Genomic DNA, 57,671 nt, shown 5'->3' with positions numbered 1-57,671 from the left:
GTACAACGCCTGCTGGTTTCATACTAATATACACCTCGCTAATATTTATACTTTGTGGATTAAAGTAGTGAAGACAATAAGTGATTATAAAATTTGGAATATCAGCTATATATTCACTATACTTTATTACTTTCATTTATTTCTCCACTTACTTCTTTAATCCTGCTAACTTTTATTAATTCTTACCAAAATTTTGATACAGAGTTATGAAATGCTATTAATCCAAATGCAAAAAGTTAAGCTGACGTAGCGCTTCATATACAACGATGGCTGCTGAATTCGAAAGATTCAACGAACGTACATCGTCTGACATCGGCAGACGCATAGCTGTATCTGCATTAGCTGCAATTAATTCAGGTGGTAATCCCTTTGTTTCTTTACCAAATACAAAAAAGTCACCGTCTTGAAATTGAAAATCAGTGTATCTATTTTTCACTTTGGTTGTTGCATAGAAGAAACGGTGATCCGAGTAGGTCTTTTGAACCTCTTCGAAAGAATCATGATATTCAACATTGACTGCATGCCAGTAATCGAGACCTGCTCTTTTCAGTGTAGAATCGTCCGTTTTGAAGCCTAAAGGACGTACAAGATGCAGATGCGTTCCTGTAGCTGCGCATGTTCTAGCAATATTGCCGGTGTTTGCCGGGATTTCAGGTTCAACGAGTACAATGTGTAGTGCCATAGGTTTATTTCCACCTTTTATATAGTTCTTTTTGATTATAACCGATTTCGGTAAAATGCGACAGCTTTTGACAAAAATAATTGGAAATTTTTTTTAAAAAAGCCTTCCCAGAGGGGAAGGCTGTCATTCCTTAGTACATTCAGCCATTTTTACTCTGAAATTCCTTCATAAATTCGACCAGAGCATTACAGCTTTCATAAGGAACAGCATTATAGATCGAAGCACGTAGACCACCTACGCTACGGTGACCTTTCAAACCAATAAATCCTGCTTCTTCCGAAGCTTTAACAAATGCTTTTTCCAATTCTTCTGATGCTAAACGGAATGTAACGTTCATGATCGAACGACTTTCAAGTTCAGCCGCCCCTTTGTAAAAACCATTACTGTTATCAATCGCATCATAGATTAGTGTTGCTTTTGCTTCATTTTCGCGCTGAATACCTTCAAGTCCGCCTTTTTCTTCAATCCATTTTAAGACTTCATTTACCATATATATCGAAAAAGCAGGCGGTGTATTGTATAGCGAATTATTTTTGGTATGCGTGCTGTAACGGAATATCGATGGAATATGCTTAGGAGATTCTGTAATTAATTCTTCTTTCGCAATAATTACGGTTACTCCTGATGGCCCTAGATTCTTCTGTGCGCCTGCATAGATCATATCGAATTTGCTCATATCCAATGGACGACTTAGAATATCACTCGACATATCTACTACTAAAGGAATATCTCCTGTATCCGGGAACTCTGTAAATTGTACGCCTTCAATCGTCTCATTCGAAGTCACATGCACATAAGCGGTATTTGCTGGCAGATCCAATTGAGATAGATCAGGAAGCTTCATATACTTATCTGCTTCTGAAGAAGCCACAACGGTTGTATCACCGACCAACTTCGCTTCGCTTAATGCTTTGCTTGCCCAACTGCCTGTAGCTACAAAACTTGCTGTTTGGCCTTCAGCTAATAGATTCATCGGAATCATAGCAAATTGAGTGCTAGCGCCTCCTTGTAAAAATAGTACCTTATAACCTTCCGGGTTGCCTAGTAAGGACAACAGACGATCCTGAGCTTCGCTATGTACCTTTTCATATACTGCGCCACGATGTGACATCTCCATAATAGACATTCCTGTATTTTGATAATCCACAAATTCTTTTTGTGCACGCTCTAATACTTCTAAAGGCAATGCAGCCGGTCCAGCATTAAAATTGTACGCTCTTTTTGTCATGTTGTTCTCCACCCTTTCAATTTCAACATTCCACTTTCATTTTGCGCTTATGGTGCCAAGCGCTGATGGTAAGATATTTTGCTTTGCAAAAATCACTTTTCCATTTTACGGGTCGCGCTTATGGTGCCAAGCGCTGGTATGTTAGGTTTGTGCTAAATGATTATCGCTATGATATCAGCTATTCTAGGGGTGATCAAGTGTCTTTTGTCACTTGAAATTGTGAGTTGAACCCAATTCTGTGAACAAACAGGAATGTAATCGTTTTATTTTTGAACTCATATAAAAATCCTCCGGAAAAGATGTTCCGGAGGATTTTGATTACATTATCTCTACGATCTACCTTTAGAAATAAGTAACAATTAGCAATCGTAGTACAAGCTGAATTCGTGTGGATGTACACGAATTGCAACGTCTTTCGCTTCTGCACGTTTGAATGAAATATAGTTTTGGATAAAGTCTTTTGTAAATACATCGCCTTCAAGCAAGAAGTCAAAGTCTTTTTCCAACTCATCCAAAGCTTCTTCCAATGATGCTGGAACACTACGGATACCTTCTTTTTCTTCTTCTGGCAATTCATAAATATTTTTGTCAAAAGGACCATATCCTAATTCACGAGGATCCATTTTTTTCTTGATACCATCAAGACCAGCCATCAACATTGCAGAGAACGCAAGGTAAGGATTAGCTGTAGAATCTGGTGTACGGAATTCGATACGACAACCTTTAGGTGTTACAGATGCAATAGGAATACGAACTGCTGCTGAACGGTTACCTTTCGAGAATACCAAGTTAACCGGTGCTTCATAACCAGGTACAAGACGTTTGAAAGAGTTAGTACTTGGGTTAGTCAATGCGATCAATGCTGGAGCATGGTACAAGATACCGCCCAAATAATGCAATGCCATTTCACTCAAGTTTGCGTAAGCACCTTTTTCGTAGAACAAAGGAGTATCACCATCGAAAATAGATTGGTGAACGTGCATACCGCTACCGTTATCACCGAACAAAGGTTTAGGCATAAACGTTGCTGTTTTGCCATATTGTTGTGCTGTGTTATGCACGATATATTTGTATTTCATTAAGTTATCAGCTGTTAATTTCAATGTGTCAAAACGGAAGTTAATCTCTGCTTGTCCAGCCGTAGCTACTTCATGGTGATGACGTTCAATGCGAAGTCCTGCTTCTTCAAGCAAACGACACATTTCGCTACGAATATCTTGTTGAGAATCGACAGGAGCTACTGGAACATATCCGCCTTTTTTACGGATTTTGAAACCAAGGTTACCGCCATCTTCTTTGCGGTTCGTGTTCCAGAATGCTTCGTTAGAATCAACGGAGTAAGAGGATACATTCACATCGCTTTGGTAGCGTACATCGTCAAAGATAAAGAACTCAGATTCAGGAGCAAAAAATGCTGCTGTTCCTACACCGCTTGTTTGCAGATATTCTTCAGCTTTCTCTGCAATACCACGCGGATCGCGTTCATAACGCTCGCCGTCCGGGGTGAAGATATTGCACATAATGTTCAACGTTGGATGAGCAGTAAAAGCGTCGATAAATACGGACTCCGGATCTGGCATCATAACCATATCAGACTCCTCAATACCGCGGAACCCAGGAATTGAAGAACCATCAAACGCAACACCATTTACAAAAGTATCCTCATCCACTTCACTAGCTGGCAATGAGATATGGTGAGCACGACCAGACAAATCCACGAAACGAAAATCAAACCACTCAATGTTGTTTTCTTGTGCAAGCTTCAATACGTTTTCTACCGCCATTTGTACTTTCCTCCCCAAATTTCCGAACATTACACTCTTTTTCGATGTCGAATGTTCATTCTCTCGATTTTTTTTCTGTCGTCATTATAAATCGTAAAACCTCACATCGTCAATAGCCTTTTTACATATCTCTAAAATTTATGTAAGATATGCTTACACTCATAGCTTACCAAAAAAGAAAACAGCTCGTCAATCCGTCAATTAAAAATCGGAATGAGTGAGCTGTTTTTTAAACCTTACATGATTTTCTAAATTAGCAGTATATTCCAGCAATACCTAACATGAAAATCAGGTATTTTATTTAAAAGCCATTTTTACTTTTATGCAGACGTATCCTTATTCAAATCAACTCATTTTTAAATAATATTCGGTTAATTTAAATATACTATACTTGCACAGAGGATTCAAAAAACGCCGCTGGTGCTTTAGCTGTAGCAAATGTTTTGCCCAAAAGCGGAGATAACTGTTCTAGCTCTCGCAATAATTTGGCAAATTGATCCGGAAATAAAGATTGAACACCATCACCAGTCATCGAGTTATCTGGATCGGTATGCATTTCGATAATCAGACCATCTGCACCTGCTGCTACTGAAGCTTTGGTCATAGGCTCTACCAGTTCACGACGGCCTGTACCATGACTTGGATCTGAAATCACAGGTAAGTGGCTCAATTGTTGTAAAACAGGAATAGCCGACAGATCAAGCGTGTTACGAGTGTATGTCTCAAACGTACGAATACCACGTTCACAGAGCATTACATTAGGATTACCACCTGCTAGAATGTATTCAGCCGCATTCAAAAATTCATCGTACGTCGAACTGAATCCACGTTTGAGCAATACAGGCTTCCGGCTTTCTCCTAATTTGCGCAACAAATCAAAGTTCTGCATATTACGAGTACCTACTTGCAAAATATCAGCGTATTGTCCGCAGATATCAACATACTCTGGCGTCATGACTTCTGTAATCGTCAGCAGTCCATGTTTCTTCCCTGCTTCTGCCATCATAATCAATCCTTCAACACCTACACCCTGGAAGCTATATGGTCCTGTACGAGGCTTAAATGCTCCCCCGCGTAATACCTGTCCACCTGCCGCTTTGACTAGACGAGCAATCTCATCAATCTGTTCTGCGGATTCCACTGCACAAGGACCACCCATAACGACGAGTTCTCCGCCACCAATCGATACATCTCCAATTTGGATAACTGTATTTTCAGGATGGAAGTCACGACTGGCTAATTTGTAGGATTTGGAAATTTTCATTACTTTGTCTACACCTTTCATCTGCTCTAAATGTTCCATTAATCGAGGCTCAGCTGTTCCAATAAGTCCGATTACAGTATGATCTGCTCCACGAGAAATGTGTGCTTGTAATCCTGCTTGTTCAATCACGTTGGTAATCTCTTTTACTTGCTCCTGCGGTGTTTGGTTCGATACGATAACGATCATATTTGATCTTCCTCTCATTGTGGGGTTGGTGATGATATACACCTAAATAGACAACTATATAAAATGACTGAAATATGAGATATTTATTTGTATTTTGCATCATCACTTAGACGCTTGTTCGCTTTTAAGCTTTTAATCACTAAAGTAAATATACAGCACTCTATAAGACATGTCAAGCAGTGTCATAGTACAAAATCTTGTACGCATAGTATAAAGAATAAAAAAATAAAAAGTGCCTTTCCCATCAAGGGTTAGGCACTTTTTGTATATCTATTCGTGGACAGTGTCCATCAGTGGCGGACAGGTTGATTGGTTGTTCTGCCTTTTTTCTCACGTACAGGTGGCAACAAACGTTTAGGATCTACGGTTCTTACCATTTCCCATGTGGATTCGTCATCGTTATCATACTTCTCTAAATAGTTAATCACTTCTTTGGTGATCGGAGTCGGCGTCGATGCACCTGCTGTAACAGCCACTCTACTTTTACCAATTAACCATTCACGTTTGAGCTCTGTAATATCAGAGATACGGTAAGCAGTAACGCCTGCGATTTCTTCAGATACCTGTGCTAAACGGTTAGAGTTATTACTACGTGGGTCACCTACAACGATTACAAGCTCTGCTTGGCCGGCTTGTTCAGCTACCGCTTCTTGACGAACCTGAGTCGCTAAGCAAATCTCATTGTGCACTTCTGCTCCCGGGAATTTCTCCAGAAGATTTTTCATAATCAAACGAATATCCCATTGGCTCATTGTGGTCTGATTGGTAATCACAATTTTGCCTGCTGGAATCTCTAAATGATCAATCTCTTCTTCTTTTTCAATCAAATGAACTTGATCCGGTGCAACACCAATCGCACCTTCAGGTTCAGGATGACCTTTTTTACCGATATAGATAATCTGATAACCTTCGCTTGCTTTATCACGGATCAGATCATGCGTACGTGTAACGTCAGGGCATGTCGCATCTACAGTAGTTAATCCTTTTTCACGAGCCAGACGGCGAACTTCAGGAGAAACGCCATGAGCGGTGAAAATTACTGTTCCACTTTCAACTTGCTCTAGAATTTCTACACGATTCGGTCCATCTAAAGTAATAATACCTTGATCTTCAAACGATTGAGTGACATGACTGTTATGCACAATCATACCGAGTATATAAATAGGCCGTGGTAAGTCAAGGTTCTTGGCAGCTTGCTGAGCAAGTACCATAGCATCTACTACACCATAACAATACCCACGCGGCGCAATCTTTACAATTTCCATGAAGGGGTACACCTGCTTTCTAGGGTTGGCTTAACTTGCAAAAGAAGCAATAGCAACTTCATTATAACCCATTTGATAGGGCACGGGAAAGGAAAGTAGCAAACACAGTCACAAAAAGCTACTATTGTTTGCTACCTGTTGTCTATTCTGGTTTTGGGGGATCAGGAATCTCGGTCTCAGGCTCTGCATCAAATACAGGTTCAGCTTTATTTTGGGCTGGTACAGCTGCCAGTGGAAGCCAGATCACAAAGGTTGTTCCTTTGCCTTTGGCGGTGACCACTTCTACAGAACCCGCATGCTCATCAATAATCCATTTGGCTATAGATAAGCCCAAACCTGTTCCCGGCGTTACTCCACGCGATTCATCTGCTCGATAGAATCGTTCAAAAATATGAGGCACTTCTTCTTGATCCATACCGATTCCGGTATCGCTGATTCGAATCCCGATCTGATTCTGATACAACACGGTATCTAGAGATACTGTACCCTCTTTGGTGTATTTAAAAGCATTTTCAATAAAAATAAACAACATTTGTTGCAAATAATCTTTGTTGCCATAAATATGATAGTCGTCTAAAGCCACAGTGTTCGCTGGTTGCCATGTTGCTTTGTGAGGAATAAACTGTGCACGTCTCATCACATCATCCAAAAGAGCGCCAGCAGGCAAGCTCTCCATCACGATTGTCTGCCCGGCATCAGCCCGAGCTAACGAAAGCATATCATTTACAAGGCGACTCATCCGTTTAGATTCATCTGCAATATCGTTAATCGACTCCATCGACAATTGCTTCAGACTTTCTTCATCTAAATGAGGAGCTTCATGAGGCTTTTTATTCCATGCTTTTTGCAACAAATCAACATTACCACGAATCGTAGTTAATGGAGTACGTAGCTCATGGGACGCATCAGATACAAACCGGCGCTGAGCAGCATAAGCTTCTGCCAAGTCTTTATAAAACACTTCGGTTCTGCCTAACATTCCATTTACCGTACTGATCAATTGACCAATCTCATCATGAGGTCCATCATAATCGATCCGTACACTTAAATCTTTTCCTTTTTGAATCTGACTTGCCGCATCAATAACCTTTTCAATCGGAGCCATCGATTTGCGCGCTAGAAATAGACCTAACGTAAATGCAATAAACAATGTCGCTAATGATCCTACAATCAACGTCACTCGCAGATCATCAAATAACTGACGAGCATCGGTCATATCTGCTGCAACCATTAAAACGCCCACCATTTTTGTTTGATTATCGATTTCATACGGTATACCACCATAAGCGACTAAGTACGTACGATCATTATATTGAATTTGCTTTAATTCGTTAGGTATTTTGTTAGAAGCAGGAGCTTGCAAAAAAGTACCGTTGATATTGTTGTTAATTCCATTGGTGTAATTTTTGAGCTTTACCCGAAACCCAGCGTCTGCCAAACGGTCATGATCTTTCGGTGATAAAAACACATCAATCTGCTCATTATTTACTTCGCTCACTATAATCTGTGTTTTGCTAATCTGATCCACCAGACGATTCTGTAAATCTTGATACGTATTGAAATACACAAATCCATAAATCGCTATACTAAAAAGCATTAAAGTCACTGCCAGTATCCCCGAGTACCATACCGTCAGCCTTAAGCGTATTGACATACTGTCAGCTCCCTCATTCTCTAGCTGTTATTTCGTAAAATATAGCCGGCACCACGAATCGTCTGAATCAGACGTATGCCACCATGCTCTTCTGTTTTCTGACGAAGCATAGCAATATAAACTTCTAGCACGTTTGATTCTCCGCTATAGTCATAACCCCAAATTTTATCCATAATCAAATCTCTCGACAGCACACGTTTTGGATTTTGCATAAATAAATGAAGTAATTCAAATTCTTTAGCCGTTAATTCTAGACGTTTTCCATCTCGAGTCACTTCACGAGCATCTGGATCAATCGTTAAATCTTCAAAAGCAAGACGTGTGCTCGTAGAAGCTTCTGATTCAGGTTTGCGTCGTAACAATGCTCTTACCCGTGCTAACATTTCTTCTAATGCAAATGGTTTGACCAAATAATCGTCTGCGCCAGCATCTAGCCCTTTGACACGATTTTCTACTTCGTCTTTCGCTGTCAACATCAAAATAGGCACAGAACTGCCTGCTTCTCGTACACGACGACACACTTCAAATCCATCGACTTGTGGCATCATAACATCCAATACCATCAAAGCCGGATCATTTTCTAACATTTGTTTTAAACCTTCTGCTCCATTAGAAGCGGTCAACACTTCATATCCTTCAAAAGCTAATCCACGACGTAACATAGAAATAATTTTTTCATCGTCATCAATAATTAAAATAGTTGCTCTCATCGGTCTTACCCCTTTACTATGTCTTTTTGATCTAACATAATTATCGTTATTTCTTCTATTGTAACAATGAATACTTATTTGTCGATACAGTCATAAGAAAGGCGGAAAGGTATGCCCTTTCCGCCTTTCTGTATAACATATGATCTTTTGGAATCCATCATAGTTCAAGATGAAGTTAATACCTATTTACAAAGTCATACCTGATTATTGACCTGTACCTCCGCCACCTGCACCAGGAGAAGTCGTATCAAAGTCATTACGATTACCGATCGTTACTTTAAGATCCATCGTTTTACCATTACGAATAACGTTTAGGGTTGCAGAATCGCCCACTTTTAGTTTTTGGATAGCTGCTACTAAGTCCTGACTATTCGTATATTTAGTTCCATTGATTCCTGTAATTACATCATATGAACGAAGATCCGCTTGATAAGCAGGAGATCTATACAATACTTCAGTTACTACAGAACCTTCAGTCGTATCAATACCCAACTGTTTGGATACTTCAGATGTTAATGACATCAGAGAAGCACCGATAAATGGAACTGGAGTGGTAGGGATTTTTTCACCTTTTTTCAATTGATCCACTACATTTAAGATCACATTAGAAGGGATAGCAAATCCAATACCTTGAGCATCTTCACTTACTGCTGTATTCATACCAATTACTTGTCCATTCATATTCAGAAGCGGACCACCCGAGTTACCAGGGTTAATCGAAGCATCGGTTTGTAACAAATGAGTATAATCTGTAGATTGTCCATTCGAAGCATCAGATGCTGTAATTGTACGTTCTTTCGCACTAAGTACACCTGCTGTTACAGTATGGTCAAATCCTTGAGGGTTACCAATCGCAACTAACCAGCTTCCGACAGATACGTTGTCAGAGTTACCTAGCGTTACAGAAGGGAATGTTTCTCCAGATTTTGGTTCGATTTTGAGTACAGCAAGGTCAAGATCTGTACTTTTACCCATCAATTTAGCTTCATATGGTGTTTTGTTGTTTTCAAGCGTAACTTGAATCACGTCAGCTTCTCCAACCACATGAGCATTAGTTAGGATATATCCAGATTTATCGAAAATAAAGCCAGATCCAATACCTAGCGGAGTTAGAGAACCTGATGAACCGCCAGATCCACCACTACCTTCTCCACCGTTGCTACCGCCTTCACTTCCTCCTCCGCCTTGATCACCGAAGAAGAAACGATAGGCTGGATCATTATAAGGATTGGTTCCGCCGCTATTGGAGCCTGCTTTGGATAAAGTCTCGATTTTGACAACAGCTGGACTTGCGCTTTTCGCTACTTCAGCTACATCTGCTGATCCCGCAGGCAATGCTGCTTGAGTCACCGAATTATCGGTTGTCACTGCTGAAGCAGGAGCAACATTAGTTGTCGTTGTTGATTCCGATTCTGGAGTGAACAAATTAGCACGATCTGCTCCAAACATACCTGCTGTCATAATCAACATACCTGCTAATATAGAAGCAACTACTGTTTTGGCAGAAGTCTTAGGTTTGTTATATTGAAATTGATTAGGCTTGCGATTGCCATTATTATCATCTGAATGATTGCCATTCAAATAATCAATATGGTCTGTACGTGGTGGTTGAGCCGAGTTCGGTGGATAAACTGGACGAACAGGTTGCGGTGGAGTCATTTCCACTTTGCGTGCTTCCTGTACAGGTTCTTGACGAACATCTTCAGCGTCCTTATCTTTATTCAACGATTGAAAAGGACCATACGAATAATAATGTGATGATTGTTCAGATGAAGCATTATTTGTTTCATTTGAGTCATTGGTATTGCCGTTTGCTGTATCATTGTTTTGGCCATCAGGATTGAAGCCATTATTCAAATCATTTTTGTTCTTTTCGTCCATTGAAGTCAACCTCCCAAGGTTCCCATGATATTAAAATAACCGGATGTGTTATTTGCTACATCCTTATATTCGCTTATTAACCTTAATCTCACCTTAAAAACAATTAAAAAGAAAATAAATCCTAGATGAGTAAGTTAATATATCATGATCACAGGGAATTGGCTTCATATTGTATGTGTGTGAACTTAATGCTGACTAACCCAACCTTTACGATGAGCATAGATAGCCAGTTGTGTACGATCGTCTAATTCGCATTTCATCAATAGATTACTGACATGCGTTTTGACGGTTTTGATACTTATATGTAATTCTTCAGCGATTTCTTTATTACTCATTCCTTCAGCAATCAACATTAACACTTCACGTTCACGAACAGTCAATTGAGAAGCTTCATTTTGTACAGTGCTGCGTTGACGGATTCCTCTAGTAAGGGCTTGAGAAATATCACCGGTCATCACAGGCATACCACGGCTTGCTCCTTGTAGCGCATAGATCAACTCTTCTGCCGATACAGTTTTCAAAATATAACTAACTGCACCTGCTTCAATCGCTTCTACAACTAACTCATCTTCTAAAAAGCTAGTCAAGATCACAATCTTCATCTGTGGATAATTCTGCAATACCAATCTGGTGGCTTCTACTCCATTCATAACAGGCATCATCATATCCATCAAAATCAGATCAGGCATCTCGCTAACTGTACTTTTTTCCAGCAGATCAAGTACCTCTCTACCATTAGCCGCCTCTGCAATAATATGAAATTGATCTTCTAACATCAGATATGTTTTGAGACCCATCCGTACCATATCATGATCATCCGCTAATAGAATTTTTATTTTCTCCATTATGATTCTCCTCTTCTTCATGGATATCAAATTTGGGAATATGGATACGTATTGTCGTACCTGCCCCTGGTCGACTGATCACTTCAGCTTGTCCACCTAATTTCTCAGCCCGTTCTGACATAATCGTTAATCCATAAGAACCTTGCTTATGCATAGAGCTGTTGAACCCTTTGCCATCATCACTAATATGTAGAGCAACATGATGACGATCTTCTTGTAACGATAGACTTACAATCGTAGCATCTGCATGTTTGATAATATTAGCAAGCGCTTCCTGTACAATAAGAAAAAGCTGACGTTCTTTTGCTTCCGTCAGTTGCCCTGTTAATTCAATATCTTGTATTCCTTTAAGCCCATTATGGCGACAATAATCGGGAAACCAGAATTCTAAGGCTTCTGCTAATGAGCGCCCTTCAAGTTCTAGCGGTCGAAGCTGTGTAATCAGTGCTCTCATCTGCTTCTGAGCAAGCTGTGACATTTGAATAACCTGATCCATTACAAGCTTGGCTTGTTGTTCATTCTTTTCTAACATCTTAGGTAAAGATGAAGCCGACATATGAATCGCAAATAATTGTTGACTCACTGAATCATGTAGATCACGAGCCATGCGTCGTCTTTCTTCCAATACGGCTCGCTCGGTTTCGATCGCCCGTTCCATCACTTCTTTTTCACCTAGTTGTTGCAAAATACGCATTTTCCGTTCTACCGTACTCATCATTGTATTGAATTGTTCATGCACTCGGTTAAAGGATTCATCTTCTGTAGGGTCCATCCGTACACTGAAATTTCCTTTGCCGACTTGAGCCATTTTCAAATGTACATAATCAATTCGACGCTGAACGCGTTGCCCGGCTACATAACCTGCTGCCATACAAATCAAAATAATCCCTGCAATATAATAATACCAGACGTAGGGCACACTAAGTACAATGTACCCTTGTCTGATGGCTAGAAAAATAATAATAACGGTCAGCAATCCACCTGTTGTAAAAAAGCCGATTAATTCCCATTTGATATTTTTAAACCACTTTGTCCTCATCCATTAACCCACCCGACTAATCTGAATATCACCGATAAAAGCATTAACGACAAGTTCTATTTGTTTGCCTGCTTCTTCATATTCTATCGTTGCACCATCCATATGACTCATCATACCTTCACGCTCACGTCCAAGAATATTCATATCGCCAATAAACGAATTGCCTTGTGCTTTGATGCCTACTTCGATTCCACTTGGAATATAGACTTTAACATCACCAATAAAAGCAGAAATTTCGATACGAGTCACGCCATAAGCTATTTGTGCTTTGGTTAAGTCTAACATGGTATCACCAATAAAATGAGAAATATTCATCGGTTTAAGTTCAAAATAATCTTTACCAATATGCACATCACCGATAAAGCCTGATTTGTTTTCTACCGAAGGATCAGAGCCATGATCGTAATCGTAACCACATTTTCTACGATGATGTTTTTTCCATTCATGACGATGCTGTTTCCATTGTTCACGGTGTCCATCTTTATTTTTTCGACAAGAACGCATATCTTCTTTATTTAAATTTACTTTTGTCTGAAAAGGTTGTTGTGGCATCTCATAAGGAGAACGCTGTGATGGAGATTGAAAAGGGACATGTTCTACAAATTCTTTATGATCTGTTGTAGGAACTTTTTTGCCTTTACGTTCCATTTCTTGTTCAAACCAGTCATCTAAAGGAGACGCAGGCGGTGGTGGCGGTGGCACATCATATAGCTCATCAGGTGACGGTTGTTTAGACGATTTCTTCTTCGGTTGATGTCGATTAAAGATCAAATACAATCCGCCTAATACCAGAATCATAGGCATCATCATTTTGACCGCATCTATTAACGAGTAATCGATCCAACCGATATTTCTGCTTAAAAAGTAAATACCTAAGATGGTCATAATCCAGCCGCCGATATCACGTTTACATTTGAATAATAATTCGTTTAATCCTATTTCTAATAAGATCAACGGCCATAGTAATGAAATCACATCGCCGATGCCCCAATCGATCAAATTCATTCGATTTAACATAAATACGACGCCAATTCCGATTAAGCCTATACCCCAGAATGTTTTGCGGAATAAATGTCTATTCATTATCATTCCTCGCTTTCTCTACTTCTATATATGTAGTGTACTCATAATTGGAATAGAACAATAGTGGCATCAGAATGAACTTCATCTCCGTCTATAGGCGGAGAAAAACCCTAACCAGTGAATAATCACTGAATTAGGGCTAGTGTAACAGGTTATGAATGATAACAGAATAGCAATTGATAATTTATTTAAAAAATAGTACGATCTGCGATTTGATCACGTAACATCTTGATTGTTTCTTCTACGGACATCATACCGATATCGCCTTCGCCACGTTTACGAACAGAAACAGAATCTGCATTCATTTCGTTCTCGCCGACAACGAACATGTACGGAATTTTTTCAAGCTGTGCTTCACGAATTTTGTAACCTAATTTCTCGTTACGTAGATCGGATTCTACAGTTACTCCACTACGACGAAGATTCTCTTCCACTTTGCGTGCATATTCTTCAAATGCACCGGATACTGGAATCACTTTAGCTTGTACAGGAGCCAACCATAATGGCAATGCACCGACAAAGTTTTCTAACAAGAAGGCTGTGAAACGTTCCATTGTACCCAAAATACCACGGTGAATAACAACTGGACGATGTTTCAATCCATCTTCTCCGATATATTCAAGTTCAAAACGCTCTGGCAACAAGAAGTCTAATTGTACAGTCGACAATGTTTCTTCTTTACCCAATGCTGTACGAATCTGTACATCTAATTTGGGACCATAAAATGCAGCTTCGCCTTCTGCTTCATAGAAAGGCATATCTAGACCTTCTACAACTTCACGTAACATACGTTGCGAATTTTCCCACATTTCATCGTTAGGGAAATATTTCTCTGTATCCGCAGGATCACGATAAGATAGACGGAAACGGTAATCAGTAATACCAAAGTCTTTGTATACTTCCATAATCAATTCAATCACACGTGCAAATTCTTGCTTGATCTGATCAGGACGAACAAATAAGTGAGCATCATTTAGTGTCATCGCACGTACACGATGTAGACCTGTTAATGCGCCTGACATTTCATAACGATGTTGCATACCCAATTCAGCAATACGAATCGGTAGATCACGGTAACTACGCAGATCACTCTTATACACCATCATATGATGCGGACAGTTCATCGGACGAAGAACCAATTCTTCATTATCCAATACCATTTTCGGGAACATATCTTCTTGATAATGCTCCCAGTGACCGGAAGTTTTGTACAAATCTACATTACCCAGTACTGGTGTGTACACATGGCTGTAACCCAATTTCTCTTCCAAATCAACGATATAACGCTCCAGTGTACGACGCAATTTCGCTCCATTAGGCAACCAGATCGGTAGACCTTGACCTACAAGCGGAGAAAATGTAAATACTTGTAGTTCTTTACCCAATTTGCGGTGATCCCGTTTTTTGGCTTCTTCTAAGAAATGAAGATGTTGTTCTAGTTCTGGCTTTTTATTAAATGCTGTTCCGTAGATACGTTGTAACATTTTGTTTTTGCTATCTCCACGCCAGTAAGCACCTGCTACACTTAGCAATTTAAATACTTTTAATTTAGAAGTTGATGGTACGTGTGGTCCACGACATAAATCGAAAAATTCACCTTGATCATAAATCGTAATTACACTGTCTTCTGGCAATGCTTCGATCAATTCAATTTTGTACGGATCTTCAAGCTCACGGAAAATGTTAAGTGCTTCTTCACGACTGACTTCACGACGTGTAATTGGAAGATTTTCAGAAACGATACGTTCCATTTCTTTTTCGATTTTTTGTAGATCTTCTGGATTCAAAGGATGTTCCAAGTCCATATCATAATAGAACCCATCTTCAATCACAGGACCAATGCCTAATTTCACTTCATTTTGCCCAAATAAACGCTTCACCGCTTGTGCCAATAAATGCGCTGTACTGTGACGAATCACTTCTACGCCTTCTGCGCTATCTGGAGTCACGATCTCTACTAATGCTTTGTCATGTAACGGTGTATTTAAGTCAACAACGATACCGTCCAATTTACCTGCCACTGCACTTTTGAATAAACTTTTACTGATGGAATTGGCTACATCGCCAATAGTACTACCTGCCTCATACTCACGAACAGAACCGTCCGGTAAGCTAATTTGAATCGCCATGTTATTTCCTCCTTGAAAGTATAGATCTATTGATCAATCTGCATGCACATGTATTAACTGTCTTTATTCGTAATATTTACAATTAAAAACAGCAAAAAGCACCCATCCCGCAAGGGACGAGTGCTTTGTATATGTACCCGTGGTTCCACCCTGATTCGATCTGCTATCAGAATAATTTTCTTGATACAGACCCTTCATTCGACATCTGATAACGGGGATGATCCGATAAAATATAATACCGAAATGAACCATAGATTCGGATTCAACTTTATAGCTCTAAAGGGGTAAGATTATAGCTGTCACAGGAAGGAATTACAGCATACTACTTTCCTTCTCTCTGTACAGGACGATCACTATAACTCATATCTTTATCGATGCTTTTTGAATTTAGATCATACATTGCTTCATCATTATAAAAGTGTATCGGTCAAGCGTCAAGAGAATGAGATTGATTTGATCATATTGTCCTCAAAGTCTTTGACTGTAAATGTACCATGCTCAAGAGTAGCATATGAATTAGGGTAGTCTTCTTTGGGCAAAGCAACCGAACCTGGATTGAGCACATAAATATGATTTTGCAGATCTGCTACAGGCACATGAGTATGCCCTTGCATAAATACATCCCCTGGTTGTAACAAAGGTAGATTATCAATACTATATCCATGACCATGGGTCACATAGATCCGCATTCCTTCATGATACAACATGATATAGTCTGCCATCATCGGGAATTCAAGCAACATCTGATCCACTTCAGAATCACAATTCCCTCTGACACCGATAATTTTATTTTTATATAAATTCAATGTATTGGCAACTTCAGATGGATTATACTCTTCTGGCAATGGATTACGAGGGCCGTGATACATATAATCACCTAAAAAAATCAACTGATCCGGTTGTTCAACCTCAGCTTTTTCGAGTACGCGTCTTAACCAGTGTAACGATCCATGTATATCAGAAATAAACATTAATTTCATAACTTTAAGAGCTCCTTCACTGATGTTCTATTATATAGCTACTTCAAAACGTGCTTATATATTATAACACTAATTGCATGCCAACCCTATTATCTACCTAATAGCTTTGATCTGGAGCGCTGATTGAATACATTCGCTAAACTTCTGAGCCGCAGGAGACAAATTGGTAAAAGAAGTTGCCGCTATACCGATTGTTCGATAATGCTCTCCTGCTAGTGGTCTTAGACATAAGTCATGCGTATACATCGAATCCAACATCATTTTCGGTAAAATGCTAACACCCAGACCATGCTTGACCATCGCCATAATAGCATGATCATCTTCTAGACGGTATTTGATAGAAGGTTGTAAATGGGCTTGTTTCCAAATCGCCTGCACATCTGTATCGCATCCTGCAATCGGCATAATAAAAGGCTCTTGTACAAGTTGCTCAAGTTCAATATGATCATAAGCTTCTAAAGGATGATGAGCAGATAACACGCATAACATCTGATCTTGATACAATGTTATCGATTGAAGCGTTGAAGCAACAGGCAAATGGACAAATCCCAAATCAGCCTGTCCATCTATAATCCAATTCTCGATCTCATCATAATTACCATCCAATAATTGAATATCAATAGCAGGATATTGTTCTTGAAACTGTTGCATGATCTGAGGCAACCATTGAATAGATACACTTGAAAAGGTACCAAGGGTCACTGTGCCTGTCTCTAATCCTTTGATCGCATCGACTTCTACTAATAACTGATCATTAACTTGCAAAAGTTCTTTGATCTTTTTTAATATCCGTTCTCCACTATCCGTCAAACGAATTCCTGACCGATTACGGATCAACAACGTTAATCCCAGTTCACTTTCTAAGCTTGAGATGGCATGACTTACCGCAGACTGAGTAAGATTAAGCGTCAGCGCTGTTTTCGTTAAACTACCCAATGCTACAACAGTATTAAAAATCTGATATTTATGAAGATTCATGATTTAATCACCTTATACTTGAATTTTTTTCATACTTATTATTATAAACATTCATTATATTTATGTTAATACGCTATGTATAATCAATACAAGATCATGAGCGAAGGAGATTTGGATATGAGTGCATCATTAAGCAATGTGGAGTTACCTTATTATGCTGTGATTTTTACCAGTCAACGTACTATAGGAGATCAAGGATATGGGCAAATGGCTGATCAAATGGAGTCACTAGGTCAAGACCAAACTGGATTCTTAGGAATTGAAAGCTATCGTAAATCTTCAGGTGCAGGTGTGACTATTTCTTATTGGAAAACGCTAGAAGATATTCGTCAGTGGAAAAGTAACCCTGTTCATCAAATCGCTCAAGATCGAGGAAAAGCAAAATGGTATCAATCGTACTCGGTCAAAGTATGTAAAGTAGAACGTGCATATGATTTTGAACATGAAGATATAGAGTAGATTTTAAAGTCTATCTACCATACATCGTTGTTTCTTTTTAATATATGAAAGTTCTCTAAACATCCTGTATTTCTATTTTTCTCAAAACATCTCGCTAACGATCTAAAAGTACAAAAATATGTACTATGTTCATTAAAATTGCCTTCTTCTCAAACAAAACATTCAAATATATGATGATTTTACAGCTTCTTATTAGTCTACATACGACTAAATCATTAATAGGCTAACTATTATAGTGAATCACTTGAGTGGAAGGATGAATAAAATGAGCAATCGTGTAGCCCATATTCTTGGAATTGAGAAACCTATTATACAAGGACCGATGAGTTGGATTACAAATGCTGAATTTGTAGCTGCTGTAAGTAATGCAGGCGGGTTGGGGATTCTTGGTCCTAATGCAGGTCAGACAACCATAACCACTTCTCCAAAAGAAACGGCAGAACGGATGCGCCGTGAGATTCGTAAAACAAAAGAACTAACCGATAAACCGTTTGGTACCACAGTGATTGTAGATGGAGACTTGAAATACACCTGGCCTATTTTGGAAATTATTATTGAAGAAGATGTCAAAGTGGTTCTTCTCAATGGTGTTGAAGGAACATTATCTGAAAAGATTCTAAATCCATTAAAAGAAGCCAACATTAAAATTGTCTACCGCCCTTTAACCCCAACTTTTGAAGATGCCAAATCTGCTCAAGCTATGGGTGTGGATGTCTATGTGGTAACAGGATTTGATGAAGGTGGAACTTTACCAACCAGTGTTATTGGTACATTTGCTATGACTCCTATGATTGTCGATGTGCTGGATATTCCTGTAGTATCTGCGGGTGGAATTGGTGATGCTCGTGGCGTAGCCAGTGCTTTTGCTTTAGGTGCGGAAGGTGTCTTTTTGGGAAGTCGCTTTATTCCTACGATTGAAAATCCGGCAGCACAATCTGTAAAGCAAAAGATCGTCGATTCATCTGCATCTGATTTATTACTTTATCGTACTTTGCCAGCATATTATCGTTCCTTATCTACCCCACTTGTTGAGAAATTAGTCGAAATGGACAAGCAAGGTGCCTCTCGTGAAGAAATTGCCAGTGCTTCTGGTGGTTCGAGTGCTATACGTATAGGGATGCTTGATGGTATTGGTGAAGGTGGTATTATTACCTTGGGGACTGGGATTACACCAATCAAGCAAATCCAAACGGTACAAGAAGTGGTTGATGAATTAGCAGTAGGTATTCCACAATAATATAACTTCAGTATTACAATAATATCTTTTATATAGTTAAATGAAATACAAAAAAGCTCAGCGATCCCTTTAAAAGGATCGTTGAGCTTTTTTATTTATATCTGTTGATTAGTTCTGCATAATAAAGTCATGAGCGACTTTTTGAGTTTCATCATTAAATACTTTAAGGATGTTGTACTTCGTATCACGTTGAGCAGGAATTTTGCCAGCTTCGCGAATAATCTGCAAGGTTTGCTCAATATTCACTTTATGCGTGGTACCCGCCGCAGAGACTACATTTTCTTCCATCATCGTACTACCGAAGTCATCACATCCATAATGAAGTGACATTTTACCCACTTCAGGTCCCATCGTTACCCATGAGGATTGGAAATGCTTGATATTATCGAGCACAATACGACTAATCGCTACATTTTTAAGATATTGTTCTGGAGTTTGCTTTTCAGCTTTCATATTGGTGTTATCCGGTTGGAATGTCCACGAAATAAAAGCAAGGAAGCCTTCAGAATCATAACCATTACGGATACATTCATCTTGTGCTTCACGTACACGTAATAAATGAAGTGCACGTTCTTCCATCGATTCTCCGAATCCAATAACCATCGTAGCTGTTGTGTTCATCCCAATTTTGTGAGCTGTCTGCATAACGTCCATCCAATCACGCCATGAACCTTTCAAACGGCTGATTTTACGACGAGTACGATCATCCAGAATTTCTCCACCGCCACCTGGCAATGAATCAAGTCCAGCTTCATGAATTGCACGTACAGTCTCTTCGAGCGACATGCCTGAGATTTCTTTCATTTTCATAATCTCAGCAGGTGAGAAAGAGTGCATCGTAATGTTAGGGAAGTTCTTTTTAATCTTTTTCAATAGATCGATATAGTATTCGAAAGGAAGATTTGGATTCACTCCACCTTGCATCAAAATTTCAGTTCCGTTCACATCTTCGGTTTCCTGAATTTTCTGCAAAATCACTTCATCCGATAATACATAACCCTCTTTCGAATTCGGGCTACGATAGAAAGCACAGAAACGACAAAAAACGTCGCAGACATTCGTATAGTTAACATTACGCCCAATTACAAAGGTTGTAATCGGATCTGGATTTTTGCGTAACATTAATTGATTGGCTACATGCCCCATTTTCTCGATCTCATCGGACTCATATAGCATAATAGTTTCTTCTAAATCTAAGCGTTCGCCCCGTTCGGCTTTTTCCAAGATACGGTTTACCGCGCTCATATTGCAGCCTCCCTTATCCTATTCAGACATCTTACTGGTGTCTGAAGGTGAATTTGAGCATTGTCCTATATATAACCCATTTAGGCACAAAATGCATATCTAAAAATTGAAATAATGACAACACATTTATCGTACCATATTTCACAAATGAAAAATAGTCGTGTCGTGTGACAGGAAGGTGATATTTTTTAAGAATAATTATACATATGATATACAATAAATGCTGATTAAATAAAGGAATTTAGCGATTTTAGAGTTTGAAAATAATTTATTTTCATTTTAGAGTATGATATAGTATGACTATATACAACATTATATTTTGAATTAGATGGTTGTCGATTTTTAGATGTATGCTATAAAAAAAGCAGGAAAGATGTTAGCGCATCTTTCCTGCTTGGCAACAGTCTGCTTTAAGAGCAGTCGGCAGTTCAGGTAGATCTAATGTATTGAAATAGACCGGTTCCTTGTCACAGGCGGTCTATTTCTTTTTGTTTTGGTTCATAGCCACTATAATCGTCACAACCAAACCGAGTATCGAAACAATAAGGATACCGAATTGGATCATTAACGTTAATGTATCTTTAACCTCCACAAGCATCACCTCCCTTCTATCGGGAGACTAGCCGACCGCCCATTAAGCCTTCTGTTGTTCTCTTGAGTATAACAAAATAACGTATCTAAGAATATAAATATCTCAAAAAAGCGATTCGTACTATAAGATAAAAAAAAGCGAAGTACCTTTGAACCAATAAGAAGGTACTTCGCTTTTTATTTACAATTATAGTTGGAGTATGAGATTGATTTACGATATATAACAACAATCTTATACAAATTTAAAAATACTCGTCACACAAGTGAAATATTATTTAAAATCATAAGTATTTTCTAATCTGATAAAGCTTGCTCCAGATCAGCAATCAGATCGTCAATATCTTCCAAGCCTACAGAGAAGCGCAGTAGCCCATCCGTTATTCCACGTTCTTTGCGTACTCCTTCACCCATAGCAGCATGAGACATTGTTGCTGGATACGATAAAATACTTTCAACAGCTCCTAAACTCACAGCGACTAAAGGGATCTGAACGTTATCAAGTACTTTTTTAGCACGCTCGCCTGAACCTACATCAAAAGAAAGCACAGAACCTGCTCCTGAAGATTGAGAAGCATGAATAGTTGCTCCTGGATGACTTTCTAATCCCGGATAATAGACAGCTTCAATATCATCGCGCTCATTCAACCATTGTGCTAGCTTGGCTGTACTTTTTTCAGAATGATTCATTCTTGCGGCAAGTGTCTTCATCCCACGAATCAATAACCAGCAATCTTGAGGACCAAGTACTGTTCCCAGTCCATTTTGTAAATGCTTCAGTTGAGCTCCAATCTCAGGTGTACGGGCAACCGCAAGTCCTGCAAGCACATCACTATGTCCACCTAAGAACTTGGTAGCACTATGCAGAACAATATCGACACCCATTTCAATCGGACGCTGATAATAAGGGGTCATAAACGTATTATCTACCATGGTCAGCAGATGATGTTCTTTCGCCCAAGCCGTTACAGCGCCGATGTCTGTAATTTTCAATGTAGGATTCGAAGGAGTCTCCATATAGACCGCTCTTGTATTCGGACGAAGTGCATGTTTCACCTGATCCAGATCGGTCATATCTACAAAGCTAATCTCAATGTTCATTCGATTCAATACCGTAGTCAAAAAGCGATACGTTCCACCATATACATCTTCAGTCACAATTACATGATCATCAGCAGATAGAATCAGAAATGCAGTCGAGATCGCTGCCATTCCTGAAGCAAAAGCATATCCTTTGGCTCCTCCTTCTAGCAAAGCAATATAATCTTCCAATGCTTGACGAGTTGGGTTACCTGAACGACTATAATCATGAAGTGGCGGATTAGAGATATCTTCTTGGTGGAAAGTAGATGCCTGATAGATCGGTACACTCGATGCGCCTGTTGCTTTATCAAAAGCAGCCCCAAAATGAATTAGTTTAGTATCGATTTTGCGAGAAGATGAATGATCTGAAGAATATGCCATACTCGATCACACTCCTTCTACTTCAATACGTGCAACTTCCAATGCTTGATCTAGATCGGCGATCAGATCGTCAATATGCTCAATCCCTACAGAAAAGCGTAAAAGACGATCATCAACACCTATCGCTTCGCGAATCTCTGTTGGAATATCAGCATGTGTTTGTACTGTTGGATATGTCATTAACGATTCGACTCCGCCTAAACTTTCAGCAAAAGCAATCAATTGAATACTACGCAAAATCGGTTCAATATAACGTGCATCTTTCACTTTAAACGAAAAGATACCTGTATTTCCGCTAGATTGGCGGTTCTGGACATCATAGCCCGGATGATCAGGTAATGCTGGATAAAACACTTCGGCAATTTGTGGATGATCTACTAAATGCTTAGCCATGGCTGTTGCATTGTATTCATGACGCTCCATCCGCAATGCTAATGTTTTCATTCCACGCATTAATTGATACGAATCGGTTGGGGACAACACAGCTCCGATTGAGTTGTGTAGAAAAGCCATTTCAGCAGATAACTCTTCCCCTTTGGTCATAATCAATCCTGCTAACACATCATTATGTCCACCTAGATATTTGGTAGCGCTATGAATGACAATATCTGCTCCCAGTTCAATCGGACGCTGGAAAAAAGGAGTCAACAGCGTGTTATCAACGATCGTCAGCAATTGATGACTTTTCGCCCATGTAGCAACGGCTTGAATATCAGTTACCATCATTAAAGGATTGGTTGGCGTCTCGATAAATACAGCTTTGGTATTGGGTTGAACTATTTTTTCTAATGCTTCTAGATCATTGGTATCTACATAAGAAGCAGTCACTCCAAATTTGGATAAAATACGTTCCAAAAGACGATATGTGCCGCCATACAGATCAAGCGATACGACCAGATGATCTCCCTGACCGAACAGCGCAAAGATCGTTTGCAAAGCAGCCATACCGGAACTACAGGCAAATCCTGCATCTGCTGATTCTAATGCTGCTGCGGCTTGTTCAAGTACAGCGCGAGTTGGATTGGTTGTACGAATATAATCAAAGCCTGTACTTTTACCAAGAGCGGGATGACGGAATGCGGTCGATTGATAAATAGGAAAATTAATCGCTCCGGTTGTCGGTTCATTGATAGAACCGATCTGTGCCAATCTGCTTTCAATGTTAAGAGTTCGTTCGCTTGAATGATGATCCGTCATACTATAATTCCTCCTCTGGAATAACAATCGATTGGGTTTATCACAAATTTAGATACAGTAATTACCAGCTTCAGCTTTAGCACTTTCCAAATCATAAGGTGTTTCTTGGTATACATAATAATTCAGCCAGTTGGAAAATAATAAGTTCGCATGCGCACGCCATGTGGATGGTGGTGTACGCGATGGATCATTATTTGGAAAATAATTTTTCGGTGGTGCGACATCCATTCCTTTGGCGATATCACGTTCATATTCCCATTTCAGTGACAATGGATCATATTCCGAATGCCCTGTCACAAAAATTTGACTGCCGTCTTTAGTTGCCGCTAGATATACGCCAGCTTCTTCTGATTCTGATAAGATTTCTAATTCAGGAATCTTGGCAATATCTTCATGACGTACTTCGGTATGACGAGAATGAGGCGCAAAGTATAACTCATCAAATCCTCGTAGTAATTTTACATTTTCTTTATTTAAAGTGTGTGGAAATACACCAAAACATTTTTCTTCCAAATCTACTTTGGGTACACCGAAATGATGATAAAGACCTGCTTGTGAAGCCCAACAGATATGCATGGTTGAAGTGACGTTCTTTTTACTCCAATCAAAAATATCTTGAATCTCTTCCCAATAATTCACATCTTCAAAATCCATCGTTTCTACAGGAGCACCCGTCACGACCAGACCATCAAAGCGAAGATGTTTGACTTCTTCAAACGTTTTATAAAATAAGTTCAAATATTCAGTAGATGTATTCTTCGATGTATGCGATTGCGCATGTAATAAATAAATATCGATTTGAAGCGGACTATTTCCTAGCAAGCGCAATAATTGGGTTTCGGTTGTTTCTTTCGTAGGCATTAGATTTAAAATAGCAATCCGTAATGGACGAATATCCTGTTGAAAAGCTTGACTGTCGTCCATGACGAAAATATTTTCACCTGTTAATACTTCTTTGGCGGGTAAGCTATCCGGAATCTTAATTGGCATCTTCATTCACTCCTTGGATGTGTGTATTTCTTATCATTCAGGAGAAAGCTTCATTATGCGTATATACAAAAATGACCTTTCTCCTGATACTTGAGAAAGGTCATTTGCGATATTGTCGCGTATATAATAGACGCCTCTCTCATCTGTCAGCAGATATTAAGTCTAAAATAATGCTCTCAAACTTATATCTCTGCAAGAATTAGCACCGTGCGGTCATACCGCCGGTTGCCGGGTTTCATCGGGCTAGTCCCTCCACCTGCTCTTGATAAGATTTGCTTATTCAATTTGTAATTACATTAATTCAATACTTTTCTTATACCATAATTTATACTATTCTACCGTCTGTCGTCAAGTGCTGTCAAAAATGTCTTGTTTTGAACCGATAAATAGGTTGTTGGTAACTGTATTGGTTGATTTCCAAGCAGGATTCTTATTTAAGCTTGAAAGGCTTCCATGACCACGGTATACTTAACAAGTATTTGACGTTTTTTCATAGTTTTCATAAATATATAGATAACAAAGAGGTGAATTTCAAAATGGAAGGCGACCCGAGGCCCAGTTGGCAGCAGGACGGATGGACAAATTGCAGGAAACAAACGACAACCATAGGGCACTTGAGTAACGCGCCATTATTGAAAAATCTTCTCCGTTTTTCATAAATTATAGCGAAGCTTTGTAAATAAGTGTGCGGTTGCCGCTTCTTTCCCTGCTCATTTCATAATAAAGGGGTAGAACACAATGAAAGTTCGGCACGTCAATGCTGGAGCATTCACTCCAGTAGAAAATATTACCGACACACTGATCGCACCTGAAGAAGGATTTTATTGGATCGATGCAGATTTGGAAGATTTGATTGAACTACAACCGCTCTTTATGCTCCATGATCTGGCTGTAGAAGATTGTCTAAGTGAAGAAGAACAACGCCCGAAGATCGAGATTTATGAAAGTCATTACTTTATTGTTGTGAACAGTATTCGTTTTGATAACGAAGAGATTTTTTTGCGCGCCTTGAATATTTTTCTAGGACGGCATTATATTATTACAGTCACCAAGCAGAAAATTAATGAATTGCGTGTACTCAAGCCTATTTTATGGGAAGAAGAAGTGAGTCGCGCCGATAAATTTATGTATTTATTAGTCGATCTGGTGGTTGATAATTACTTCGCTGTTGGTGATCGGATTGAAGATCAAATCGAACTGTTGGAAGAAAATATATTGATGCATACCAAAAAGTCGCATTTGAATGAAATTATTGGTCTACGTGGAGAAATTCTATGGCTCAAGCGTGTATTGGGACCACAGCGTGAAGTAATCAATACATTGAACAAAAAAGACTTACGCTTAATTGACGATCAATTGCAAAAATATTTCAGTGATGTATACGAAAATGCTGTCAAAGTCTCTGAGATGTTCGATACGTTCCGCGATCTGATGGGTAACTTACGAGAAGCTTATCAGTCCAGTATTTCGAACCGAGCGAATGAAATTATGCGTGTCTTTACAGCTATTACAACAATATTTATGCCATTGACTGTGATTACCGGTATTTATGGGATGAACTTTGAAGATATGCCTGAATTACATTGGCGCTTCGGTTATCCGCTCGTTATCGGGATTATGATCACGTTAGGTCTAACGATGTTTTTCACCTTCCGCAAAAAAGATTGGATCTGAAAAGATTAAAGCTGCCCTTATTCATCGTCATATGATGAACAAGGACAGCTTTTTTTGATTTTACTGGATCGCGCTTATGGTGCCAAGCGCTGGTTGTAAGATATTTTGCTGGCGCAAAAATCATTTTTTGATTGTACTTGGTCGCGCTTATGGTGCCAAGCGCGGGACTAAGGAAGTTGCATCCAGCGGATCATTGTTTCTAGGTTGAGTCCGTCCAGTCCTGGCACTGTAAAGTGTGCGCTATCGATTCGAGATTGGGAACTTACAGCGATAGTTTTCATTCCTATTTGGCGAGCGGATTGGATAGATTCAGTAGAATCTTCAATCACCATCGTATGGTAAGGATGAATATTGACAGCATTTGCCGCTTTGATAAAAATCTCAGGATCAGGCTTACCATAAGCTACATCATTTGCTGTAATGATTCTGTTAAAGTGTTGGCGAATTCCTAGTTGTTCTACCACTTCTTCTGCATCGTGACGATCAGATGCAAGCACAACAGCGATATTATGATCAGCAAAATGTTGTAGTAAGTCTTCGACTCCCGGTAACAACTCTGCTTTTTGCTCGGCATCTGCTTCTTCATCAATGACAGAAGTAACCACACCTTCTAATCCGAATACAATCGCACACAGATCGCGATTGTTTGCTTCAAGCGGTTGGGTCATCGCAATAATATATTCTTGACCGTAATGTTCTATTGTCAATGGTTCTCCACGTACAATACTATATGTTGTTTTGTTGCCTTCGACATTTACATTGACAAGGCGATCCTGAAATTGAACACGGAATGAATATTCTGTCCAGCTTGGAGGTAATTTCGGTTCAAAATGCAAACGACCATCATACTGACGCATCCCTGCGAATCCGCCAATAATTGTCAGCCAGCTACCTGCCATCGAAGCCGCATGAATACCGTCTTTGACATTTCCATGAATATCATCCAGATCCATACGTGCTGATTCGATAAAGAAGTTATATGCATGATCCATATTACCAAGTTCGGCTGCAATAATCGCATGGATCGCCGCAGACAATGAAGAATCATGTGTAGTTAAAGGCTCATAATAGGCATAGTTTTTTACTTTTTCCAATTTAGTAAATTTCTCGCCAAGCAAATAGAATGCAAGAATAAGATCGGCTTGCTTAATCACTTGCTGACGATAGATCACTAATGGATGATAATGTAGCAACAACGGATAATTTTCAGCAGGTGTATTATCAAAGTCCCATACGCCTTTATCAAGGAAAGAATCATCTTGACCGATCAATCCATTTTGACGATGGATATAAATTTCATCTGCTGCACGAGACCAATCTGCTAACTCTTCTTCTGTTAATCCCATAAGACTGTGCATCGCTAGATAAGAATCTGGTGTTAATTCTTCCCATTGTTTTAGTTCATGTACAGTGAATTCCAGTGCATCTTTGACCATAATGTTGGTATACGTGTTGTTATTCACAATCGCCGTATATTCATCAGGGCCTGTCACTCCATTAATACAGAATCCTTTGCCTGTAATCCAATTCCCAACAGATAAGAAAAATCTTGAAATCTCGATCAACATCTCTAACCCTTTGGTCTGCAAAAAGTCTTGATCGCCTGTCGCTTCAACATACTGAATAATCGCATGAGCTACATCGGCATTGATATGGAATTGAGCTGTTCCCCCCGGATAATAAGCCGAAGCTTCTTCTCCATTAATTGTACGCCACGGGAACAATGCGCCTTCTGCTGCCATTTCAACTGCACGTTCTCTTGCTTTGGGCAATGTATAATAGCGATATTCTAACAGACGTAAAGCTAACTCAGGCTTGGTATATAAGAAGAATGGTAACATATACGTTTCCGTATCCCAGAAGTAATGTCCTTCATACCCTTCTCCCGTGATCCCTTTAGCACTGATATTGGTTTTGCCATCCCGACCTACAGATTGGAATAATTGATATGCATTGTATCGTAATCCCTGTTGTAACAGTTCATCGCCTTCTACATTCACATCTGCAATTTCCCAGAATTCATCCAAATATTCTTTTTGTTTTATCGTTAAAGCGTCCCAGCCTTTGGCTTTGACTTCTTTTAATGTAGATTGAGCCAAAATCAGCAAGTGATCGACTTCGTAATCTTTAGACGAATAATAAACGATCGATTTATCGAGTGTAACCGATTGTCCTTCGTCCACTTGCATGGTAAATGCTTTCGCTATACGCTCATCTTCTTGGATCGTAGATAACGTATATTCGTAATCTAACGTATGCTCTGCGCCACACAATAAATGAAACTCAGTTTCTGTCGTACGTTGCTCTAGAGCCATAAACGTATTTTCTTCATACGACTGAACCGTATGTAATACTTGCCCTCCAAAAGCCGATCCTGCTCGCGGATCATCTGCTGATATTTCATTGGTTACTTTACCATTCAATGCAGATACCAGTTTAATTTCACCTGTAAAATTAACAGGCTTCACCGTATAGCGAACCATCGCTACATGTTTGTTATCAAAAGAAATTAAACGCTGAGTGTTCACTTCTACTTGCTTCCCTGTACCACTTTCCCATACAACATGACGGGATAATATCCCTTTTTGCATATCCAAAATGCGTTCGTATTCAATCACACGTCCACTCAATAAATTAAATTGTTCCCCATCAATAAACAATTCAATAATTTTGCTATCCGTGACATTGAGCATCGTCTGACGTTTGCGTGCATAACCAAAAGCTTCTTCTCCATACGTAATATCTGCTGAATCATAAAATCCATTCAAATACGTACCATTCAGTGCATTAATACCTGCACCTTCCAGTCCTTCTTCAAAATGACCACGCATCCCTAGATACCCGTTAGCGACTGTAAAAATAGTTTCTCCTCTACGGTTGTGAGCAGGGTCAAAAGAAGATTCACGTATCGACCACGGCTCAACTTCATATATTGAATTTCCTTCTCTCATGAGACATTCCTCCACTTTTTTTCTAGTTATTGAACAGTATTCTCTTACTATAGTTAACCTTTAAACGTACTGATTACATCAAATCCATCAAAATTGATTAAAATCATGTTTATAAAAAAAGCCTTCTTTTCAACAATAGATGCTAAAAAGAAGACTTTGTACTGCTTTAAAAATGTAATGATTATTCGATTTCTTCATCTTCATAAACGATAGCGTCTGCTGCACGACTACCTCTCCACAGCAATAACGCAATCAAAATAAAAGCGATCAGTGCCATAAAAGGAATCGTAATAAAACCAAACCACTCAAAATAAGGCTTATTACAAGGAACCCCTGTTGTACATGGTAAAATTCGACTTAATGCTGGAATATGTTGCTCTGCATAATGGTAAATCGCTACACAAGCACCTAGAATAACAAGTGGCATTGAATATCTGACAATACGACGATCATTATGATATGCTGCAATTCCAAGTAAAATTACCTGTGGGTACATAAAAATACGCTGATACCAGCATAATTTACAAGGCTCCAGTAACATCACATCACTCAAATACAGACTTCCACCAGTGGCTACAATAGCTACTATCCATGCTAGAAATAAATAGTACCTTGCTAAAAAAGATGGAGGCGTTTCTGTATTCATAGGACTAGCCCTCCGATCCAGCTTCAGTTTTGGCTTTCTCGATAGCTGCTTTGAGTGCTGTATAATCTCCCAAATCACCTGTATATTCTACTCCGTTGATATAGATCGATGGTGTACCCGGCAGATTCAACTCTTTTCCTTTATCATATTGAGCTTGTATCTCTTTAGCATACGTTTTGTTCTCAATATCTTGACGAAGCTTAGTGGTATCAATAGAGGCATCTGCTTTTTTAGCTAAATTCACAAGGAAATCGGTAGTTGCCCATTCTGTATTTTCATCTCCTTGATTGGTATAAACCGCATCAAAGAATTTCCAGAATGCATCATTATTTTGATGATAAACAGACTCTACAGCTAATGCAGCTGTGGTTGAATCCGGCCCCAAAAATGGGAAGTTCATAAAGTACATAGCTGCTGTTCCATTAGCGATAAAATCTTTTTGAATTTGCGGAACAATGATTTCGTTAAATTGCTTACAAATTGGACATTTGAAATCGCCAAATTCTACAATTTTGACAGGAGCTGTTTTTTCACCTTTCACCGGAAGCTGACTGTAATCAAAAGTAGTCGCTTCCGCTGTTTTGTTATTCGGTATAAAAACAATCAATAACACAATGACTGCTATAACAGCTACTGTTCCAATAATCAGATTACGCATTAACTTCTTTTGGCGTAACGCTTCTTTTTGTTTGTATTCTTGCTGTTGCTGTCTTTTGATTGCCGGATTTACTTTTTTCTTATTCGCCATGGGTTGCACCCGTTTCTCCTGATAATGCTAGATCAGCCAACGCAAGAGCTCCACACAATCCAGCGTTGTCTCCCAATTGTGGAGGAACAATAAACTGATCAATCTGTTCATTCAAGCTAGGATGTTGTACATAACCTGCTAATAGTTTTTGTAATTTTTCACGAATGAGTGGGAATAATTGATCTTGCTTCATCACGCCGCCACCCATTACAATTTTTTGCGGGGATAAGATCAATACATAGTTCATCAAGGCTTGCGCAAGGTAGTAAGCTTCCATTTCCCATGCAGGATGATCCGTTGTTAATTCAGAACCTTTAACATTCCAACGTCTTTCAATCGCAGGGCCAGCAGCTACACCTTCTAAGCAATCGCCATGATAAGGGCAGAAGCCTTCAAAATGATCGTCTGGATGACGACGAACTAGAATATGTCCCATTTCTGGATGCGATAGACCATGTAGCATTTTACCATCGACTACAGCGCCTGCACCAATACCTGTTCCTACAGTGATATAGATACAGCTATCTAACCCTTGCGCTGCACCCCATTTATGTTCTCCTAATGCCGCTCCGTTCACATCGGTGTCAAAGCCGATTGGTACATCAAAATGTTCTTTCATATGTCCAACAATATTGTATTGTCCCCAGTGTGGCTTCGGTGTAGTCGTTATGTATCCATACGTCGGGCTTCCTTTGATCGGATCAATCGGTCCAAAAGAACCGATACCAATCGCTTCGACTCCTTTGCCTTCAAAAAAGGAAATTACATTTTTCATCGTAATCTCAGGTGTCTCGGTTGGGAAACTGACTCTTTCTAGAATCTCCCCATTTTCTGTACCGATTCCACATACAAATTTAGTACCGCCTGCTTCAATAGCCCCTAATTTTTTCATAAATGACATATCTCCTTTGAGTTATCCGATAAGGATAGATTAGTATTCAAATAGATTAGTACAGAGATGCTCTATGTGGATCATATATGATATTGAAGTCGAGCTTATGTCGACGCTGTTACTTATGAACTGCTAGCACCAAAAATTAGCGTATTACTTAGTAATCGCCCGGGTGCAGTCTTGATACTTCCATTGGCATACATGCCCGATGAAGCGCCTCCATCTAAATTCATCGCTTGTCTGGCTCCAAGCTTTTGCATAATAGCTGCCCATTGCTTCATCGTTGCTCCTGGAACTGTCACTAGCATAATTGATCCATCTGCCATAATAGCAATACCACTACGAGCACCTGAATCTGTCAAAATTTTGGGATCTTGAAATCCTTCTGCCGCCGCATTTAAAGCGATTCGACTATCTTTTACTAAGCGAGGACCTGCACCGACCGCAGTGACTACCTTTTGCCATGGAATATCTTTACCATTGATATCTTGATAAGCAATATTCTGTTGCACTGTAGCCCCAACTGTAAATCGATCAGCCGCATATTTCTGATCACCTGTGTACACCAGCACATATCCATTAGCTGGAATAGATGCTTTGTTATTATTGCCTTTACGAATCACTTTGCCATTCGCTACTGTTACTGCAATGCCTCCTGTAAATCCTGTGTTTTTACCACGATCAGGTGTATAGATAATCGAAGTACTGGACGTTCCCGGTAGACGATTCACCCAGATGGCATACCAGCTAGAAGATTTGCCATTGGCAGATTGCACGGTTCCTGTTATAGAAAGCCGTAACGAATCCATAAGAGCTGTACCATTCGCCAAAAAGCCAATAGTGGTTCCATATCTACCTAGATGAGCAATACGTCCGCCTGTAATTAACGTTCCATAAGGATCAGGTGCGCCACCATAAGCTTCGAAAAAAGCACCGTTGATCGCTGCTTGAGCGTTATAGCTTTTAACGATAGAAGATAATGAAGACGTTTGCCCGACTTGTCGATCAGCTAGACCTACTCCTGTTGAAGTTCCTTTAGGAATATGCACCGTCTGTACTGTAAATGTACGTCCAGCAGCAGATACGTTTTGAGTCGAAGCTTTGATTCCAGATCCTGCTGCTACCGCTGAAGAACCAGCAGTAGGAAGCAAGCACAGAATCATCATTAGAGTGAGAACACCGATACCTAGACGAGACTGTATTTTCATTTAAAATACACCTATGCCTAACATCGAACAAAGACTTTTGATCTCTAATTCTTCAAATTTAGTTAGGATAATCTCATCTTCTAAAAGCAACAGACTCGCATCCAAAGAACAAACCACAGGCACTTCACGATGAATCGCTGCTAGACGATGCGATAGATGAAGCATCTCTAGATCATTTTCGATCTTTTTGCGAATTGATGGAGTTAATTGATCCAGATTTTCTAAGATACCTGCGATTGTACCGTATTCTTTGACCAGCTTAGTTGCTGTTTTTTCACCGATTCCTTTGACTCCTGGATAGTTGTCGCTAGCATCGCCCATCAAAGCTTTCATATCAATAATCTGAGAAGGTGTTAATTCTTTTTCTTCCATTAACGATTCAGGAGTATAGACTTTGTAATTACCATAGCCTTTTTTCATAATAATGACGCTAGTCCGTTCATCCACTAGCTGTAATAGATCATGGTCTCCTGTCAAAATAAGAACTTCCATATCTGCTTCCAGTTCACGGGAAATCGTACCGATACAATCATCGGCTTCATATCCGGGTGCACTCAGATTAGGAATGCCCATACTTTCAGTCACTTCCAAAATCAAATCAAACTGTGGAATCAGATCATCCGGTGCAGCCGAACGATTGCCTTTGTAAGCGGCAAATTCTTCGGTACGGAATGTTTTACTACTGACATCCCAACAACAAGCAATATGCGTAGGATTATACAGTTGCACAGCGTCCCATAGATAGCGTACAAATCCATAAATGGCATTAGTAGGAATACCCGATTTTGTACGACGAATATAACCGGATTGTGCTGTTGCATAATAAGCTCGGAATAACAGCGCCATTCCATCGACTAGCATTATTTTTTGATCTTTCATTAGCTTCACTTCTACCTTCTCTCTTCAATACAGATGAATCCAATCTGAGTATATCATACCGAATTTCTGCGATACTGTACAAGTATTCACATACCTTTAAATTTTACCACTATTCTGGATAATGTTCTTTATTATGATACTATTTTTTTCAAATCGTACGACTCATAAATATATCTACTTCATCTTCACGATCCAGTGTAAATCCAAAGCGTTCATATAGCCTTCTAGCCGGGCTACCTTGTAACACATTAAGATGAACTACTTTATTTTGCAGATGCGATTGTGATAGCAATTGTTCAAGAGTCTGACTTCCTATCCCTTGACCTTGATAGACAGGATCAATATAAAAATGCTCTAACGTATAATCATTCGTATCCGGCTTTAAAGCCACGCAACCGGCTATCTTTCCTTCGACTTCGATCAACCATGTATCATTAGGTTCAAAAGCATCACGAAAGCGCTGACGAACTTTATACTCATCAAACCGACCCAGACGGGTAAGACGTCACGAAGAACAACCGCTCTCAATTCTGCTAGCGATTCCATATGTATCGGTAATGCCTGACTCCAATCGATTTCTAATTTGCTCATAATCGCCATCCTTTATTGATCAACATGTATAACAATCGCTTTAGACCTAATTGATTATGCTATAGGTTCAGATCTAAAGCGACTCCAATATATTATATATTATTGTTTTTTAATTTTGTATATGTGTACCAAAATCGAAAACAAAAAAGCCTTTGAACCGGCAGATGACTGCTCAGTAAAAGGCTTTTGCTTAAAAGGTAATCTTATCATTATCTAGATCATTGTGTTTACTGCGAAATAGAAGTTCCGATTTTACGCTTTCCATGTTTCTTCGTACGTTGCTTCTTTGAAGCCTACAGTCACTCGATCGCCATCCGTCACAATCGGACGTTTGATCAATTTACCATTTTCAGATAATAATTGTAGTTGTTCTTGAGCACCCATGGATGGTAATTTTTCTTTGAGATTCTGGCTTTTATACACTTCACCACTGGTATTGAAAAATTTCTTCAGTTCCAGTTCACTGTGTTCAACCAATTCCCGCAGTTGTTCTGCTGTTGGTGGAGACTCTACAATATGAATCAAGTTCAATTCATGCCCTTCTGCACGTAGCCATTTGATCGCATTACGGCATGTACTGCATTGTGGATATTGATATACGGTTAATTTACTCATTCGATTTACACTCCTTTAGTCCTTTGATTCCAGTCCTCGCAATTCCGCATCCAAGTTAGCCAAATCTTCTGGTAAAGGGGCTTGAAAAAGCATCTCTTCGCCTGTAACCGGATGAACAAAACCTAATTCAACCGCATGTAATGCCTGTCTCCCTGCCAGTTGATCAAGTTGCGATATCGATGTAGATACATCTAAGTTCTTGTCTGGTCGTGCATAACCATACAACCGATCTCCTACAAGTGGACAACCAATATGCTTCATATGTACTCGAATCTGATGAGTACGTCCCGTTTCTAATTCCAATTCAACCAAGGCTATATCACGATCTGCAAAAGATTCTAGCACTTGATACCGAGTGGCTGCGGCATATCCATCTGGAGTGACTACACGCATATGAGGTTCGATCAGATCGCGATCTATTGCCCCTTCTATTCTGCCTTGCGATACAGTCGGAATATGATGCACATATGCATGATACCTTTTCTGCACAGAATGATTGATCATTTGCTCGGAAATGTGTTGATGTGCATATGGATTTTTAGCGATAGCCAGCACACCCGATGTATCCTGATCTAAACGATGGACAGGACGAAAACGGAATTTCTCTCCACGTTCTTGCCAGTAATGAACAACCCCATTTGCCAGCGTATCGGTATAATGTCCACTGGTAGGATGCACAATTACGCCTGCTTTTTTGTTCACAATCAATAGATGCTGATCTTCATAGATCACATCAATCTGCTGAGCTTGTGGCAAAATATCATCGGATTGTTCACGTTCCATCCGAATCTCTAACTTATCGCCAGCCTGCACTTTGGTACTGACATAGACATGCTGACCATTGAGCATCACACCTTGATCCGTCATTTTGAGACGGGATAATAATTTGCGTGAAATTCCCATCCGCTTTTGCATAATATTTTTAAGAATCATACCTTCATCTTGCGGTTGTATAATATACAGTATTGGATCGTAATAATCATTCGTTTCGTGTTTAGCATTAATCACAATAATCCCTCAATCACGGCGAAATACTTTTTGACTGCGGATATATTCAATATCTGTTAGGCCTGAACGTACATTGGCGGTACGAGCAATCACAAAAAAATAATCCGACAGTCGATTTAAGTATTTACGCACATTTATATTAATATTTGTTATTGCACCTAATGTTATCACTCGTCGCTCTGCACGCCGACATACGGTACGGCACACATGTAGTGAAGCGGCTAATGGATGTCCGCCAGGCAAAATAAAGCGCTCTATTGGAGGATTTTCAGTCTCATATTGATCAATCCATTGTTCCAGTTGATCTACTAACTCCGCATGGACTTTATATTTACTTTCGTCTAATGCTACAAAAGCTAGATCGGCTCCGCAATCGAACAACTCATGCTGAATCGCTAACAATTGTTCTCGTACATCGGTGAAAGATTTTCCTTCTGCCATTGCTAGTGCTTGACCTACAAAACTATTGAGTTCATCAATCGTCCCATAAGCTTCGACACGAGCATCGTCTTTACTCACTCTACCACCGATTACTGAAGTCTGTCCTTCATCACCTGTGCGTGTATAAATATTCATTTGTAGCCCTCCCCTCGATGATAAAGCGATATTATTCTGTCATAGCTTTTAAGATTTTGAGAGATTTATTATAATCTGCAAAAACAGGAATCGCTGCATACAGATTATCCGGTGTATATTTGATTTTTTTGAACATACTCATTTGATCGACAGGAATCGAGAATAGATGCTTTTCTTGTTGATCTACATCTTCTTCAGATACGCTACCCATCGTTACACCACGCGAATACTTTTTGGAATCAAAATCTTTATCCAACATCACATGTCCACCATTAACCGAATAAGCTTTCATATCGTTCTCTGGCAAAATAATAATATCATCCTGACGATCCACATATTCTAGCGTTAATTTTTCAGCGGAGTAAATCGGTGTTGTATTCACAGTTACTTTCATCGTGCTACCTAGCTTGGTTTGCAACTCTTGTTTGACTTGTTCTGCTAGCTCTTGCGAGAATCCTTCACTGCCCATAATAAAGACAGTCACTTGATTAGGATCTTTCGGTTGATCTCCACCACAAGCGGTCAGCAGAAATACTATACTCATGCTTAACAATAATCCTTTTATCCAAAATTTCACCGAACGTTCCTCCTTCAATTCACTATATCCCATCATACCACAGCTATTTGACGTAAAAAAAGAAGCTCCTCTGTAAGGACCCCCTGTTGATTTAGGCTATACCTAATTATAGTAAGCACTTCTCATATGATGGATTCATTAGTCACTTGCAAAAAGAACCCTAAACATGATTAACGTTTTTGATGAGAGCGCATATATTCATTAATTTTCAAGTCTAATAACATACTAATCTCAATCACTAACTCCGATGTGAACGATTGTTCTTCCAGAAATAGTTGTTCCATTCGCGTACGAAGTACATAAATTTCATCCTCTAGGGAAAGTATCTGTGAGGACTCTCCTGAGGACGTTGACCATACTTCATTATTCTCAGCAATAATATGTCCGCGATATTCTGGCAAATTATATTCGGCACAATACAAACAATCCCCTCCCTTGAGACATGATTTCCTGCTTCCAAAGACCCATTATATCATAGGATCGAGCAAATGAAAGCAGGAAAATTGTTAATTCAAGGAAAAAAGAAGATTATGTGACAATTATTTTATTTTAGCTACAAAGGAACCTATTCTTTCCAATGCTTCACTTAATTGTGCGACAGATGTAGCATAAGAACAGCGAATAAATCCTTCTCCACCTAGTCCAAAAACAGTGCCCGGAACTGCTGCAACTTTGCCCTCAACCAGAAGCTGTTGAGCGAACTCTTCCGAAGTCAGCCCTGTATTCTGGATACTTGGAAAAGCATAAAAAGCACCTTGAGGTTCATGGCATTCCAGACCGATACTCCGGAATCCATCGACAATCAGACGGCGACGACGATTATACGACTCGACCATCTTATCTTTTTCACCTAATCCATTTGTTAAAGCTTCAAGTGCTGCCACTTGTCCCATTACAGGAGCACACATTACTGTGTATTGGTGAATTTTGAGCATCGCTGAAATCAAATCACGATGTCCGCAAGCATAACCCATCCGCCAGCCGGTCATTGCAAAAGCTTTGGAAAATCCACTAACCAAGATCGTCCGTTCTTGCATACCCGGTACAGATGCAAAGCTAACATGCTTGGTGCCATACGTCAGTTCAGCATAAATTTCATCTGAAATTACAATCAGATCATGCTTTTCTACCACTTTAGCGATCGGCAACCAATCTTCATAGGTCATAATCGCACCTGTTGGATTACTTGGATAGCACAAAATCAAAATTTTGGAACGTGGCGTAATCTGTGCTTCAAGTGCTTCCGCTGTTAATTTGAAATTGTCTTTAGCAAAGGTCTCAATACCAACAGGGATACCTCCACCAATCGCTGTAATCGGTGAATAAGAGATATAACAAGGTTCAGGGATTAGAATCTCATCCCCTGGTGTAATCAACGCCCGAAGAGCTAAATCGATCGCTTCACTACCGCCGACAGTAACCAGAATCTCGTCTTTGGGATCGTATGCGGTTTTAAATTCATTTTCCAGATAACCTGAAATAGCTTCACGAAGTTCAGGCATTCCGGCATTAGACGTATAACGTGTATATCCACGCTCTAACGAATAGACGCATGCTTCACGTACATGCCACGGTGTAATAAAATCAGGTTCCCCTACACCTAACGTAATAATATCTTTACTCGCACTCACCAGATCAAAAAACTTCCGAATACCGGAAGGCTTAATATCTTGAACCAATGGAGAAAGGTAAGAAGTCATCGACTTGGATGATCCGGTCTGTTGTTCATTATTCACAATCATGGCAATCCTCTTCCTTCAGCGCTTTATAATCTAAGCGCGATTTCTTCTACTCTTATCTAATATAGATGGGTATAGCGATATTGGTTACGTTTATGGAGAAATGATCAGGCGACGGTCATCTTCATGTTCTTCGAAGATAATGCCATCCTGCTTATATTTTTTAAGTATAAAGTGAGTTTTGGTAGACAATACCGATTCAATAGGAGATAAACGATCTGAAACGAAGCTTGCTACTTCTTTCAAATTGGTTCCTTCGACTTCAACTAGAAGATCATACGCGCCAGACATTAAATAGACCGATTTTACTTGTGGATACAAATAAATGCGTTCTGCTATTCCTTCAAATCCTCTACCACGTTCCGGTGTAATCTGTACTTCGATTAATGCTGTGACTTTCTCATCATCGACTTTACTCCAGTTCACCACAGATGTGTATTTCACAATCACATGCTCATCTTCTAATTCACGAATCGCTTGAGTCACTTCTGCTTCATCGACACCAAGTAAGGTAGAAAGAAGTTGTGGTGTGCGTCTTGCATCTTCTTTTAACAAATCTAATATTTGTAATTTAAGGTCGCTCAATTCTTTCATAACGTAATAGCCTCCAAGTGCGCAAGATTAATCATAAGTATGACATGAATCGCCCATTTCTGCCAACCCTTTGATTTGATCATTGCCTTCTGCTGACGTGCTTCTATACTTCTGTCAAACGATTATCTGAGCGAACTGCTTCAAGGGGATAACAATCAGGTTACTTAATCTTATTACTTAGACAGTCAGCATAGGTAGTACATTATTATACCTTGAGGAGCGAAACATTATGGATCTGCACACTAACCGTACCGCATGGGACAAAACTTTACCTGAATCTGAAACTCCGAAATATCAAGCGTTACATGACAATATTTCCTGTGATGTACTTATTATTGGTGGCGGAATGGGTGGAGCTTTATCAGCACGTGAACTTGCACACCGAGGTATCAATGTAGTACTTGTTGAAAAATCAAAAATCGGTCAAGGTAGCTCTGTTGCCAATACCGGTTTACTTCAATATACGAATGATAAAATGATGACTTCCTGTATTAATACATTTGGTGAACAAAATGGTGTACTATTCTACCGCCTGTGCCAGCAAGCGATGGAATATCTGATCGATATTGCTCCAACATTACCGATCGATGCCCAATTAATCCCACGCAGTAGTCTATATTATGCAAGTAATCCAGAAGATGTACCTGCGCTCAAAGAAGAGTATGAAAATCTAAAACGTTTTGGATTTGAAGCAGAATACTGGAATGAAGAAGAAATTGCGAAGCGTTTCTCTTTTCAAAAAGCTGGCGGATTGTACACTCATGGTGACGCTGAAGTAAATCCATATCGCTTTATCCATGCATTGATGGCAGATGCGATGAACCATGGAGCACAGTTATATGAAGGTGTTGAAATTACGAATCATGTGGCAGACGATACAGGAGTGACCTGTTATGCAGGCGATATTGCTATTCGTGCCCGTACTGTAATTTATGCAACAGGTTATGCGACCCAAGAAATGAAAAAAGAACGCGGTGCTTTTCTAGAAACCACTTATGCGATTATGACTAATCCTGTAGAAAGCTGGGAAGGTTGGCATGAACAAAGTATGGTCTGGGAAACGACTCGTCCTTACCTTTATATGAGAACCACTGCGGATAATCGGATTGTAGTCGGTGGATTGGATGAGCCTTTTACTGATCCTGAATGGCGTGACGTCCGAATGGTAAAACAATCGCAAAAATTACTGGAAGAAGTACAGACGTTATTTCCAAATGTAGGCGAGTTGTCAATCGATTATGCTTGGGCAGCTGTATTTGGTTCCAGCCGTGATGGATTGCCTTATATCGGTGGACACCCAGATTATCCTCACTGTTACTTTGTAGAAGGATATGGTGGTAATGGAACAGTGTATAGCGCTATTGCAGCACAATTACTAGCGGATACAATCACTGGAATCGAGCGTCCTGAATTAGAACTGTTTGGCTTAACACGTACAACCAAGCCTTCCCCTGCAACAGTTGACGATATTGTTGTGTAATTGATAGCAAAAAGCTCTTATCCTCAACCATCATCGGGTCGAGAATAAGAGCTTTTTATATAACATTTAAATGGCTTATTGTTCGTTAAGATTAGTAATCTTATCAATAATCGCTACACGCTCATCTTCGCACAGACTTTGATGAACATGGAAGCAACTTGGGCAGACATATACATTGACTTTAAATGTAGAAGGTAAGATCGCAACATTATTAGCTGTTGCAGGCAAAGGAGTAAATCCAGTTCCGCCCATCTCTTGCGTTCCTGCAAGCAACATATATTCCTGACAATGCGGACATTGTGGAATCTCTTCTTGTTGATCGAGCAATTGTTCTACATTTTCTTCATATTGCACCATATTAAAGTTCTCATCACCATACTGCTCAATCGTTTTGAGTGAAGATAGACTTGGTTGTGTAAATAGCTCTGCATCATTTAACAGACTGGTCGCACGTGATGCAAACGATTGTTGCTGTTCTTCTTGCGGAGCAACAGGGGCTACAGGAGCTCTCCGAACTTCAGCAGGTGGCTTCTGTCCGCCTTCAACATATTCCTCATCTTCGTCTTCATCTAAAGCAATATTAAGCGTACGATAACCATTTAATTCATTATGACAGTGCGGGCACAATTCTTCCGGTCCAAATTCGGGGTCCCATACAATCTCACTATCGCACCAAGGACATATTGTTGTATCCATGTTGTAATTCCTCTCATCGCTTATATTTCTGTTCAAGCTTATTATAAAATAGTTGCCCCTATCACGTACGATAAGGATATAGAGATAATCATAGAGATTAAGCCAACAGCTTTGTTATCGGCTGCAATCTCTTCATCAATCTTAAATACAGGTGTCAAAAATTCAAATATAAAGTAAGCCGCTAGCAGTAAAAGAAAACCGATCACAGACCATCCAAGACTTTCATAGACTGTACTATGCGCTTCGATCGAAAAACGCATAATATTACAAATCCCAAAAATCTTACCGCCTGTTGCCATCGCGACAGCTACATTACCGCGTCTTATTTCATCCCAGCACTTATATTTGGCGACCATTTCGAAACACCATAAAAATACGATAAGCTGTAGTACAGCTACCGAGAAAAAACCGATCATCATCCCGACCGGATGTGCAAGCATCGGATCAATATAATCTTTCACGCTACCTCATAGCCCCTTCCGGTACTGAAATCATCTACAGACATTTCTATTCATTACGCATGAACGCTGCAATGGTTTCAGCCGGATTATTTCAATACGGCTACAGTTACGCCGTTACCGCCTTCGTTGTATTCACCAGTACGGAAACTTTTGACATGCTTATGACGACGTAAGAAATCTTGAATCCCTGTTCTCAGTACGCCTGTGCCTTTACCATGGATGATATAGATTTGCCCTAGATTAGCCAAAAAAGCTTCATCTAGAAAACGATCCACTTCCATTAATCCTTCTTCTACATTCGCACCCCGTAGGTCTAGCTCAGAACGCATATTATCTTCGCGTGACCGTTTGATCGTTGTTGCTTTCTTCTGGGGCTGTGCATTGATCGTAGCGGCTGACTGCACTAATTCTAGATCACTTAATGCTACTTTCATTTTCAAAATACCCATTTGTACGACAGCTTCTTTGGTACCTGATAATTCTACGATATGTCCACGTTGATTCAGACTATAGACCATAACATCATCGCCAGGACCCAGTGGTTTTACTTTTTTTGCTTCGGTTGAAGACGTTGATTTCTTCTTCGTACGTTGCCCTGGAGTCGCATCATCCAATTGCTTACGAGCTGCAATCAGCTTGTGATCTTTGACAGCTGCTCCTTCTTCTTGAGCAAGCTGACGTAAAGAGCGAATCACTTCATCGGCTTCTTTGCGTGCTTTTTCGATAATTTCACGTGCTTCTTCATCGGCTTTTTCCAGACGTTTGTCCCGTTGTTCTTCTAATTTGGCAAGATCACGCTCATAACGACCACGTAATTTCTCCATATCCGATCGTAACGTTGCTGCTGTATTGCGATCTTCTTCTGCACTCAGACGATTGCTTTCGAGAGAAGCGATCATATTTTCAACACGTTGATCTTCTTCGCCCACTTCACCACGAGCCACATCGAGAATCTTTTCAGATAATCCTAAGCGTGAAGCGATAGCAAATGCATTACTACGTCCCGGTACACCAATCAATAAGCGATACGTAGGGCTCAGTGTATTGACATCGAATTCCATACTCGCATTGATCACGCCTTTGCGATCATAAGCATAAGCTTTCAATTCGCTAAAGTGAGTCGTAGCAATCATACGACAACCTTGAGAATGAATATGTTCCAAAATCGCAATCGCCAATGCTGAACCTTCTGCGGGATCGGTTCCTGCTCCCAATTCATCAAATAGCACCAGACTTTTCGGTGTCATATGTTCTAGAATTGAAATAATATTGGTCATGTGACTTGAAAATGTACTCAGATTTTGTTCGATACTTTGTTCATCACCGATATCTGCATAGATTGCATCAAACACACATAATTGACTGCCTTCATCTGCTGGAATAAATAGACCTGACATCGCCATCAGACTGAGTAATCCGACTGTTTTTAAGGTTACTGTTTTACCACCGGTATTCGGCCCGGTTACAATAATACTGGTATGTTCGTTACCCAGTTCCAGATCCGTAGGTACCACATGAGCAAGCGGAATCAATGGATGACGTGCTTTTTTTAATTTCAAAAATCCACGGTCATTCATCTTCGGCATTGTAGCGTCCATCGAACGAGCTAATTTAGCTTTGGCAAAAATAAAATCAAGGTCTGCCAAGATATCAATATCATAATTCAGCAATTCGACTTGATCGGATACTTGCGCAGTGAGTTTCTGCAAAATCACTTCGATCTCACGTTCTTCACGCAACTTCGCTTCACGTAGCTTATTGTTCATCGCTACAATCGCTTCAGGCTCAATAAATAATGTTGCTCCTGAACCCGACTGATCATGAACGATACCGCCAAAGTGAGCACGATACTCCGCTTTGACCGGAATGACAAAGCGATCGCCACGAATGGTGACTAATTGATCTTGCAACATTTTGGCTACACTTTGAGAACGAATCATACTATCGAGCTTCTCCCGAATACGTACTTCGCCTGAGCGTAGTTCACGACGTACTGCGGCAAGTTCAGGACTTGCAGAATCCATCACATGAGCAGAATCATCGATACAAGCACGGATCGCTTTTTCCAGTGGACGTTGATCGGAGATCAGTTCTACTAGATCAGCTAGCATCGGTACAGGATTTTCTTCATGTACCATCTCAACATGGCGACGTGCACGTCTACCACCCATGATTGTATTTGCAATACCTAATAATTCACTTGGATTCAGTGTTCCACCTATACGTGCACGACTAACCGCCGCACTAATATCAACGATTCCACCAAAAGGCGGTGTTCCTTTGAGGCGATCTACTAATGTCGCTTCATCCGTCGTTTGAAGTAATTTTTTGACATGCTCCAAATCCGTATCCGGTTGCAACGCCAGCGCTGTACGTTTACCGATCGAAGTGGCTGCATGTGAAGACAATGTATTCAAAATTTGACCATACTGCATGGTATGGAATATTTTTTCGTTCAACGTAATGACACTCCTCTAACTAACAAATTACTTTATAATATAATGCACTACTTCTTATTATACATCTAGACCAAATATTCACAAAATACTTAAACACCAAATGATACATTAGACTTATCATTTCTTTATTTAGCCATATTTGATTTAAATTTTGACCATATCGGTTACTCTTTATGTAGATCAGAGTTATACTATTTATGAATATTACGAACAACTATCATCATATATCACTATAGGAGGAATAATACATGTATACACCGTCTAACCCTAATCACAAAATGAGTCATTATAAAAGAACACTAATCATCGTCAGTATGATGATCGCTGTTATGGTTCTTTTATCTGCTTGTGGTCAAAAAAATGAGTCTAATCCACCACAAAGCGGTGTCACCGAGACCGGCGTAGCGCCTGCGGATGGTACAGAACAATTGATGATCAAAGCGACTAATTATGCATTTGATCAAAAAGAATACCATGTTAAAAAAGGGCAACCTGTACAGATCGTTTTTGAAAGTGTACAAGGTAATCACGGCGTGATGATTCCTGCTCTCAATGTCGATCTTGATTCTCAAAATACAACAGCAACCGTCACTCCACAAGAAGCAGGTCAATTCGATATTGCTTGCTCGATTATGTGTGGTTCTGGTCATAGCACAATGGTTGCCAAATTGATCGTAGATGAAGCTTAATCGACTGAACTCATTTTAGTAGCCAAAAAATCCCTTTCTGTTTCACTACACCAGTATGCGTAGTGATAAGCAGAAAGGGATTTTGCTATCTAATTCTGATCCTGCTCGATCAATTCCATCCATTCATTGTACTCAATTTCCAAACGATGATGCTGTTCGCGAAGCTGTTCAAGTTCACGGATAATACGTTCTTTCTCTTCACGCTGATCTTCCAGTTCAATATGAACCAATCTCAATTGATGTGAAGACACTTCATATTGTTGCAAAATTTCTTGCATTTCTTCAGACTTCTGCGCTTCTACTGTAGACAGTTGTCCTTGCTGTTCACGCCATTCACGTTCTTGTTGTTCCAACTGTAAAATCTGTTGGGCTTGCTGTTGTTGAACTTGTTCTGTCTCCTGAATACGTTGTTGCCATTCATTTAACTCTTGACGCAACTGATGACTTTGCTGTTCTAAGCGCCCGATTTCTTCCAAATATCCTTCTTCATTACGACTCACTGTCCGATAATCTTCTTCCAGTTGAGTATATCGGTTGTTCCATTGATCGATATGGGTATTCGCTTCTTGCAAAATATGCTCTTGTTGCCCGAGCTTATCTTGTAAAGAAACCAATTCTTGATTCAATGTTGCTACTTGAGCTTGTGCATCTTGATGATGTTGCTGTTCTTGTGACCATTGTGCTTGTACTGTATTCAGCTCATCTTCTTGTTCACTAACACGCTCACGCCACATTTCCATCTCTTCTTGAATCGTCGATTTCTGTTGCTGTAATTCTTGCAACTGATGAATACGCTCCGATTGCAATTCTTCCAAGTCCTGATATTGATATTCCAACATCTGACGTTGCTCTTCATTCACACGTAGTTGTTCTTCCAAATTCTCACGCTCGGCTTGAGCCGCTGTTAATTGAGCCTGAAGACGATGAGCCTCCTCTTCTTGTTGAGTAGAAAGGTCACGCCATGTTGTCGCTTCTTCTTCGGCTGTTGTCAGCTGTTGTTGGATGCCTTCTAATTGTTGATGCAGTGTCGATTGCTGTGTTTCCAGTTGAGCACGTTGTTCTTCCAGTGCACGCAACTGCTCTTCCAACTGCTCAACCTGCTCACGAATTTGAGACGATTGGGCTTGAGCCTGCTCTACTTCTTGCTCTTGCTGGTTAGACAGTTCACGCCACGTGTCTGCTTCTTCTTGTGCACTGATTAACTCTTGCTGTGTCTGCTGAAGTTGTTGATTCAGAGCGATATGTTGCTCTTCTAACTGTACTCTCTTTTGTTCTACTATACGCGCTTGTTCTTGAGTGTCTACTAATTCCGATTGAATCCGCTGGGCTTCTTGCTCTTGCTGTCCAGATAGCTCACGCCATGTATCTGCTTCTTCTTGAGCAACAGCTAATGTTTCTTTGATCTCTACTAATTGTTGACTGAGATCGGATTGCTGTTCTTCTAATGTGTGCACTTGCGCTTGCATAGCTTCATATTCTGCTTGTACAGCATCATACTGCTGTTGCAACAATACCCGTTGTTCTTGGCTATTTAATAATTCCATTTGCATTTGAGCTACTTCTTGTTCTTGTTGATCCGATAATTCACGCCAAGTAGTCGCTTCTTCTTGTGCAGTAGTTAATGTAGCTTGTAGTTCAGCTAGTTGTTGCTGTACATTCGATTGCTCTGTTTCCAGTACATGCACTTGATTTTCCAGATCATTACGTTCGGTCTGGATACGATTAGACTGTTGCTGTAATGCTGTATATTGTTCTTGCACCTGAGCTAGTTCGGCTTGAACTTGAGTCACTTCTTGTTCTTGTTGAGCAGATAACTCATGCCAAGTACTAACTTCTTCTTGCGTTACTGTTAATGCTTCTTGGAGTTCTACTAATTGTTGCTGTAGATCGGACTGCTCTGTTGCCAGTACATGCACTTGATTTTCCAGATCATTACGCTCGGTCTGGATATGATCAGACTGTTGTTGTAATGTTGTATATTGTTCTTGCACTTGAGCTAATTCGGCTTGAACATCAGTCACTTCTTGTTCCTGTTGTCCCGATAATTCACGCCATGTACGCGCTTCTTCTTGTGTCCGTGTTAATGTTTCTTGAAGTGTAAATAATTGTTCATTCAGCTGAGTCTGTTGTTCTTGTAAAGTCTGTGCTTGATTCTGTAGTGATTCATGCTCGGTTCGTAATAATTCACTTGTTGCTTGTAAAGATTCATGTTCTGCATGCACAGTATCGTACTGCTGTTGCAGAGCTGTATATTGTTCTTGTACCTGTGCCAGTTCGGCTTGAACAGTCTGTAATTCTTGTTCTTGTTGTTCAGATAATTCGTGCCATGTAGATACTTCTTCTTGGATCGTTGTATTTTCTTGTCGTAGTTCTGTTAACTGCTGATCTAGTTCTAACTTCTGTTCTTCCAATTCACCCAGTTGTTCTTCGATTACCAAACGCTGCTCTTCGAGTACCACTTGCTGTTCTTGTGCTTCAGATAATTCGGCTTGAATACGTGCAACTTCCTGTTCTTGTTGACCGGACAGTTCACGCCACGTTTCCAATCTTTGCTTGGTTGCAGATACTTCGTTTTTGGCATCTGCTAATTGTTGATGCAAAATAGAGATTTGTTCTTTGGCAGCATTCGCTTGTTCTTCTAACGTATGACGTTGTTCTTGAACTTGAGTTAATTCGGCTTGTACTTTCTGTACTTCTTGCTCTTGTTGTTGAGCCAATTCATACCAGCGATTCGATTCCTCTTTGGATGATTCTATTTCTTGTTGCGCTGTATTCAATTGCTCTTGTACCTGTGTTAATTCTTGTTGAGACGTATTTAGTTGTTGTTCTAATCCTTGTTGTTGCTCTTGCAAAGTAGATAGATTTGTCTGAACAGTCTGCAACTCTTGTTCTTGTTGTACAGACAATTCACGCCATGTCTCTGATTCTTCTTGCGCTTCAGACAATTCTTTAGTGAGTAGCTGTTGCTGTTCTTCTAACGCTTTTAATTCAGTTAATGTGCGGTTATTATTTTCCTCCAGTTCGGCATGATCTTGTTGAATACGATCATGTTGTTGTTGTAAAAGCTGTACTTGCTCTTCTAACTCCATCACTCGCAAACTGGCAACTTCTTCATTTTCAGTCAAAAGGTTAATCTCACTGCGTAAATTTTCTGTTGTTTGTTGCAGATTCTGCTCTAGATCTACATTCGACTTCAATGCTTTTTGAAGTGCTTCTTCTGCTATTTTCCATTTATGCTGTATTTGTTCATTATTTAATTTGTGTTCTTGGTTTTGTTGTTGTAATTGTTTGTTTTGTCCTTCTGTCGACGTCAGCTTTTGCTGAGTCTGTGTCAATTGAGCCGATGTTTCTTTAACACTCTTTTGCAACTGTTCATTAGTACTGACTTGTTGTTTATTTTCCTGTTGCAATTTCTGTATTAATTCCTGTTGTTGCGCTTGTACGGTCTGTAGTTGCTCTAATTCTGTATTTAAACGCTGTTGCTCTGCAATCGCTTGATCAAATTCGGATTGGTTCACTTGAGCATTAATTGATTCTTCTGCCATGTGTACTGCTGCTAATACAGCCAATTTGGCTTTATCTAAATGAGAATGGGCTTGCGATATATCGTTCATATGCTCGTCTACATAACGAGCAATTTGTCTCATATAATCGGCACTCGTGCCAACTAATTTATAAGTTGTTCCATAAATATCCACGTTTACTCTAATGCGTTCGGGTGTCGTCACAATCGTGCCCTCCTTTACTTCTTCTGTTTATTCTAGTTGGATGTAGACAAAAAAGCCACATCGATTGTTATTCGATGCGACCCTTGTCAATTCCTGCTATAGTCCCTAACAAACATGATTCTTTAATAACAGAGTCATTTAAGTAGGGACTCTAAGCAGTATGATTATAGAGCAAAATGTATTATTTACGTAATTCTGCACCAAATTGTTCAGATAATACAGTCAATACTTGATCATGCACAGCCGTTACTTCTTCATCTGTTAAGGTATGCTCAGCATGACGATATACGATCGCAATCGCTACACTCTTCTTACCTTCGCCTACACGGTCGCCTGTGTACACATCAAAGACTTGTACCGTTTCTAACAATTCTTTCGCAGTCAAACGAATAGAAGCTAGTAATTCTCCTGCTGCTACTTCTTCATTGATTACAACAGCAATATCACGTTGTACTGAAGGGTAACGTGGCAATTCGCTGTATACGATTTTCTCATCGGCTTCTTCATACAATGGAGCCAATTGAATCTCTGCGACATACGTATCTTCAAGATCGGATTCGCGCTGAATATCAGGATGAATCTGTCCAATCACACCAATCCATTGTTGCTGACTACCTACTTGTAAATATACAGAGGCAGAGCGTCCTGGATGGAATCCTTGTGGTTGATCTGCTTTGTACGTAATCAGTGATTGTAGTCCTAGATATTGAAGTAGACTTTCGAGTGCACCTTTAAGATCAAAGAAATCGACACGTTCGTTACCTGTATTCCATTGTGCTTGTTGGCGTCTACCTGTAAGTAGCAATCCAAGCAAAGGAACTTCTGTCGGTTGACGAGTCAATTCTTGCTCAGAACTGAAGAACGCACTTCCGATTTCAAATAAAGCTAGATTTTCCTGTTTACGATTGCGGTTAAATGAAGCTGTTTCTAACAACTGCGGAATCAACGTACTCCGTAGCACACTACGATCTTCACTCATCGGCATCGCAAGAGCAACTTGTTGTTGCTCTCCACGTAATTGCGGGAACAGATCATTTTTGGCTGGATGTGTGAACGAATACGTGATCGCTTCTTGATATCCACCATGAGTTAGCAAATGACGCACAGTACGACGCAAGCGTTGAGACTTGGTCAATGCTCCTGGTGTTGTTGTGCCTTCAATCGAAGTCGTTGGAATATTATCATATCCATATAAACGAGCTACTTCTTCGATCAAATCTACATCGCGTACAATATCACCACGACGTGTAGGAACACGTACTTCTAATAAGTCTTGTGCTACATCGCCATAAGGGAATTGAAGACGGGAGAAGATCGTTTTAATTTCAAGTAAAGACAATTCTGTACCTAAATAACGATTTAATTTGCTCAAAGACAACTGAAGTGTTTTCTCTTCTGCTACTTGTACCACTTCTTCTACAATACCTTCGTGAATCAATCCATGACCATAACGAACGATCAATTCAGCTGCACGATTAAGCGCTGGTACTACCGCAGACGGATCGACTTCTTTTTCAAAACGTTGACTCGCTTCTGAACGAAGCCCAAGACGACGTGATGTTTTGCGGATTGTTCCACCATCGAACTTAGCAGATTCTAGCAAAATATTAACAGTAGAGGCTGTAACTTCTGTATCAGCACCACCCATAACGCCAGCAAGGCCTACAGGCTGTCCGCCACTTGTAATCAATAACATACGATCATCTAATTTACGTTCTTGATCATCTAATGTGTTAAGAACTTCACCTTCACGTGCCATCCGTACTTCAATTGCACCTTGATTTAATTTGTCTGCATCATAAGCATGTAGAGGTTGTCCGTATTCTAACATCACGAAGTTGGTAATATCGACAATATTACTAATCGGACGAATCCCTGCTGCAATCAGACGGTTTTGTAACCATAGTGGAGAAGCTCCAACTGTGATCCCGCTGATATAACGAGCTGAGAAGTGACTACATTGCTCTGTCGCTTCAATGTTTACCGAAATATGATCTGCCGCTGCATCACCAGCTTCTACAAAATTCAATTCTGGCAATTGTACATCACGACCTAGAATAGCACCTACTTCATAAGCCGCACCTAGCATACTCAAGCAATCAGAACGATTCGGTGTTAGATCGAAATCAAGTACAGCATCGTCCAATCCAAGTAATTCTACAATCGGTGTACCGATTTCTGTATGTTCAGGTAGAACCAAAATACCTTCTTGTTGATCTTTAGGAAGCAATTTATCGTTAATACCTAGTTCTTTGGCAGAACAGATCATCCCTTGAGATAATACGCCACGCAACTTGGCTTTTTTGATATCCATACCGCCCGGTAATTTAGCACCTACAAGAGCGACTGGAACTTTTTGTCCAGCATCGATATTTTTAGCACCACATACGATCTGTAAGTCTTCACCTTGTCCGGCATCAATTACACAGACGTTTAATTTGTCTGCATCTGGATGCTTTTCTTTACTTTTCACATAACCAACAACAACGTTTGTAATCCCTTGATTACGGTATTCAACGCTATCGATTTCGATTCCAGAACGTGTAATGCGCTCTGCTAGTTCTTCTGGAGTGACTTGATCCAAAGAAACATATTGAGACAGCCATTGTGTAGATACTTTCACTGCTATTCACTCCTTTATATTAGATACGTGAGAATTGTTTAAGGAAACGCATATCGTTAATGTAGAAATGACGAATATCGTCAATGCCGTATTTTAGAATAGCTATCCGTTCTACGCCGATACCAAATGCAAATCCACTATATACTTCAGGGTCAAAACCGCCCATTTCTAACACTTTAGGATGAACCATACCGCAACCTAACACTTCGATCCAGATGCGTTCACCATTCTTTTTCACAAAGGTAACGTCAACTTCTACGCTAGGCTCTGTGAAAGGGAAAAAGCTAGGACGCAAACGAATTTCAGTAGACTCTCCGAACATTTCACGAGCAAATTGAAGTAATGTTCCTTTAAGATCACTCATACGAATCCCTTTATCAATCACCAATCCTTCGATTTGGAAAAATTGGAAAGAGTGAGTCGCATCGTCATCATCACGACGATATACAGCACCCGGGCAAATCACTTTCAAAGGTGCTTTTCCTTTAGCCGCTTCCATCGCACGAATCTGTACAGGAGAAGTATGGGTACGCATCAACAATTCATCGGTCAGATAGAAAGAATCTTGCATATCACGAGCAGGATGATTTTTTGGCAAATTCAATGCTTCAAAGTTATAATAATCACTTTCTGCTTGAGGACCTTCAGCTACGCTGTATCCCATGCCCAGGAAAATATCTTCCATTTGTTCGATTACTTTGTTGATCGGATGGATACCGCCTTGTGGCAATCCACGACCAGGCAATGTCACATCGATTTTTTCAGCAGCAAGACGTTCGTTGGTCTCTGCACGTACAAATTCTTCTTGTTTGCGATTGATCACTTCTTCGATCGCTTCACGCACTTCATTAGCCACTTGACCCACAACAGGACGTTCTTCAGCACTAAGCTTACCCATACCACGTAAAACTTCGGTTAAAGCTCCTTTTTTACCAGAGTATTTAACACGTAGATCTGCTAGTTCTTTCGGTGTGGCTACTTTTTCTAATACTTCCAGTGCTTCGGATTTCAAAGCAAGCAAATGTTCTTGCATTTGGACGATTTCGCTCATCGTTGTTAAGCCCCTTTCTTCCTATCACGCAGTGTGTAAACCTTATTAAAACAACAAAAAAAGGCCTTCTCTCCCCTTAAGGGACGAAAAGACCGTGGTACCACCCTTGTTAGAAATTTATAATCTGTATCTCAATATAGAGTCTCCTCTAAATCAATCACATGTAGATTATAAGCTTCTCGCTCGAAACGACGATAACGGATCGTTACACCGGCTATTCCTAATCTATAGATCAGCTTAATCATACAGCTCACTTATATTTCAGAACGCTGCTCCAGAGTGAACTTCAACAGTCTGCTTCTGTAAAAATGCTCTCAATCTAATGGCATTTTCTCCCTGTACGACAGTACTGTTTACTCTTCTCTTTCGTTGCAGATGTCATAGTGAAAATAGATACTCACTATTTTACAAATAACCAGCCTTCCCGTCAACGATTGTTATGCAAAAAGAACTTTCTATTTATTTAAGACTGAGACGAATAGGACGCTAACTCTTTGCGCAACGATTGAATTTCTTGCCAGACTGGATCATTGTTGTTCTGTTCCAAGTTGAGATTCTCAATCGATTGTGTAGCATTAGGCAAATGATCGCTTGATCGAGATATAGAAGGATTCGTCTTTTTCTGATCGGCAAGTCCAGATAATAACTGAGACAGGCGCAATTCAAGCATCATACGCTGTTGATTCGCTTCTACCCCACCTGCTTGCACTTCTTGTTGCTGATGTGCCTGAGCAGCTTCATACTCCTCTACAGTGCCTTCAAACCATTGATATGGACGATCACGTTCCAGCTTCAACAGACGAGTCGCTAATCGCCGAACTAACATCCGGTCATGAGAAACCATAATAATCGTTCCTGTATACTGTTCTAACGCAGACTCGATCACTTCTTGGGCAGCGATATCGAGATAGTTGGTCGGCTCGTCTAGAATTAATACATTAGCACCACCAAAATATAAACGGATTAATGCCACTCTGCACTGTTCTCCCATACTTAAATGACCAATCTGCTTGTACACATCTTCTCCACGGAATAAAAAGCAACCTAGAATCGTCTGTGCTTCTGTTCGTGTCATCGCTGGTAATACCAATAGACTATCTAGCAGAGTCATTTCTAAAGGCAACCCTTCCAGTTCCTGTGAAAAATACCCTATATTTAATGCTGGATGATGCCACAGCTCACCGCTAGAAGGTTGTAATTGTCCGAGGAGTAGCTTGATCAATGTTGTTTTGCCCGAGCCGTTCGGCCCTGTAATCGCTATCCGATCGCCACGTTGTACATTCATATCCAGATGTTGAATTAAAGCGTGTTTGCTATAATCACTATGCTGATCTTCTTGATCTGAATGGTTTGAATAACCAAAGCTTACATCGTCCAACCGAATCAACGTATGCCCTTTAAACTCACTAGCTTCTAGTTCAAAATTCATTTTGTCCGTAGCACGCGGTTTTTGCACACTTTCGGTATCTAACCGTTCCAGTGCTTTTTCTTTGGCGTGATAACGTGAAATATTTTTATTCGCTTTGTCTCTATAATAGCTTTTAGCCATTTTTACTTCACTTTGCTTCCCTGCTGCATGATGAGCCTGTTCAAACCACTGTTGATAATTGCGAATCGATTCTTGTAATGCTTTGCGCTGTTGTTCTTGCTTTTTGTACAATGATTCTTGTGCTCGTAACTCACGCTGTTTGTGTTCACGGTAATCACGGTATCCACCTTTATATTTGGTCATTCCTGTAGAAGTTAATTCACAGACAGACGTTGCCATCCGATCTACAAATTCTCGATCATGGGATACAAATAACAGTGTACCTGTATACTGATGTAATCTCTTTTCTAACCATTCCATCGTTTCGGTATCCAGATGATTGGTCGGTTCATCCAAGATCAATAACTGGGTATCCCGTGTTAACACAGAGGCTAGACGTACTCTGGTCTTCTGACCGCCGCTTAACTGAGTATAAGGTACATTCCATAGCTCTGAAGCAATGCCGATCACTGTCAATTGCTTTTCGACTTCAATCTCCCATAAGAATCCGTTGTTTTTTTCATACGTTTCTAACGTACTCCCATATTGTTCTAGCACTTCATTGTAAAGTTCACCTTGTTGTTCAACCGAAATGTTTTGAAGTTGCTGTTCTAATTCATCTAGTTGCTGACGCAAATCCCATAACTCAGGCTTCCCTTGACGAGCTATTTCTAAAGTAGTCCATCCTTGCCCAATATGCTCTGCATCATCTTGCTGTCTCATCCAATCCCACTGTGTTAAAGGTAAAAATCGTTCGATTTTGCCTTCTGTGCATTCAGTATGATTCATCAGCAGTTGGATCAGTGTACTTTTGCCACTTCCATTTTCACCGATAAGAGCTAAACGCTCGCCTGCTTCTATTTGTACATTCACTTGTTCAAAAATCCGTTTTCCATTCCAGTCTTTCGCTAAATTGCTTACTTTTACGATGGTTGTCATTGAACATCATCCTCTCTGAAATCATAAAAAAACCGCCAGAGCAGATGCCCTCGCGGTTGATAATGCTAACGTCAGATCGTTCATCATCCATATGTAAAATAAGCAAAAGGATATAAGTGTATAGTGCTTCTACTTTACGATTATTCATGTCTCTTACTAGCCTTAAGACATCGTTAATCCTCAAAGTAAAACCATCTTCATCCTGAACTGTTACCATACAGTTTCCTATTGCTATCCATGGACATACGTATCCCGTTTGCATCAGCCGCTTGAGCTGTCTGCCTGCTTCTATCCTGTGCAGTTCGTAGAGAAATTCGTATGTTTACTTCATTGGACAATAGGACCCTCTCATTTCTTCAGAATGGTCAGCTTAAAAAATATAAGGTGTATCATTACCGCTGACAACGACAGTATAACAAAATTTTGGAGAAAAACCAAATTTCAGTGAAATAAACAACAAAAAAAGCCTTTGCTTATGCAAAGACTTTCTCTTGGTATTTCGGTAAGCGGGTGATGGGAATCGAACCCACGCTATCAGCTTGGAAGGCTGAAGTTCTACCATTGAACTACACCCGCATGAATGGATGGTCGGGATGACACGATTTGAACATGCGACCCCCTGGTCCCAAACCAGGTGCTCTACCAAGCTGAGCTACATCCCGAGGTCACGTTTGGAAAGTCATTAGGCTTTCTTAACGACAAGATATAATATATCATATTCAATTTTATCTTGCAACTTCTTTTATTTATGTATCGTTTCAGATCGCGTTACGTATATAAAAAGTATAGTATACGCTTTATCAATCAGATGGGAGTGATCGAAATGATTATTGTAACGACTGAAAATATTCCCGGTTACCGAGTAACTAACGTTCTTGGCTCGACTTTTGGTGTCGTTGTGCGTGCACGTGGAATAGGTGGCGATATTATGGCTTCTTTTAAAGGATTAGTCGGTGGTGAAATCAAGCAATATACTCAAATGATCGAAGATGGTCGCCGTCAGGCATTAGATCGAATGGTTGAAAGCGCTCATACCATGGGTGGTAATGCAGTAGTGATGATGCGATTCGATAGTGGCGATATCGGTAGTAGTATGAGTGAAATTGTTGCTTATGGTACGGTTGTGACCATTGAGCCGATCACATGAGTTTTTTTAATGTAGGAGCTATCTATTTTACTTTGCAAATTGGTGGTTTCCTGGCGCTTCTTTTAATAAGCTGGTACTTTTTTGATAAACGATATAAAGGAAAGCAACGCTCTTCCCAACAACAAGATGATATCCTCAAGCATTCACATCCTACTTCTGAAGTCTTTGTCGATCCTGCCGATGGTAAAACATATCGAGTCTATTATCATGAACAGACAGGTACACGTTCATATGTTGAAGAATATTCTCAATCTTAAAATATCCTAAATGGATCTTTACTTAGAAAAATATATACAAAAAGAGCAATCTTCCATACTAACTGGAAATTGCTCTTTTGCTATATTGAGTATGCTCTTTTAGCTAGTTTTACTTATTGCCTTTAGAAGAATCAAAGCTTACTTCTGGAGTCGTCAACTTATCGTAGAAATCAACAGAATTATCTTTGTCATCTGAAGCACGAAGTGCCATTGCAGAACGTGGATGCTCATCCAATGATCCTGTGATCATATAAGGAATGATATAGCCCCACTCTTCTTTTTCACGCAAAGCAATCATATGCTTGTCGATCATTTCTAAGACTGGACGCAATGTATACTTGGTATTTTTTAAATGAGTCACTAACAACTCAGTCGGACAGTTACCTGCTGCACGTCCCATACCGTATACAGAAGCATCTAGCAATTCAACGCCATGTTCTGCTGCTACAAGAGTGTTAGAGAACGCCATTTGCATATTGTTATGGGTATGTACACCCAGACGTTTGTTAGGCAAGTTGGTTTTGAATTTATCTACCAAGTAAAGCATGTCTTTATAATCTAGACTACCGTAGCTATCTACAATATAAACAACATCAACTACACTTTCGTTGATCAATTCAAAAGCTTCTAGCAATTCATTTTCCATTACATTAGACAAAGCCATAATATTGATTGTTGTCTCATATCCGCGATCATGGAACGTTTGTACCAATTGAAGAGCTTTGTCTACATCTTTGATATAACAAGCTACACGGATAAGGTCTAACATACTTTCTTCACGTGGCAAGATATCTTCTTCGGCTACACGACCGATATCTACAAGCGCAGATAATTTAGTTGTTCCTTTTTGAGGAATAACCGTACGCAAGAAATCGTCGTCTAGAAAGCGCCACGGACCTGCTGCTTCTGCACCTTTAAGTAGTTTGGGAGAGTTTTTGTAACCAATCTCCATATATTCTATACCTGCTTCGTTCAGACCTTTATACAAATCTTGTACAAATTCTACGCTGAAATCCCAGTTATTCAC

General features: G+C 39.9%; 50 protein-coding genes, 2 tRNA genes, 1 riboswitch and 1 other annotated feature (2 of these 54 running past the window's edge). Of the genes, 7 read left to right on the top strand and 45 right to left on the bottom strand.

Annotation, left to right across the window (positions count from 1 at the left end; genetic code table 11):
* The 15 genes from PaeCFBP13512_RS07590 to PaeCFBP13512_RS07520 all read right to left on the bottom strand — a co-directional run.
* Positions 1-22, bottom strand: partial view of an AbrB/MazE/SpoVT family DNA-binding domain-containing protein gene (locus tag PaeCFBP13512_RS07590; RefSeq protein ID WP_069326911.1) — the start only. 233 nt of this gene lie to the left of the window's left edge; only the first 22 of its 255 coding nucleotides appear in the window; its start codon is at positions 20-22; the stop codon falls past the left edge of the window.
* 195 nt (positions 23-217) lie between these two features.
* Positions 218-682 carry a tRNA (uridine(34)/cytosine(34)/5-carboxymethylaminomethyluridine(34)-2'-O)-methyltransferase TrmL gene (gene trmL / locus PaeCFBP13512_RS07585; protein ID WP_069326910.1) on the bottom strand — a complete coding sequence of 155 codons (465 nt, stop codon included), beginning with the start codon at positions 680-682 and terminating at the stop codon, positions 218-220.
* A 139-nt stretch (positions 683-821) separates the two neighbouring features.
* Positions 822-1,910: a 3-phosphoserine/phosphohydroxythreonine transaminase gene (serC, locus tag PaeCFBP13512_RS07580; protein ID WP_137222265.1), complete on the bottom strand. Its 1,089-nt coding sequence runs from the start codon at positions 1,908-1,910 to the stop codon at positions 822-824.
* A gap of 359 nt (positions 1,911-2,269) precedes the next feature.
* On the bottom strand, positions 2,270-3,694 hold the full coding sequence (glnA, locus tag PaeCFBP13512_RS07575; protein WP_069326908.1) for a type I glutamate--ammonia ligase: 1,425 nt from the start codon (positions 3,692-3,694) through the stop codon (positions 2,270-2,272).
* Between the two features lie 385 nt (positions 3,695-4,079).
* Positions 4,080-5,144, bottom strand: a complete 1,065-nt coding sequence (gene aroF / locus PaeCFBP13512_RS07570) for a 3-deoxy-7-phosphoheptulonate synthase (protein WP_069326907.1) — start codon at positions 5,142-5,144, stop codon at positions 4,080-4,082.
* 290 nt (positions 5,145-5,434) lie between these two features.
* Complete coding sequence (locus PaeCFBP13512_RS07565) at positions 5,435-6,409, bottom strand: 4-hydroxy-3-methylbut-2-enyl diphosphate reductase (RefSeq protein WP_069326906.1); 975 nt, start codon at positions 6,407-6,409, stop codon at positions 5,435-5,437.
* A 142-nt stretch (positions 6,410-6,551) separates the two neighbouring features.
* Complete coding sequence (locus PaeCFBP13512_RS07560) at positions 6,552-8,063, bottom strand: sensor histidine kinase (RefSeq protein ID WP_175425143.1); 1,512 nt, start codon at positions 8,061-8,063, stop codon at positions 6,552-6,554.
* Between the two features lie 20 nt (positions 8,064-8,083).
* Positions 8,084-8,773, bottom strand: a complete 690-nt coding sequence (locus PaeCFBP13512_RS07555) for a response regulator transcription factor (RefSeq protein ID WP_069326905.1) — start codon at positions 8,771-8,773, stop codon at positions 8,084-8,086.
* A gap of 204 nt (positions 8,774-8,977) precedes the next feature.
* A complete protein-coding gene (locus PaeCFBP13512_RS07550) occupies positions 8,978-10,654 on the bottom strand; it encodes a S1C family serine protease (protein WP_069326904.1) in 1,677 nt (558 codons plus the stop codon).
* A gap of 185 nt (positions 10,655-10,839) precedes the next feature.
* Positions 10,840-11,499, bottom strand: coding sequence for a response regulator (locus tag PaeCFBP13512_RS07545; protein ID WP_069326903.1), 660 nt, complete (start codon positions 11,497-11,499; stop codon positions 10,840-10,842).
* The gene (locus PaeCFBP13512_RS07540) at positions 11,468-12,538 is read right to left on the bottom strand and encodes a sensor histidine kinase (protein ID WP_069326902.1); all 1,071 of its coding nucleotides are present in this window, start codon (positions 12,536-12,538) and stop codon (positions 11,468-11,470) included. Before PaeCFBP13512_RS07540 ends, PaeCFBP13512_RS07545 begins: the two co-directional genes overlap by 32 nt.
* A 3-nt stretch (positions 12,539-12,541) precedes the next feature.
* Complete coding sequence (gene liaF, locus PaeCFBP13512_RS07535) at positions 12,542-13,621, bottom strand: cell wall-active antibiotics response protein LiaF (RefSeq protein ID WP_161594235.1); 1,080 nt, start codon at positions 13,619-13,621, stop codon at positions 12,542-12,544.
* Positions 13,622-13,809: 188 nt separating this feature from the next.
* Positions 13,810-15,750 carry a threonine--tRNA ligase gene (gene thrS / locus PaeCFBP13512_RS07530; RefSeq protein ID WP_069326900.1) on the bottom strand — a complete coding sequence of 647 codons (1,941 nt, stop codon included), beginning with the start codon at positions 15,748-15,750 and terminating at the stop codon, positions 13,810-13,812.
* Positions 15,751-16,184: 434 nt separating this feature from the next.
* On the bottom strand, positions 16,185-16,730 hold the full coding sequence (yfcE, locus tag PaeCFBP13512_RS07525) for a phosphodiesterase (RefSeq protein ID WP_137222262.1): 546 nt from the start codon (positions 16,728-16,730) through the stop codon (positions 16,185-16,187).
* Positions 16,731-16,823: 93 nt separating this feature from the next.
* Positions 16,824-17,708 carry a LysR family transcriptional regulator gene (locus PaeCFBP13512_RS07520; RefSeq protein ID WP_137222260.1) on the bottom strand — a complete coding sequence of 295 codons (885 nt, stop codon included), beginning with the start codon at positions 17,706-17,708 and terminating at the stop codon, positions 16,824-16,826.
* A 117-nt stretch (positions 17,709-17,825) separates the two neighbouring features.
* On the opposite strand from PaeCFBP13512_RS07520, the gene PaeCFBP13512_RS07515 reads away from it, so the two are divergent.
* Both PaeCFBP13512_RS07515 and PaeCFBP13512_RS07510 read left to right on the top strand, forming a co-directional pair.
* Positions 17,826-18,167, top strand: coding sequence for an antibiotic biosynthesis monooxygenase family protein (locus PaeCFBP13512_RS07515; protein ID WP_069326897.1), 342 nt, complete (start codon positions 17,826-17,828; stop codon positions 18,165-18,167).
* Positions 18,168-18,432: 265 nt separating this feature from the next.
* Positions 18,433-19,404, top strand: a complete 972-nt coding sequence (locus tag PaeCFBP13512_RS07510; RefSeq protein WP_137222258.1) for an NAD(P)H-dependent flavin oxidoreductase — start codon at positions 18,433-18,435, stop codon at positions 19,402-19,404.
* Between the two features lie 108 nt (positions 19,405-19,512).
* Here PaeCFBP13512_RS07510 and mqnC read toward each other — a convergent pair whose 3' ends face one another.
* The 5 genes from mqnC to metA form a co-directional block, all read right to left on the bottom strand.
* The gene (gene mqnC / locus PaeCFBP13512_RS07505) at positions 19,513-20,649 is read right to left on the bottom strand and encodes a cyclic dehypoxanthinyl futalosine synthase (RefSeq protein ID WP_137222256.1); all 1,137 of its coding nucleotides are present in this window, start codon (positions 20,647-20,649) and stop codon (positions 19,513-19,515) included.
* Between the two features lie 478 nt (positions 20,650-21,127).
* Complete coding sequence (locus tag PaeCFBP13512_RS23480; protein ID WP_241669310.1) at positions 21,128-21,241, bottom strand: putative holin-like toxin; 114 nt, start codon at positions 21,239-21,241, stop codon at positions 21,128-21,130.
* A 293-nt stretch (positions 21,242-21,534) separates the two neighbouring features.
* Positions 21,535-22,701 carry an aminotransferase class I/II-fold pyridoxal phosphate-dependent enzyme gene (locus tag PaeCFBP13512_RS07500; RefSeq protein ID WP_137222254.1) on the bottom strand — a complete coding sequence of 389 codons (1,167 nt, stop codon included), beginning with the start codon at positions 22,699-22,701 and terminating at the stop codon, positions 21,535-21,537.
* A 6-nt stretch (positions 22,702-22,707) separates the two neighbouring features.
* A complete protein-coding gene (locus tag PaeCFBP13512_RS07495; RefSeq protein ID WP_069326893.1) occupies positions 22,708-23,898 on the bottom strand; it encodes an aminotransferase class I/II-fold pyridoxal phosphate-dependent enzyme in 1,191 nt (396 codons plus the stop codon).
* Positions 23,899-23,946: 48 nt separating this feature from the next.
* On the bottom strand, positions 23,947-24,888 hold the full coding sequence (metA, locus tag PaeCFBP13512_RS07490; protein WP_069326892.1) for a homoserine O-acetyltransferase MetA: 942 nt from the start codon (positions 24,886-24,888) through the stop codon (positions 23,947-23,949).
* Between the two features lie 136 nt (positions 24,889-25,024).
* A riboswitch (SAM riboswitch) is annotated at positions 25,025-25,160 on the bottom strand.
* A gap of 466 nt (positions 25,161-25,626) precedes the next feature.
* Here metA and corA point away from each other — a divergent pair.
* Positions 25,627-26,562, top strand: coding sequence for a magnesium/cobalt transporter CorA (gene corA / locus PaeCFBP13512_RS07485; RefSeq protein ID WP_069326891.1), 936 nt, complete (start codon positions 25,627-25,629; stop codon positions 26,560-26,562).
* Positions 26,563-26,729: 167 nt separating this feature from the next.
* Here the strand turns inward: corA and PaeCFBP13512_RS07480 are convergent, their stop codons facing one another.
* The 15 genes from PaeCFBP13512_RS07480 to PaeCFBP13512_RS07415 all read right to left on the bottom strand — a co-directional run bounded on the left by PaeCFBP13512_RS07480 (position 26,730) and on the right by PaeCFBP13512_RS07415 (position 39,586).
* Positions 26,730-29,513 carry an HAD-IA family hydrolase gene (locus PaeCFBP13512_RS07480; RefSeq protein WP_069326890.1) on the bottom strand — a complete coding sequence of 928 codons (2,784 nt, stop codon included), beginning with the start codon at positions 29,511-29,513 and terminating at the stop codon, positions 26,730-26,732.
* Between the two features lie 181 nt (positions 29,514-29,694).
* On the bottom strand, positions 29,695-30,159 hold the full coding sequence (locus PaeCFBP13512_RS07475; RefSeq protein WP_137222252.1) for a disulfide oxidoreductase: 465 nt from the start codon (positions 30,157-30,159) through the stop codon (positions 29,695-29,697).
* Positions 30,160-30,163: 4 nt separating this feature from the next.
* Positions 30,164-30,907, bottom strand: a complete 744-nt coding sequence (locus tag PaeCFBP13512_RS07470; RefSeq protein WP_069326888.1) for a DsbA family protein — start codon at positions 30,905-30,907, stop codon at positions 30,164-30,166.
* Positions 30,897-31,799: an ROK family protein gene (locus tag PaeCFBP13512_RS07465; RefSeq protein ID WP_069326887.1), complete on the bottom strand. Its 903-nt coding sequence runs from the start codon at positions 31,797-31,799 to the stop codon at positions 30,897-30,899. The genes PaeCFBP13512_RS07470 and PaeCFBP13512_RS07465 overlap by 11 nt, the downstream gene beginning before the upstream one ends.
* 122 nt (positions 31,800-31,921) lie before the next feature.
* Entirely contained in the window at positions 31,922-33,007 is a 1,086-nt protein-coding gene (locus tag PaeCFBP13512_RS07460) for a phosphodiester glycosidase family protein (protein WP_137222250.1), read from the bottom strand.
* Positions 33,008-33,886: a 5'-3' exonuclease gene (locus PaeCFBP13512_RS07455; protein WP_137222248.1), complete on the bottom strand. Its 879-nt coding sequence runs from the start codon at positions 33,884-33,886 to the stop codon at positions 33,008-33,010.
* Positions 33,887-34,034: 148 nt separating this feature from the next.
* Positions 34,035-34,379: a GNAT family N-acetyltransferase gene (locus tag PaeCFBP13512_RS07450; protein ID WP_241669323.1), complete on the bottom strand. Its 345-nt coding sequence runs from the start codon at positions 34,377-34,379 to the stop codon at positions 34,035-34,037.
* Entirely contained in the window at positions 34,307-34,486 is a 180-nt protein-coding gene (locus PaeCFBP13512_RS23475; protein ID WP_241669309.1) for a hypothetical protein, read from the bottom strand. Before PaeCFBP13512_RS23475 ends, PaeCFBP13512_RS07450 begins: the two co-directional genes overlap by 73 nt.
* Before the next feature lie 243 nt (positions 34,487-34,729).
* Complete coding sequence (locus tag PaeCFBP13512_RS07445; RefSeq protein WP_069326883.1) at positions 34,730-35,092, bottom strand: arsenate reductase family protein; 363 nt, start codon at positions 35,090-35,092, stop codon at positions 34,730-34,732.
* A 15-nt stretch (positions 35,093-35,107) separates the two neighbouring features.
* On the bottom strand, positions 35,108-36,025 hold the full coding sequence (locus tag PaeCFBP13512_RS07440) for an RluA family pseudouridine synthase (protein ID WP_137222512.1): 918 nt from the start codon (positions 36,023-36,025) through the stop codon (positions 35,108-35,110).
* 84 nt (positions 36,026-36,109) lie between these two features.
* Positions 36,110-36,676, bottom strand: coding sequence for a cob(I)yrinic acid a,c-diamide adenosyltransferase (locus tag PaeCFBP13512_RS07435; RefSeq protein WP_137222246.1), 567 nt, complete (start codon positions 36,674-36,676; stop codon positions 36,110-36,112).
* A 31-nt stretch (positions 36,677-36,707) separates the two neighbouring features.
* Complete coding sequence (locus PaeCFBP13512_RS07430; RefSeq protein ID WP_137222244.1) at positions 36,708-37,253, bottom strand: hypothetical protein; 546 nt, start codon at positions 37,251-37,253, stop codon at positions 36,708-36,710.
* 170 nt (positions 37,254-37,423) lie between these two features.
* Complete coding sequence (locus PaeCFBP13512_RS07425) at positions 37,424-37,630, bottom strand: aspartyl-phosphate phosphatase Spo0E family protein (protein ID WP_241669322.1); 207 nt, start codon at positions 37,628-37,630, stop codon at positions 37,424-37,426.
* A gap of 162 nt (positions 37,631-37,792) precedes the next feature.
* Positions 37,793-38,995 (bottom strand): aminotransferase class I/II-fold pyridoxal phosphate-dependent enzyme, encoded by a 1,203-nt coding sequence (locus tag PaeCFBP13512_RS07420; protein ID WP_069327278.1) that lies wholly within the window; start codon positions 38,993-38,995, stop codon positions 37,793-37,795.
* Positions 38,996-39,085: 90 nt separating this feature from the next.
* Positions 39,086-39,586: an Lrp/AsnC family transcriptional regulator gene (locus PaeCFBP13512_RS07415; RefSeq protein ID WP_069327277.1), complete on the bottom strand. Its 501-nt coding sequence runs from the start codon at positions 39,584-39,586 to the stop codon at positions 39,086-39,088.
* 229 nt (positions 39,587-39,815) lie between these two features.
* On the opposite strand from PaeCFBP13512_RS07415, the gene PaeCFBP13512_RS07410 reads away from it, so the two are divergent.
* Positions 39,816-41,066: an NAD(P)/FAD-dependent oxidoreductase gene (locus PaeCFBP13512_RS07410; protein WP_069327276.1), complete on the top strand. Its 1,251-nt coding sequence runs from the start codon at positions 39,816-39,818 to the stop codon at positions 41,064-41,066.
* Positions 41,067-41,141: 75 nt separating this feature from the next.
* Here the strand turns inward: PaeCFBP13512_RS07410 and PaeCFBP13512_RS07405 are convergent, their stop codons facing one another.
* The 3 genes from PaeCFBP13512_RS07405 to PaeCFBP13512_RS07395 all read right to left on the bottom strand — a co-directional run bounded on the left by PaeCFBP13512_RS07405 (position 41,142) and on the right by PaeCFBP13512_RS07395 (position 44,682).
* Positions 41,142-41,762: a hypothetical protein gene (locus PaeCFBP13512_RS07405; protein WP_069327275.1), complete on the bottom strand. Its 621-nt coding sequence runs from the start codon at positions 41,760-41,762 to the stop codon at positions 41,142-41,144.
* Positions 41,763-41,803: 41 nt separating this feature from the next.
* On the bottom strand, positions 41,804-42,202 hold the full coding sequence (locus PaeCFBP13512_RS07400; protein WP_137222510.1) for a DUF350 domain-containing protein: 399 nt from the start codon (positions 42,200-42,202) through the stop codon (positions 41,804-41,806).
* Positions 42,203-42,309: 107 nt separating this feature from the next.
* Complete coding sequence (locus PaeCFBP13512_RS07395) at positions 42,310-44,682, bottom strand: endonuclease MutS2 (RefSeq protein ID WP_069327273.1); 2,373 nt, start codon at positions 44,680-44,682, stop codon at positions 42,310-42,312.
* A 248-nt stretch (positions 44,683-44,930) separates the two neighbouring features.
* On the opposite strand from PaeCFBP13512_RS07395, the gene PaeCFBP13512_RS07390 reads away from it, so the two are divergent.
* The gene (locus PaeCFBP13512_RS07390; RefSeq protein WP_241669307.1) at positions 44,931-45,371 is read left to right on the top strand and encodes a cupredoxin domain-containing protein; all 441 of its coding nucleotides are present in this window, start codon (positions 44,931-44,933) and stop codon (positions 45,369-45,371) included.
* A gap of 89 nt (positions 45,372-45,460) precedes the next feature.
* Here the strand turns inward: PaeCFBP13512_RS07390 and PaeCFBP13512_RS07385 are convergent, their stop codons facing one another.
* The 6 genes from PaeCFBP13512_RS07385 to PaeCFBP13512_RS07360 all read right to left on the bottom strand — a co-directional run bounded on the left by PaeCFBP13512_RS07385 (position 45,461) and on the right by PaeCFBP13512_RS07360 (position 55,902).
* Positions 45,461-49,099, bottom strand: coding sequence for a cell division protein ZapA (locus PaeCFBP13512_RS07385; RefSeq protein WP_137222242.1), 3,639 nt, complete (start codon positions 49,097-49,099; stop codon positions 45,461-45,463).
* 181 nt (positions 49,100-49,280) lie between these two features.
* A complete protein-coding gene (pheT, locus tag PaeCFBP13512_RS07380; protein ID WP_137222240.1) occupies positions 49,281-51,722 on the bottom strand; it encodes a phenylalanine--tRNA ligase subunit beta in 2,442 nt (813 codons plus the stop codon).
* A gap of 19 nt (positions 51,723-51,741) precedes the next feature.
* Positions 51,742-52,755 (bottom strand): phenylalanine--tRNA ligase subunit alpha, encoded by a 1,014-nt coding sequence (gene pheS / locus PaeCFBP13512_RS07375; protein ID WP_137222506.1) that lies wholly within the window; start codon positions 52,753-52,755, stop codon positions 51,742-51,744.
* A 94-nt stretch (positions 52,756-52,849) separates the two neighbouring features.
* Positions 52,850-53,152 (bottom strand) — a binding site (T-box leader).
* 84 nt (positions 53,153-53,236) lie between these two features.
* Positions 53,237-55,240 carry a ribosomal protection-like ABC-F family protein gene (gene abc-f, locus PaeCFBP13512_RS07370; protein WP_137222238.1) on the bottom strand — a complete coding sequence of 668 codons (2,004 nt, stop codon included), beginning with the start codon at positions 55,238-55,240 and terminating at the stop codon, positions 53,237-53,239.
* A 505-nt stretch (positions 55,241-55,745) separates the two neighbouring features.
* Positions 55,746-55,816, bottom strand: a tRNA-Gly gene (locus PaeCFBP13512_RS07365).
* Between the two features lie 9 nt (positions 55,817-55,825).
* Positions 55,826-55,902 (bottom strand) — tRNA-Pro (locus PaeCFBP13512_RS07360).
* Between the two features lie 161 nt (positions 55,903-56,063).
* On the opposite strand from PaeCFBP13512_RS07360, the gene PaeCFBP13512_RS07355 reads away from it, so the two are divergent.
* Both PaeCFBP13512_RS07355 and PaeCFBP13512_RS07350 read left to right on the top strand, forming a co-directional pair.
* Positions 56,064-56,387 carry a YbjQ family protein gene (locus tag PaeCFBP13512_RS07355; RefSeq protein WP_069327269.1) on the top strand — a complete coding sequence of 108 codons (324 nt, stop codon included), beginning with the start codon at positions 56,064-56,066 and terminating at the stop codon, positions 56,385-56,387.
* On the top strand, positions 56,384-56,644 hold the full coding sequence (locus PaeCFBP13512_RS07350; RefSeq protein ID WP_137222236.1) for a hypothetical protein: 261 nt from the start codon (positions 56,384-56,386) through the stop codon (positions 56,642-56,644). Before PaeCFBP13512_RS07355 ends, PaeCFBP13512_RS07350 begins: the two co-directional genes overlap by 4 nt.
* Positions 56,645-56,753: 109 nt before the next feature.
* Here the strand turns inward: PaeCFBP13512_RS07350 and PaeCFBP13512_RS07345 are convergent, their stop codons facing one another.
* On the bottom strand, positions 56,754-57,671 hold the 3' portion of the coding sequence (locus tag PaeCFBP13512_RS07345; RefSeq protein ID WP_069327267.1) for an aldolase catalytic domain-containing protein. It continues 54 nt past the right edge of the window; the window shows 918 of its 972 coding nt (coding positions 55-972); the start codon falls outside the window, past its right edge; it ends in the stop codon at positions 56,754-56,756.

Source organism: Paenibacillus sp. CFBP13512 (assembly GCF_005233705.1).
GTDB classification, from domain to species: Bacteria; Bacillota; Bacilli; order Paenibacillales; family Paenibacillaceae; genus Saccharibacillus; species Saccharibacillus nuruki.
Note: the sequence above shows the minus strand (reverse complement) of the source record. Positions and strands in the feature narration are given on the sequence as shown.

Excerpts from the sequence above, each read along its gene's own strand:
- trmL (WP_069326910.1), bottom strand. The coding sequence starts at position 682 with ATGGCACTACACATTGTACTCGTTGAACCTGAAATCCCGGCAAACACC.
- serC (WP_137222265.1), bottom strand. The coding sequence starts at position 1,910 with ATGACAAAAAGAGCGTACAATTTTAATGCTGGACCGGCTGCATTGCCT.
- glnA (WP_069326908.1), bottom strand. The coding sequence starts at position 3,694 with ATGGCGGTAGAAAACGTATTGAAGCTTGCACAAGAAAACAACATTGAG.
- aroF (WP_069326907.1), bottom strand. The coding sequence starts at position 5,144 with ATGATCGTTATCGTATCGAACCAAACACCGCAGGAGCAAGTAAAAGAG.
- PaeCFBP13512_RS07565 (WP_069326906.1), bottom strand. The coding sequence starts at position 6,409 with ATGGAAATTGTAAAGATTGCGCCGCGTGGGTATTGTTATGGTGTAGTA.
- PaeCFBP13512_RS07560 (WP_175425143.1), bottom strand. The coding sequence starts at position 8,063 with ATGTCAATACGCTTAAGGCTGACGGTATGGTACTCGGGGATACTGGCA.
- PaeCFBP13512_RS07555 (WP_069326905.1), bottom strand. The coding sequence starts at position 8,773 with ATGAGAGCAACTATTTTAATTATTGATGACGATGAAAAAATTATTTCT.
- PaeCFBP13512_RS07550 (WP_069326904.1), bottom strand. The coding sequence starts at position 10,654 with ATGGACGAAAAGAACAAAAATGATTTGAATAATGGCTTCAATCCTGAT.
- PaeCFBP13512_RS07545 (WP_069326903.1), bottom strand. The coding sequence starts at position 11,499 with ATGGAGAAAATAAAAATTCTATTAGCGGATGATCATGATATGGTACGG.
- PaeCFBP13512_RS07540 (WP_069326902.1), bottom strand. The coding sequence starts at position 12,538 with ATGAGGACAAAGTGGTTTAAAAATATCAAATGGGAATTAATCGGCTTT.
- liaF (WP_161594235.1), bottom strand. The coding sequence starts at position 13,621 with ATGAATAGACATTTATTCCGCAAAACATTCTGGGGTATAGGCTTAATC.
- thrS (WP_069326900.1), bottom strand. The coding sequence starts at position 15,750 with ATGGCGATTCAAATTAGCTTACCGGACGGTTCTGTTCGTGAGTATGAG.
- yfcE (WP_137222262.1), bottom strand. The coding sequence starts at position 16,730 with ATGAAATTAATGTTTATTTCTGATATACATGGATCGTTACACTGGTTA.
- PaeCFBP13512_RS07520 (WP_137222260.1), bottom strand. The coding sequence starts at position 17,708 with ATGAATCTTCATAAATATCAGATTTTTAATACTGTTGTAGCATTGGGT.
- PaeCFBP13512_RS07515 (WP_069326897.1), top strand. The coding sequence starts at position 17,826 with ATGAGTGCATCATTAAGCAATGTGGAGTTACCTTATTATGCTGTGATT.
- PaeCFBP13512_RS07510 (WP_137222258.1), top strand. The coding sequence starts at position 18,433 with ATGAGCAATCGTGTAGCCCATATTCTTGGAATTGAGAAACCTATTATA.
- mqnC (WP_137222256.1), bottom strand. The coding sequence starts at position 20,649 with ATGAGCGCGGTAAACCGTATCTTGGAAAAAGCCGAACGGGGCGAACGC.
- PaeCFBP13512_RS07500 (WP_137222254.1), bottom strand. The coding sequence starts at position 22,701 with ATGGCATATTCTTCAGATCATTCATCTTCTCGCAAAATCGATACTAAA.
- PaeCFBP13512_RS07495 (WP_069326893.1), bottom strand. The coding sequence starts at position 23,898 with ATGACGGATCATCATTCAAGCGAACGAACTCTTAACATTGAAAGCAGA.
- metA (WP_069326892.1), bottom strand. The coding sequence starts at position 24,888 with ATGCCAATTAAGATTCCGGATAGCTTACCCGCCAAAGAAGTATTAACA.
- corA (WP_069326891.1), top strand. The coding sequence starts at position 25,627 with ATGAAAGTTCGGCACGTCAATGCTGGAGCATTCACTCCAGTAGAAAAT.
- PaeCFBP13512_RS07480 (WP_069326890.1), bottom strand. The coding sequence starts at position 29,513 with ATGAGAGAAGGAAATTCAATATATGAAGTTGAGCCGTGGTCGATACGT.
- PaeCFBP13512_RS07475 (WP_137222252.1), bottom strand. The coding sequence starts at position 30,159 with ATGAATACAGAAACGCCTCCATCTTTTTTAGCAAGGTACTATTTATTT.
- PaeCFBP13512_RS07470 (WP_069326888.1), bottom strand. The coding sequence starts at position 30,907 with ATGGCGAATAAGAAAAAAGTAAATCCGGCAATCAAAAGACAGCAACAG.
- PaeCFBP13512_RS07465 (WP_069326887.1), bottom strand. The coding sequence starts at position 31,799 with ATGAAAAAATTAGGGGCTATTGAAGCAGGCGGTACTAAATTTGTATGT.
- PaeCFBP13512_RS07460 (WP_137222250.1), bottom strand. The coding sequence starts at position 33,007 with ATGAAAATACAGTCTCGTCTAGGTATCGGTGTTCTCACTCTAATGATG.
- PaeCFBP13512_RS07455 (WP_137222248.1), bottom strand. The coding sequence starts at position 33,886 with ATGAAAGATCAAAAAATAATGCTAGTCGATGGAATGGCGCTGTTATTC.
- PaeCFBP13512_RS23475 (WP_241669309.1), bottom strand. The coding sequence starts at position 34,486 with ATGGCGATTATGAGCAAATTAGAAATCGATTGGAGTCAGGCATTACCG.
- PaeCFBP13512_RS07445 (WP_069326883.1), bottom strand. The coding sequence starts at position 35,092 with ATGAGTAAATTAACCGTATATCAATATCCACAATGCAGTACATGCCGT.
- PaeCFBP13512_RS07440 (WP_137222512.1), bottom strand. The coding sequence starts at position 36,025 with ATGATTCTTAAAAATATTATGCAAAAGCGGATGGGAATTTCACGCAAA.
- PaeCFBP13512_RS07435 (WP_137222246.1), bottom strand. The coding sequence starts at position 36,676 with ATGAATATTTATACACGCACAGGTGATGAAGGACAGACTTCAGTAATC.
- PaeCFBP13512_RS07420 (WP_069327278.1), bottom strand. The coding sequence starts at position 38,995 with ATGATTGTGAATAATGAACAACAGACCGGATCATCCAAGTCGATGACT.
- PaeCFBP13512_RS07415 (WP_069327277.1), bottom strand. The coding sequence starts at position 39,586 with ATGAAAGAATTGAGCGACCTTAAATTACAAATATTAGATTTGTTAAAA.
- PaeCFBP13512_RS07410 (WP_069327276.1), top strand. The coding sequence starts at position 39,816 with ATGGATCTGCACACTAACCGTACCGCATGGGACAAAACTTTACCTGAA.
- PaeCFBP13512_RS07405 (WP_069327275.1), bottom strand. The coding sequence starts at position 41,762 with ATGGATACAACAATATGTCCTTGGTGCGATAGTGAGATTGTATGGGAC.
- PaeCFBP13512_RS07400 (WP_137222510.1), bottom strand. The coding sequence starts at position 42,202 with ATGCTTGCACATCCGGTCGGGATGATGATCGGTTTTTTCTCGGTAGCT.
- PaeCFBP13512_RS07390 (WP_241669307.1), top strand. The coding sequence starts at position 44,931 with ATGTATACACCGTCTAACCCTAATCACAAAATGAGTCATTATAAAAGA.
- pheS (WP_137222506.1), bottom strand. The coding sequence starts at position 52,755 with ATGCAAGAACATTTGCTTGCTTTGAAATCCGAAGCACTGGAAGTATTA.
- abc-f (WP_137222238.1), bottom strand. The coding sequence starts at position 55,240 with ATGACAACCATCGTAAAAGTAAGCAATTTAGCGAAAGACTGGAATGGA.
- PaeCFBP13512_RS07355 (WP_069327269.1), top strand. The coding sequence starts at position 56,064 with ATGATTATTGTAACGACTGAAAATATTCCCGGTTACCGAGTAACTAAC.
- PaeCFBP13512_RS07350 (WP_137222236.1), top strand. The coding sequence starts at position 56,384 with ATGAGTTTTTTTAATGTAGGAGCTATCTATTTTACTTTGCAAATTGGT.